This is a genomic window from Halococcus qingdaonensis (assembly GCF_024508235.1).
GTDB classification, from domain to species: domain Archaea; phylum Halobacteriota; class Halobacteria; order Halobacteriales; family Halococcaceae; genus Halococcus; species Halococcus qingdaonensis.
This window is the reverse complement of sequence record NZ_CP101943.1, coordinates 57672-111410: the sequence shown is the minus strand read 5'-3', so window position 1 is coordinate 111410 and position 53739 is coordinate 57672. Positions and strand designations below refer to the sequence as shown.

Annotated in this window: 61 protein-coding genes, 1 tRNA gene and 2 pseudogenes (2 of these 64 running past the window's edge); 32 read left to right on the top strand and 32 right to left on the bottom strand. The window is 61.5% G+C overall.

Going from position 1 to position 53739, the window contains the following annotated elements:
• Together NO363_RS00630 and NO363_RS00625 are read left to right on the top strand one after the other, a co-directional pair.
• On the top strand, positions 1–532 hold the 3' portion of the coding sequence (locus NO363_RS00630) for a hypothetical protein (protein WP_370525599.1). Its footprint begins 368 nt before the window's first position; 532 of the gene's 900 nt are visible here — the last part of the coding sequence; its start codon lies off the left edge, out of view; it ends in the stop codon at positions 530–532.
• A gap of 99 nt (positions 533–631) precedes the next feature.
• Positions 632–1213, top strand: a complete 582-nt coding sequence (locus NO363_RS00625; protein WP_256686113.1) for a hypothetical protein — start codon at positions 632–634, stop codon at positions 1211–1213.
• Positions 1214–1288: 75 nt separating this feature from the next.
• Here NO363_RS00625 and NO363_RS00620 read toward each other — a convergent pair whose 3' ends face one another.
• The 4 genes from NO363_RS00620 to NO363_RS00605 form a co-directional block, all read right to left on the bottom strand.
• A complete protein-coding gene (locus tag NO363_RS00620; RefSeq protein WP_256686112.1) occupies positions 1289–1936 on the bottom strand; it encodes a hypothetical protein in 648 nt (215 codons plus the stop codon).
• 21 nt (positions 1937–1957) lie between these two features.
• Entirely contained in the window at positions 1958–2671 is a 714-nt protein-coding gene (locus NO363_RS00615) for a hypothetical protein (RefSeq protein WP_256686111.1), read from the bottom strand.
• Positions 2668–2949, bottom strand: a complete 282-nt coding sequence (locus NO363_RS00610) for a DUF8136 domain-containing protein (protein ID WP_256686110.1) — start codon at positions 2947–2949, stop codon at positions 2668–2670. Before NO363_RS00610 ends, NO363_RS00615 begins: the two co-directional genes overlap by 4 nt.
• 308 nt (positions 2950–3257) lie before the next feature.
• Complete coding sequence (locus NO363_RS00605) at positions 3258–4493, bottom strand: Cdc6/Cdc18 family protein (RefSeq protein ID WP_256686109.1); 1236 nt, start codon at positions 4491–4493, stop codon at positions 3258–3260.
• 194 nt (positions 4494–4687) lie between these two features.
• On the opposite strand from NO363_RS00605, the pseudogene NO363_RS00600 reads away from it, so the two are divergent.
• Together NO363_RS00600 and NO363_RS00595 are read left to right on the top strand one after the other, a co-directional pair.
• Positions 4688–5119: pseudogene (locus NO363_RS00600) on the top strand (helix-turn-helix domain-containing protein); the annotation flags it as partial.
• A gap of 711 nt (positions 5120–5830) precedes the next feature.
• A complete protein-coding gene (locus NO363_RS00595) occupies positions 5831–6259 on the top strand; it encodes a universal stress protein (RefSeq protein ID WP_256686108.1) in 429 nt (142 codons plus the stop codon).
• 130 nt (positions 6260–6389) lie between these two features.
• Here NO363_RS00595 and NO363_RS00590 read toward each other — a convergent pair whose 3' ends face one another.
• From NO363_RS00590 to NO363_RS00580, 3 genes are all read right to left on the bottom strand, one after another.
• Entirely contained in the window at positions 6390–7850 is a 1461-nt protein-coding gene (locus NO363_RS00590) for a cytosine permease (RefSeq protein WP_256686107.1), read from the bottom strand.
• A 39-nt stretch (positions 7851–7889) separates the two neighbouring features.
• Entirely contained in the window at positions 7890–9275 is a 1386-nt protein-coding gene (locus NO363_RS00585; protein WP_256686106.1) for a dihydroorotase, read from the bottom strand.
• A 188-nt stretch (positions 9276–9463) separates the two neighbouring features.
• Complete coding sequence (locus NO363_RS00580) at positions 9464–10768, bottom strand: cytosine permease (protein ID WP_256686105.1); 1305 nt, start codon at positions 10766–10768, stop codon at positions 9464–9466.
• 614 nt (positions 10769–11382) lie between these two features.
• Between NO363_RS00580 and NO363_RS00575 the strand changes: the two genes are divergently transcribed.
• The 4 genes from NO363_RS00575 (at position 11383) to NO363_RS00560 (ending at position 16017) form a co-directional block, all read left to right on the top strand.
• A complete protein-coding gene (locus NO363_RS00575) occupies positions 11383–12189 on the top strand; it encodes an IclR family transcriptional regulator (protein ID WP_256686104.1) in 807 nt (268 codons plus the stop codon).
• A 1024-nt stretch (positions 12190–13213) separates the two neighbouring features.
• Entirely contained in the window at positions 13214–14329 is a 1116-nt protein-coding gene (locus NO363_RS00570) for a CNNM domain-containing protein (RefSeq protein WP_256686103.1), read from the top strand.
• Positions 14326–15399, top strand: a complete 1074-nt coding sequence (locus tag NO363_RS00565; protein ID WP_256686101.1) for a CNNM domain-containing protein — start codon at positions 14326–14328, stop codon at positions 15397–15399. Before NO363_RS00570 ends, NO363_RS00565 begins: the two co-directional genes overlap by 4 nt.
• Before the next feature lie 231 nt (positions 15400–15630).
• Complete coding sequence (locus NO363_RS00560) at positions 15631–16017, top strand: hypothetical protein (protein WP_256686100.1); 387 nt, start codon at positions 15631–15633, stop codon at positions 16015–16017.
• 38 nt (positions 16018–16055) lie between these two features.
• Here NO363_RS00560 and NO363_RS00555 read toward each other — a convergent pair whose 3' ends face one another.
• Positions 16056–16220: a hypothetical protein gene (locus NO363_RS00555; protein WP_256686099.1), complete on the bottom strand. Its 165-nt coding sequence runs from the start codon at positions 16218–16220 to the stop codon at positions 16056–16058.
• A 210-nt stretch (positions 16221–16430) separates the two neighbouring features.
• Here NO363_RS00555 and NO363_RS00550 point away from each other — a divergent pair, with 210 nt between their 5' ends.
• Positions 16431–16553 (top strand): hypothetical protein, encoded by a 123-nt coding sequence (locus tag NO363_RS00550; RefSeq protein ID WP_256686097.1) that lies wholly within the window; start codon positions 16431–16433, stop codon positions 16551–16553.
• Positions 16554–16575: 22 nt separating this feature from the next.
• On the opposite strand, the gene NO363_RS00545 is transcribed toward NO363_RS00550, so the two are convergent.
• Entirely contained in the window at positions 16576–17232 is a 657-nt protein-coding gene (locus tag NO363_RS00545) for an SRPBCC family protein (RefSeq protein ID WP_256686096.1), read from the bottom strand.
• A gap of 82 nt (positions 17233–17314) precedes the next feature.
• Between NO363_RS00545 and NO363_RS00540 the strand changes: the two genes are divergently transcribed.
• Positions 17315–17683, top strand: a complete 369-nt coding sequence (locus NO363_RS00540; RefSeq protein WP_256686095.1) for a hypothetical protein — start codon at positions 17315–17317, stop codon at positions 17681–17683.
• A gap of 199 nt (positions 17684–17882) precedes the next feature.
• Here the strand turns inward: NO363_RS00540 and NO363_RS00535 are convergent, their stop codons facing one another.
• From NO363_RS00535 to NO363_RS00515, 5 genes are all read right to left on the bottom strand, one after another.
• The gene (locus tag NO363_RS00535; protein WP_256686094.1) at positions 17883–18785 is read right to left on the bottom strand and encodes an amino acid ABC transporter permease; all 903 of its coding nucleotides are present in this window, start codon (positions 18783–18785) and stop codon (positions 17883–17885) included.
• Positions 18782–19540 carry an amino acid ABC transporter ATP-binding protein gene (locus tag NO363_RS00530; RefSeq protein WP_256686093.1) on the bottom strand — a complete coding sequence of 253 codons (759 nt, stop codon included), beginning with the start codon at positions 19538–19540 and terminating at the stop codon, positions 18782–18784. Before NO363_RS00530 ends, NO363_RS00535 begins: the two co-directional genes overlap by 4 nt.
• A gap of 45 nt (positions 19541–19585) precedes the next feature.
• Positions 19586–20377 (bottom strand): amino acid ABC transporter permease, encoded by a 792-nt coding sequence (locus NO363_RS00525; protein ID WP_256686092.1) that lies wholly within the window; start codon positions 20375–20377, stop codon positions 19586–19588.
• Between the two features lies 1 nt (position 20378).
• Positions 20379–21272 (bottom strand): transporter substrate-binding domain-containing protein, encoded by an 894-nt coding sequence (locus tag NO363_RS00520; RefSeq protein ID WP_256686091.1) that lies wholly within the window; start codon positions 21270–21272, stop codon positions 20379–20381.
• Positions 21273–21380: 108 nt separating this feature from the next.
• On the bottom strand, positions 21381–22481 hold the full coding sequence (locus NO363_RS00515) for a DUF1616 domain-containing protein (RefSeq protein WP_256686089.1): 1101 nt from the start codon (positions 22479–22481) through the stop codon (positions 21381–21383).
• Between the two features lie 282 nt (positions 22482–22763).
• Between NO363_RS00515 and NO363_RS00510 the strand changes: the two genes are divergently transcribed.
• The 3 genes from NO363_RS00510 to NO363_RS00500 all read left to right on the top strand — a co-directional run bounded on the left by NO363_RS00510 (position 22764) and on the right by NO363_RS00500 (position 25040).
• On the top strand, positions 22764–22964 hold the full coding sequence (locus tag NO363_RS00510; protein ID WP_256686088.1) for a DUF7557 family protein: 201 nt from the start codon (positions 22764–22766) through the stop codon (positions 22962–22964).
• Positions 22961–23356 (top strand): PIN domain-containing protein, encoded by a 396-nt coding sequence (locus tag NO363_RS00505; protein ID WP_256686087.1) that lies wholly within the window; start codon positions 22961–22963, stop codon positions 23354–23356. The genes NO363_RS00510 and NO363_RS00505 overlap by 4 nt, the downstream gene beginning before the upstream one ends.
• A 259-nt stretch (positions 23357–23615) precedes the next feature.
• On the top strand, positions 23616–25040 hold the full coding sequence (locus NO363_RS00500) for a DUF58 domain-containing protein (protein WP_256686086.1): 1425 nt from the start codon (positions 23616–23618) through the stop codon (positions 25038–25040).
• Between the two features lie 59 nt (positions 25041–25099).
• Here NO363_RS00500 and NO363_RS14220 read toward each other — a convergent pair whose 3' ends face one another.
• Together NO363_RS14220 and NO363_RS14185 are read right to left on the bottom strand one after the other, a co-directional pair.
• Positions 25100–25465, bottom strand: a complete 366-nt coding sequence (locus tag NO363_RS14220) for a toxin-antitoxin system TumE family protein (protein WP_502306395.1) — start codon at positions 25463–25465, stop codon at positions 25100–25102.
• Positions 25466–25760: 295 nt separating this feature from the next.
• A complete protein-coding gene (locus NO363_RS14185; RefSeq protein ID WP_440939888.1) occupies positions 25761–26141 on the bottom strand; it encodes a hypothetical protein in 381 nt (126 codons plus the stop codon).
• 478 nt (positions 26142–26619) lie between these two features.
• On the opposite strand from NO363_RS14185, the gene NO363_RS00495 reads away from it, so the two are divergent.
• Entirely contained in the window at positions 26620–27819 is a 1200-nt protein-coding gene (locus tag NO363_RS00495; protein ID WP_256686084.1) for an RNA-guided endonuclease InsQ/TnpB family protein, read from the top strand.
• Here NO363_RS00495 and NO363_RS00490 read toward each other — a convergent pair.
• The 3 genes from NO363_RS00490 to NO363_RS00480 all read right to left on the bottom strand — a co-directional run bounded on the left by NO363_RS00490 (position 27769) and on the right by NO363_RS00480 (position 30700).
• A protein-coding gene (locus NO363_RS00490) for an IS1595 family transposase (protein WP_256686082.1) occupies positions 27769–28652 on the bottom strand; the annotation gives its coding sequence in 2 pieces (ribosomal slippage) (positions 27769–28190 and positions 28190–28652; 885 coding nt in all). The two genes, NO363_RS00495 and NO363_RS00490, sit on opposite strands and share 51 nt — an antisense overlap.
• A 271-nt stretch (positions 28653–28923) precedes the next feature.
• Positions 28924–30075: an MBL fold metallo-hydrolase gene (locus tag NO363_RS00485; protein ID WP_256686080.1), complete on the bottom strand. Its 1152-nt coding sequence runs from the start codon at positions 30073–30075 to the stop codon at positions 28924–28926.
• Positions 30076–30256: 181 nt separating this feature from the next.
• Positions 30257–30700: a hypothetical protein gene (locus tag NO363_RS00480; RefSeq protein ID WP_256686078.1), complete on the bottom strand. Its 444-nt coding sequence runs from the start codon at positions 30698–30700 to the stop codon at positions 30257–30259.
• A gap of 190 nt (positions 30701–30890) precedes the next feature.
• Here NO363_RS00480 and NO363_RS00475 point away from each other — a divergent pair, with 190 nt between their 5' ends.
• The 5 genes from NO363_RS00475 (at position 30891) to NO363_RS00460 (ending at position 33677) form a co-directional block, all read left to right on the top strand.
• Complete coding sequence (locus NO363_RS00475) at positions 30891–31157, top strand: transcriptional regulator (protein WP_370525572.1); 267 nt, start codon at positions 30891–30893, stop codon at positions 31155–31157.
• Complete coding sequence (locus tag NO363_RS14180; protein ID WP_440939887.1) at positions 31154–31417, top strand: DUF7521 family protein; 264 nt, start codon at positions 31154–31156, stop codon at positions 31415–31417. Before NO363_RS00475 ends, NO363_RS14180 begins: the two co-directional genes overlap by 4 nt.
• A gap of 140 nt (positions 31418–31557) precedes the next feature.
• A complete protein-coding gene (locus NO363_RS00470) occupies positions 31558–32163 on the top strand; it encodes a DsbA family protein (protein ID WP_256686074.1) in 606 nt (201 codons plus the stop codon).
• A gap of 25 nt (positions 32164–32188) precedes the next feature.
• Positions 32189–32719, top strand: a complete 531-nt coding sequence (locus NO363_RS00465; protein WP_256686072.1) for a hypothetical protein — start codon at positions 32189–32191, stop codon at positions 32717–32719.
• Between the two features lies 1 nt (position 32720).
• Positions 32721–33677: an integral membrane transporter gene (locus NO363_RS00460; protein ID WP_256686071.1), complete on the top strand. Its 957-nt coding sequence runs from the start codon at positions 32721–32723 to the stop codon at positions 33675–33677.
• A 458-nt stretch (positions 33678–34135) separates the two neighbouring features.
• Here NO363_RS00460 and NO363_RS00455 read toward each other — a convergent pair.
• The 7 genes and pseudogenes from NO363_RS00455 to NO363_RS00425 form a co-directional block, all read right to left on the bottom strand.
• Positions 34136–34291 (bottom strand): annotated as a pseudogene (locus tag NO363_RS00455) (NAD(P)-binding protein); the annotation flags it as partial.
• On the bottom strand, positions 34292–34651 hold the full coding sequence (gene trxA, locus NO363_RS00450) for a thioredoxin (protein ID WP_256686070.1): 360 nt from the start codon (positions 34649–34651) through the stop codon (positions 34292–34294).
• A 143-nt stretch (positions 34652–34794) separates the two neighbouring features.
• Positions 34795–35355: a class I SAM-dependent methyltransferase gene (locus tag NO363_RS00445; RefSeq protein WP_256686068.1), complete on the bottom strand. Its 561-nt coding sequence runs from the start codon at positions 35353–35355 to the stop codon at positions 34795–34797.
• Positions 35356–35357: 2 nt separating this feature from the next.
• Positions 35358–35798 carry a DUF302 domain-containing protein gene (locus tag NO363_RS00440; protein ID WP_256686067.1) on the bottom strand — a complete coding sequence of 147 codons (441 nt, stop codon included), beginning with the start codon at positions 35796–35798 and terminating at the stop codon, positions 35358–35360.
• Positions 35795–35980, bottom strand: a complete 186-nt coding sequence (locus NO363_RS00435; protein ID WP_256686066.1) for a YdhR family protein — start codon at positions 35978–35980, stop codon at positions 35795–35797. Before NO363_RS00435 ends, NO363_RS00440 begins: the two co-directional genes overlap by 4 nt.
• Before the next feature lie 48 nt (positions 35981–36028).
• Complete coding sequence (locus NO363_RS00430) at positions 36029–36601, bottom strand: DsrE/DsrF/DrsH-like family protein (protein WP_256686065.1); 573 nt, start codon at positions 36599–36601, stop codon at positions 36029–36031.
• Positions 36602–36653: 52 nt separating this feature from the next.
• Positions 36654–36911, bottom strand: a complete 258-nt coding sequence (locus NO363_RS00425) for a sulfurtransferase TusA family protein (RefSeq protein WP_256686064.1) — start codon at positions 36909–36911, stop codon at positions 36654–36656.
• Positions 36912–37115: 204 nt separating this feature from the next.
• Between NO363_RS00425 and NO363_RS00420 the strand changes: the two genes are divergently transcribed.
• The 8 genes from NO363_RS00420 to NO363_RS00385 all read left to right on the top strand — a co-directional run bounded on the left by NO363_RS00420 (position 37116) and on the right by NO363_RS00385 (position 43291).
• A complete protein-coding gene (locus NO363_RS00420; protein ID WP_256686062.1) occupies positions 37116–38303 on the top strand; it encodes an MBL fold metallo-hydrolase in 1188 nt (395 codons plus the stop codon).
• 12 nt (positions 38304–38315) lie between these two features.
• Positions 38316–38813 carry a YeeE/YedE family protein gene (locus NO363_RS00415; RefSeq protein WP_370525571.1) on the top strand — a complete coding sequence of 166 codons (498 nt, stop codon included), beginning with the start codon at positions 38316–38318 and terminating at the stop codon, positions 38811–38813.
• A complete protein-coding gene (locus NO363_RS00410) occupies positions 38810–39274 on the top strand; it encodes a DUF6691 family protein (RefSeq protein WP_256686060.1) in 465 nt (154 codons plus the stop codon). Before NO363_RS00415 ends, NO363_RS00410 begins: the two co-directional genes overlap by 4 nt.
• A gap of 115 nt (positions 39275–39389) precedes the next feature.
• Entirely contained in the window at positions 39390–40103 is a 714-nt protein-coding gene (locus tag NO363_RS00405; RefSeq protein WP_256686059.1) for a DUF2270 domain-containing protein, read from the top strand.
• 97 nt (positions 40104–40200) lie between these two features.
• A complete protein-coding gene (locus tag NO363_RS00400; RefSeq protein WP_256686058.1) occupies positions 40201–40605 on the top strand; it encodes a helix-turn-helix domain-containing protein in 405 nt (134 codons plus the stop codon).
• A 341-nt stretch (positions 40606–40946) separates the two neighbouring features.
• Positions 40947–41222: a DUF8044 family membrane protein gene (locus NO363_RS00395; RefSeq protein ID WP_256686057.1), complete on the top strand. Its 276-nt coding sequence runs from the start codon at positions 40947–40949 to the stop codon at positions 41220–41222.
• A complete protein-coding gene (locus tag NO363_RS00390) occupies positions 41222–42283 on the top strand; it encodes a DUF4350 domain-containing protein (RefSeq protein WP_256686055.1) in 1062 nt (353 codons plus the stop codon). Before NO363_RS00395 ends, NO363_RS00390 begins: the two co-directional genes overlap by 1 nt.
• 6 nt (positions 42284–42289) lie before the next feature.
• Positions 42290–43291: an AAA family ATPase gene (locus NO363_RS00385; protein ID WP_256686054.1), complete on the top strand. Its 1002-nt coding sequence runs from the start codon at positions 42290–42292 to the stop codon at positions 43289–43291.
• Here NO363_RS00385 and NO363_RS00380 read toward each other — a convergent pair.
• Positions 43288–44199, bottom strand: a complete 912-nt coding sequence (locus NO363_RS00380; RefSeq protein ID WP_256686053.1) for a DUF7982 domain-containing protein — start codon at positions 44197–44199, stop codon at positions 43288–43290. The two genes, NO363_RS00385 and NO363_RS00380, sit on opposite strands and share 4 nt — an antisense overlap.
• Positions 44196–44681, bottom strand: coding sequence for a DUF8163 family membrane protein (locus tag NO363_RS00375; RefSeq protein WP_256686052.1), 486 nt, complete (start codon positions 44679–44681; stop codon positions 44196–44198). Before NO363_RS00375 ends, NO363_RS00380 begins: the two co-directional genes overlap by 4 nt.
• A 244-nt stretch (positions 44682–44925) precedes the next feature.
• On the opposite strand from NO363_RS00375, the gene NO363_RS00370 reads away from it, so the two are divergent.
• A complete protein-coding gene (locus tag NO363_RS00370) occupies positions 44926–45114 on the top strand; it encodes a DUF7472 family protein (protein ID WP_004051043.1) in 189 nt (62 codons plus the stop codon).
• On the opposite strand, the gene priL is transcribed toward NO363_RS00370, so the two are convergent.
• Positions 45115–46188, bottom strand: coding sequence for a DNA primase regulatory subunit PriL (gene priL / locus NO363_RS00365; RefSeq protein WP_256686051.1), 1074 nt, complete (start codon positions 46186–46188; stop codon positions 45115–45117).
• Positions 46189–46275: 87 nt separating this feature from the next.
• On the opposite strand from priL, the gene NO363_RS00360 reads away from it, so the two are divergent.
• The 3 genes from NO363_RS00360 (at position 46276) to NO363_RS00350 (ending at position 48681) form a co-directional block, all read left to right on the top strand.
• A complete protein-coding gene (locus NO363_RS00360) occupies positions 46276–46956 on the top strand; it encodes a protein sorting system archaetidylserine decarboxylase (protein ID WP_256687986.1) in 681 nt (226 codons plus the stop codon).
• A 152-nt stretch (positions 46957–47108) separates the two neighbouring features.
• A tRNA-Met gene (locus tag NO363_RS00355) sits at positions 47109–47182 on the top strand.
• A gap of 194 nt (positions 47183–47376) precedes the next feature.
• A complete protein-coding gene (locus tag NO363_RS00350; protein WP_256686050.1) occupies positions 47377–48681 on the top strand; it encodes an O-acetylhomoserine aminocarboxypropyltransferase/cysteine synthase family protein in 1305 nt (434 codons plus the stop codon).
• A 23-nt stretch (positions 48682–48704) separates the two neighbouring features.
• Here the strand turns inward: NO363_RS00350 and NO363_RS00345 are convergent, their stop codons facing one another.
• Positions 48705–49055: a hypothetical protein gene (locus NO363_RS00345; RefSeq protein WP_256686049.1), complete on the bottom strand. Its 351-nt coding sequence runs from the start codon at positions 49053–49055 to the stop codon at positions 48705–48707.
• A 214-nt stretch (positions 49056–49269) separates the two neighbouring features.
• Here NO363_RS00345 and NO363_RS00340 point away from each other — a divergent pair, with 214 nt between their 5' ends.
• Positions 49270–52380, top strand: coding sequence for a PAS domain S-box protein (locus NO363_RS00340; RefSeq protein WP_256686048.1), 3111 nt, complete (start codon positions 49270–49272; stop codon positions 52378–52380).
• A 37-nt stretch (positions 52381–52417) separates the two neighbouring features.
• On the opposite strand, the gene NO363_RS00335 is transcribed toward NO363_RS00340, so the two are convergent.
• A complete protein-coding gene (locus NO363_RS00335) occupies positions 52418–53137 on the bottom strand; it encodes an ABC transporter ATP-binding protein (RefSeq protein WP_256686047.1) in 720 nt (239 codons plus the stop codon).
• A 203-nt stretch (positions 53138–53340) separates the two neighbouring features.
• Positions 53341–53739 carry the final stretch of a site-2 protease family protein gene (locus tag NO363_RS00330; protein ID WP_256686046.1) on the bottom strand. Its footprint extends 753 nt past the window's final position, so only the last 399 of its 1152 coding nucleotides appear in the window; its start codon lies off the right edge, out of view; its stop codon occupies positions 53341–53343.

The following is a 53739-nucleotide window of genomic DNA, read 5'->3' as shown; positions in this document are numbered from 1 at the left end:
CATGGGTCGCCGGGAGGACAAGCGGAAGCAACGACGGACCACGAACTGGTACGTTCACGCCTACCTGCACACCAATGACCCAACGGTACTCCCGCTTGGCGAAGGTGTACTGGACGGACACCAGTTCGGCGGGAAGCGTAACTACGGTTACGGCGAAGTCATGCTGAAGGACACACAGATGGTTGATCTCGACACGCTTGATTACTCGCGGCTTGACGGCGCAGAGACGTACCTCATCGAATTGGTGACGCCGTTCGTGCTGGAGTCGGAGTATCCCGCGGTGAACGATCGGCCCGTACCGTGGTGGTGGGCTGAGAGCAGCGAGGACTTGCGATTCCGTCAGGAGAAGATCCTCGAACAGCGTAAGGTATTCGACCTCAAGACGGTTGACCATGGGCAGATCGTGCGCTACCGCGGCGATCGGCCAGTAGAAACCGCGAAGAACGGTCTCACACGAGTCGGATCGCACTCCCAGTATGGTTTTGGAGAACTCCAGGTCAAACCGATTGCTGGGCAGGAGCAAGGGGTGTGATACAGCACAGAAACACTCACAAGCCAAAATCCGACGAGATGAATCGCCTGGCAAACAGTCACAACAGGTAGCAAATAAAGAAATCATATTACCAACAGTTTGTACGCGCTCACACAGCTGCCCGCCGAGCGACTCATGCCCGCGCTGCCACCGACGATGCAGTCGGTCCTCAAGACGCTGCTCGTCGCCGACGAGCCACTCGGGCGAGCCACGATCATCAAACGCGCAGACATCTCCACGGCCTCGTATGACCGCAACATCGACGAGCTGGCCGCCCTCGGAATCGTCGAACCCACGGGCAACGGCGGCCACCGAAAATGGCAGGCGTGGCTCGTGCCGTGGTGGTCGTCGCTATCCGAACACAAACAGCCCCGAACGGCCGACGACGAGCGGCCGATCGCTCGCGCGGCCCGCTGGGACGATGTCTGTTACGGGATCGCAACGGAACTCGACCTCGATCCCGACTACGAGCTGTTTGCTGGTCCAGCCGACAGAGAGGCGGTGTTCACGACACTACCAGCACTGGATCGCTGGCGGAGCGTCATCCTCGCCCACTGTGATGTCGACACGGACGCCACCGCAACTCTCGAAAACGCGACCCACAGAAACACTCACACGGGAACCCAAGACCCCGTTGCTGCCGTCGAGATCGGATCACCATCGGACGACGTGGCGACGTGAGACAGCTAGATCACACGCTGCCGATGCACGGAAGATCACAAGGCTGTACGCGATGGATGTCGATGCGATATCGCGTCACGTTCCGAGAACGTCGTTGTAGAAGTCGGAAATGATCGTATAGCGCTCGTCGATTGCGGCGTCGAAATCGTCGGGAAGGTCCGCGGCCACCCCAAGAAGCGGCTCCGAGTCGTCCTGGAGTCGCTGTAGTCGATCGGCCTCCGCATCGAGGATGTCGGTCGCGCTAGCAACGACGGAAGCACCCTCCGGCACTCCCGCTAGCCACGTCTCGAGCGAGACACCCAGGTCCTCGGTGGCAAACCGTCGGTAGGCGTCGGTGGTAACGTACAGCTCCACGAGGAACTCGGTCGGGTCGAAGTCGTCCATCGAAACCAGTGGATGGGGTGGCAACTCCTCGTCGGCCAGCGTGACCTGGGCCGAGTACTCGAACACCGACGACGCCCACAGATATCGGAGCGCACTCGACTGGAGGTGAACGGTCGCTGTCTGTCCCATCGTGTAGGAGACCTCCACGCGACGGGTCAGGCCCACCTCCATCTGCTCGTAGATGGCCCGTGGAGCCGTCTCGGCCAGACGTTCTCGCCAGCTGTCTTTGCGGTTCGCATTCGCCTCGAGGAGCAGCTCCAATCGCTCGTCGTGGGAGAGATCCCCGAGGACCTCCTGGTTCAACGCCTCGATATCGTTTTCGAGGCTTCGTTTGGTCATGGTGCGAATCAGCGCTCCGTTCTACAGTCCAAGATGGCCCGGGTCCGCCATTATCGTCTCGAATTGATAGTCGAAGACGTCCACAAGCAGGCTGTACTCGTGGAGGGCGTGCTGATCGAGAGGCTCCTCGGGAAACTCGCCGGGAAGGTACTCGTCGGCCACCTCAAGCTCCGCTTCGGGAACGGGCTCGAACTCGGTGTTTGCTTGGTTGAGAAGATCGGGATAGCTGTCCAGAAGCGTTTCGACCAACTCGAGGATCTGTTGTCCATCGAGATGGGATATCGCCCACGTCTCTAGATCGACGCCAACGATCTGCGCTGCAAAGCGCTCGTAGGCGTGATAGGTGATGTACAGTTCGGCGAGCAGCAGCAGTGGGTTCGTCTCGGGTTCTCGAATCGGGTCGGGGAGAGATTCATCGTCGTTGTCCGTGAGCAGCTCGAGCAGCTCCTGATGAGTTCGCCGACTCTGGAGCCACTGGAATCGCAATGCGAGAGTGTGGAGTTCGTAGAACGCTCGTGAGGCCATCTCGAACAGGATGTAGCCTCGATTCCTGTAGGCCGGATCGGGCCCACGATAGGTCGCGGTCGGAATGGTATCGACCAACCGCTCTTTCCACTGCTCACGGTCGTCCTCAGTGGCTTTCAACAGCAGCGCAAAGCGTTGTTTGTGGCTGAGGTCGTGGAGGATATCCTCACTCAGTTCCGCCAAATCGGTTTCGACACTGCGCTTGGTCATCGATCGTCCATCCCAGCGACCGTTTCGAGCAACTCGACGTCCTCTTCGAGTTCGTCGATGTCGGTGTCTTTCATCAGCTTGCGATACTGTCCGGAGAGATAGCCGAGCGTCCGCGTCCATTTGACCTGCATTCGTTGGGCCTCCAGATCCTCGGGGTCGATCTCGTCGTCGAGGCGGTCGAGCCGGGCGTCGATCTCGCGGATCTGGTCGGCCAGAATCGAAAGGATCGCGTCGCGCTCGGAGCCTCCATCGTCATGCTCGTTCGGTGGAACGCTCATCGTACCACCCATCGGACTGCTGCTGGCCGCACTACCCGTGAATCGAGCCATGATCGGACGATCCGGTGATGACTATCCATGGATGCGATGGTTTCCCATTCGGCGGCGGGGACCGAAAAAGTTCCTCGAGCGGGGTGAAAGTGAAACAGGCGGGAGTCGATCCCGAACGTCCGCGCTAGTGAACTCCCATGACACTCGCTCTGTGAGCCCGACACGATACTGCACCAATCATCCATCCATCTGACAGCTGCCGTCAACGACGTCGTGGTCGACCGTCAACCCAGCGGACAGCGTCCATCGAGCGCCCGTCAGGATTCGGTGCCATCCGACGACGCGGTGGTGACCGCCGTCGGCGTCCCGGCCCGCTGTTCGTGGTAGGCCGCCCGCACCCACTCCGGCTCGAAGCTGGTTGCGAGCTGTTTGACCCGTCCACCCTGCCCACGGGACTCGATCCACGTCTCGACCAGCCCCATCGTCTCGAGGTCGGTCACGACCTCCCGAATCGCCCGCGTGCCGAGTTGCAACGCCTCGGGCACCTGCTCGGTTGCGAAATACGACTCGATCTGGTCGGTCGTCACGGGTTGGACGATCGTCCCGCCCTGTCGGTAGCCCGTGATCGCCACCAACACCAGGAAGTGATTCCGCGGCAGCGTGGAGAGTCTCTCGAGCACCGCGTCGCGTTCGGTCGTCTCGTAGTTGGCCTCGAGACAGGCCATGCTCACCTGCTCGAGCCCGCGTTCGGTCGCAGTCTCGCCGGTCTGGCGGAACAGGCGCAGCGCCTTCCGGGCGTCGCCCCATCGGTTTGCGGCCACCCGAACACCCTCCGAGAACACTGATTCGGGTAAGGCCCCCTCACGAAACGCCCGCTCGACGCGTGGCTCCAGTAGGGCTTCGAGCTCCGTTCTCCCGTACGGCGGAAAGAACACCTCCTCGCCACCCATCGCGCTCTCGACGCGCGAATCGAGTCGGAGATCGACTTCCAGCAGTTCGTTGCTGAGGAGCCACGCCGACAGCTGGACGTCGTGTGTGCGCTTGCCCTCGCCGCGCAACAGCCGATAGAAGAACTCGCTTGGGTCGTAGTTCGTATCGTGGCGCAGCTGATCGATCTCGTCGAGGAGCAGGACCGTCCACTCGGGATAGTCCGCAAGCGCCGCCCAGATCCCCTCGAAGACGCCGTCGAGACCCTCGTAGGCACCCTTTTTCTCGCCGGTGAGCTCGAAGTGGATCTCGTTGGCGGCGCTGAACAGCGAGCGACACTCCTTGAGGTTGACGTACTCGACGGCCATCACGTCGGTGCGGGCGGCGAACGCCTCACAGAGACGCCGAGTGACGAGCGTCTTGCCGGTGCCGGGCGGTCCGTAGATCGACACCGTCGTCGGGAGATAGCCCTCGTGGACCCCGTTGAGCAGGGTCGCCAGTTCACGTTGTTGGTCCTCGCGAGCCACAATCTCCTCGGGGTCGCCCAACGGATCGAGTGCGCCTTTGTCGGTGAACACGCTGTCGTCGGGCGCGGTGTCGTCGAAGAGGTCGTCGTAGTCGGTCATGGGTTCTCCAGCGGAACTACGAGTGTGTCTGTGTGATCGTACATATAAACCTGCGGAAGGAGGGAGGGGGTCCGCTGACGGCTGTGGGACCAGGAACCGTACAAGATCCGAGATAAGTTTGTCTTTCGATAATGAAATACATCCTATATACTAGCAGACAAAAGTTCATGTATCTCTAGTTCATTTGTGGTGGTATGACAGCTCTCGAAAGCGTCTCCGCTGAAGACCTCCGCCGAGTTCTGGCGGAGGTCGATGATGCTGACGCTGCACAACGTCTGATGGCGGCGATCACGTTCAAGGAAATCGACGATCTAACCCAAGGGGAAGCCGCCGCGCTCTACGGGTTTTCCAGTACCTGGGCCTCGAAGTGGTTCACCCGTCTCGAACGGCTCACCGACGAGCCGTTCGAGGACGTCGTCTACGACGAACCTCGATCCGGACGGCCGGCAAAACTCTCCGAGTCAGAACATCGGCGATTCGTCGATGCGCTCCACGAACCGCCTGCAGAGGCTGGTCTCGACGCGCATGCGTGGACGGTTCCGCTCGCCCAGCAGTATCTCGACCGAGAGTTCGACGTCGAGTACTGTGACCGGCACGTCCGACGGTTGCTGACCGAGGCTGGGCTGTGACCTCCGCCACGTCATCAGCCCGTCGAGGAATTCGACGAACGTCGCGCTGCCGTTCTCGCCGTGCTTGTTTCGATCGAACCGTTGGATTTCTCCTCGTAGTTATGTCTACAGATTCATTCATCTACGCTCGATGTCAAAGCGTGATACGCATACAGAACGTCAGGATGCTAGGTGTGCAGTGGATAATGCAATGACAGTTCTCCGCTATTCGAGGTCCGGAGTCTTCGCTCGTTTCCACGCCATACCGCAGTCCTGTGATTCAATGACATGATCACATGTTCCATATGAATCGAAAGATTTTTCTTTGTTTGCTCTCTCAGTTAAGATACAGTTGCAAACACCGTATCGCAACTGGAGAGCGTGGCCTGGTCGTCATACATTCCCACAACCCCACGTTCTGAGAACGAAACAGAGACGGAGGAGTTGCTTTAGCTGCGAGTAAGGCGGGGTAGTTGACTGCAGACATGGCTCCGTGCAGGTCTGCTGTCCGCCCCTTCTCCGAACGGGATCCACACGGCCATCGCAAAGCGGAGAGAACGAAGGGTGTCCAATGGTTACTGAGGTGTCCACAGAAACAGTGGCCGCACTGGCTGACTGACACGCAATTCGACCCGAGATTCATCCGAATATCCTCAAAGCAGACCCTATCTATTCAAATTTGTTACTATAAGGGAAAAGCGTAAGACCCCTCTCTCGGAAGGGCCGGCCATGGTGATCATCGCTGCAGTAGATCGCTCGGATCGAGCATCGAAAGCCATCAAGGAAGCGGAGAGCCTGTCGACAGCCTTCGATGACACGATACAGGCAGTACACGCGTTGACCAAAGCCGAAATGGTCAAAATGGACGGTGTACACGCTACCAGGCCGAACATTCAGATCAGCGACGGTGAAGTGCGGGAAGCGGCAACGGAAGCAGCAGCAAGCGCGATTGCAGATCTCGATGTGTCTGCTGAACCCGTCGGGTTGATCGGGAATCCGAAGAGTCGGATCGTCGAGTACGCGGTGGAACAGAACGCCCGATATATCGTCGTCGCGGGTCGGAAGCGGTCACCGGCAGGGAAAACGGCGTTTGGAAGCGTTACGCAGTCGGTGATACTGAACTCCGAGTGTCCCACTGTGGTGTCCATCGACCAATGACAGCCGTCCCGCTCTGAAGGGCGACGATTCCTTCGGTTGGGGTTCGGACGATCTACGCCGCCGAACCGATAGAGATCTCTTGCTGGTGTGAGCGACTCTCCGAACACGATAGAACGGGAGCCGAACGAGGTCAGTCCGCTGCCGGTGACGTCGACTCGGAGAAGTAGTTGGCGCTACGTTCCTCGAAACGCGTTTTCTGCAAGACGACGTAGGAGACGAAGCCAATCGGCAGGCCGATCATCCAGGACAGATCCAGAAAGGCGAGACTCGCGACGGACCCGATCAGGACGCTTGTGATGGCCGTGACGGAGAACCCACGCACGTACCAGAACTTCGAGTCCGGGCTCTTGTCGTACAGTGACGGAATGGAGGTGTCTTCGGCTCTGAACACCCAGTAGTCCGCCAGCAAAACACCGAGAACCGGACCCAGTGGGATGGAGTAGGCGTTGATCATGAGGAAGTAAATGCCGCCTTCGGCGGAGAACAGCACCCACGGGAACGTGACAACGGAGAGCCCGCTCGTGATGATCAGGCCCCGCTCCCATGAGGTCCCGATGGCGTCCTGCAACACGTGCACGGTCGGGATGAGGTTCAGCGTCAGATTCGACGACACCTGTGCGGCCAGGATGAATATCATAACCGCAACACCCACGGTCTGGTTCGGTGCGATCTGCATGATCGCGAAGACGGGATTTTGCGTGTCCGTCGTGATGGACGTCCCGAAGATGACACCGACGAGTGCCATGTAGAGCATGGCCGGGGCGACACCGAGGAGATGACCGAGAACGTGGTTCCAGGATCCACGGCGTTTTTCGAGATGGCGACTGAGATCAGCCGCGTTGAGGGCACCGGCCATTGCCGTCCCGACGTGGGCTGCGATGATGGTGAAGAAGGGCAGTCCCCAGGTCCCTTCGTAGTTGATCGAGGCCGTCGAGATCCCTTGCTTCGAAACGACGACGGAGACGGTGTACGCCAGCAGGAGAATGATGATTCCGGCCGAAATCGAGTCGAACCACTTGATGGAGGACATCCCGTTCCACGCGAGAGCGATGTTCAACAGCAAGAACAGCGCGAAGTACACTTGCACGTTGCCGAACCCCCAGAGGGACGTGGTGATGCTCTGGATCGCCAAGGCACCGATCCAGTTCCCGATACCAAGCCAGATGATTGCGGGAAGCAATCGGACGAGGTTCGGGATCACGGATCCCCGGACGCCGAACGCGGCACGCGATTGGGCAACGAACGGGATCCCTTTCTCGTAGCCCCACTTGCCATTGAGGACGAAGAAAACCGCCGACGTCACCGCGCCGATACACATCGCGACCCCGGCCTGGAGCACGTTCAGCGGGCCCTGTGGATACACGCCGAAAAACGCCGTCGAAAACCCCTGCACGATAATGAACGAAGCCCACCAAACAGGGATATAATGAGAGAGACTCATCGACCGCTGGTCGTCGGAGATCGGACTCAGTCCTTCGGAATTCGACTCGCTCATGGTGTACCCTTTTCTGGCATACAACAACACACGTCGAGAAACACCGTTATATATTTTTTGTTTAGTGACTATTGGTACAATTACATTAAAGTTCACATACAAAAGGCCGGTGGAACTACTGCCGGAATCTCGGCGTTATCGATCGGTCTGCCAATCGGGTCGCTCGCGGGCGACGAACTCCCCGTAGCCGGGCTCGGCGACGATCTCGCCGTCGTCGGCGATCGGCTCGCCACGGAGGTAGGTCCGCTCGACGCGCCCGGTGACCTCGCGGCCTTCGAAGATCGAGTAATCGGAGATCGAGGCGTTGTCCTCCGCTGTAATCGTGTAGCTCTCGTTCGGGTCGAACAGGACGATGTCGGCGTCGGTGCCGGGATCGAGCGTGCCCTTCTCCGTGAATCCAAAGGTTTGCGCGGGGTTCGCGCACATCATCCGGACGACGAACGACGGGGAGTAGCCACGCCGGTTCACGGCCTCGTCGTAGAACACGGGGAGGCTCGTCTGGAGGCCGTTCGCGCCGAACGAACTGTCCCACCAGTTCTCGACGGTCTTGTCCGCGCGCTTGAACGCGTTGTGGTCGGTCGAGACGACGCTCAACGCGCCGTTGTGCAGGTGCTCGAACAGAGCGTCCTGATCGGCGGGCGTCCGCAGCGGCGGTGCCATGATCGGGAGGCTGTCCTGTTCCTCGTAGATCGATTCGTCGAGCGTCGTGTACTGGGTACAGGTCTCCCCGCGAACCTTGCTCCCGTCGTCCTGATAGCGCCCGAGCACGTCGGCGGCCTTCTCGCTGGTCGTGTGAATGCCGTAGTATTTCGCGCCCTGTTCCTGGGCCATGCGGACGGCGCTCTCGGCGGCCATGGCTTCGGCGTAATCCGGGCGTGACTGCGGGTAGTAGCGCGGATGGCTCTTGCCCTCGGCTTTCAGTCGGGCTTCGAGACGGTTGCAAACCGAGGCGTCCTCGGTGTGGAGCACGGCGACGATGTCCTGATCGGCAACGTGCTCGAAGACGTGATCCATGAACCCGTTCGAGAGCCCGATCTCGTAGGCGGTGAACATCTTCACCGACGTCACGCCCTCGTCGATCACCTCTTCGAGCTCGTCGAACACTGCGGGGTCCTCGCGCGTGATCGCCCCGTGCAGGCTGAAGTCGATCAGCGACTGCTGACCTTTCTCCTTCTGGCGGTGGACGGCTTCGAGCAGCGTTCCCTCTTCGTCCCAGACGCTCAGATCGCCGGTCCAGGCCTCCCAGGCGAAGTTGATGCAGCTGGTGATCCCACCCAGTGCGGCCGCGCTCGTGCCCGCCTCGTAGGTGTCCCTTGAGAGATAGCCGTCGATGTGGACGTGCGGATCGACGACGCCCGGTAACACCAGCATGTCCGAGGCATCGACCCGTTCGTCGGCATCGGGTAACGTTCGCTCGTCGCCGACCGCGGCAATCTCGCCGTCGTCGACGGCGATGGCGCTGTCGAGCAATCGATCGGGTGTTACCAGTGTCCCGTTCGCGATGACTAGGTCTACCGTCACACTATCACACGAACCGGCTCTTCTACTTGAAACTTACCGATACTTACAGACATATAAACAACGGAAAGCACAGTACGGGAGAGAAGGGCTCGTCCGGGCGACCGGACTGGTCCGGCATTCTCGTTCTCGAGCTCACTGTGACCGATTCCGGCATCCGGAAGCGGGTTCGTCGGTCGGTGGGCTTTCGCTTAGTCACCGCCCGGCGCTTGCGTCCGGTCTTCCGACAGGGAGTTGGCTGCGTACTCGTTGATCTCGACTTTCGTGAGGACAGTGTATGCGACGAAAGCCGCCGGGAGGCCGATCACCCAGGACAGATCCAGAATGGGAAGGCTCACGGCCACTCCGATGAGCATGCTTGCAATACCACTCACGGAGAATCCTCTGACAAACCAGAATTTCGACCCATCGGATCGGTTGTACAACGACTCGATGTCCGTGTCGCGCTCTCTCGCGACCCAGTAGTCCGCCAGCAGAATGCCGACGATCGGGCCAAGGAAAGCGGAGTAGAACTGGATGAACGTGGAGAACAGAGCACTACTGAACAACATCCAGGGGAACGTCAGGAACGAGAGCACGGACGTGAGGATCAGCCCCTGCTTCCAGGAGACACCCAGCGAATCCTGAAAGACGTGAGTCGGGGGGAGGAGGTTGTTCACGAGGTTGGTGGATATCTGAGCCAGAATCGCGAACAGCAACATGGCTGCCCCGAGTAGCGGGCTCGGGGCGACGGCCATTATCGCACGAACAGGGTTCGTGATCCCGGTGGTCACACTAAATAGGAGCCCGACAAGCAACATGAACAGGTACGCTGGAACGAGACCCAGCATGTTGCCCACGGCCAGATTCACCGACCCGCGCTCCGTGTCCAAATGTCTGGCAATATCCGATATGTTCAGCGCGGCGGTGATGAGCTGGCCACCGACTGCTGCGATAAACCCGACGAACGGTAGTCCCCATGACCCACCGTACGTGATCGGTGCCGTCGGGATCGATCGTGTCGTGAGGATCACGTATGCGGTGTACGACAGTAGCACCACGATCACGATCGCCGAAAGCGAGTCGAACCACGCAATGGATTCAACGCCGGACCACGCGAGGACGATGTTCAGGAGCGCAAACAGCACGAAATACACCCGAAGATTTCCGAAGCCCCACAGCGTCGTCGTGATCGTATTGATCGCCAATGCGCCGATCCAGTTCCCGATGCCCAGGAACATGATCCCCGGGATCGCCCGGAGGTAGTTGGGGATCGCCGCACCACGGATTCCGAATGCCGAACGTGTCTGGACGGCGAACGGGATCCCCTCCTCGAATCCGGGGAACCCGTTGAGGAAGAACAGTAGTCCCAGGATGAGGGTCCCGATCAGTGATGCAACGATGACTTGGAGCAGGTTGAGCTCGCCCTGTGGATAGATCGCGAAGAACGCCACAGCCATCGATTGGACAACGATGACTGCGGCCCACCAAAGCGGGATGTACTGAAACAGCTTCATCGACCGGTTGTCCGGTGAAACCGGACTCATGTCTTCCGGGGTTGATTCTCCGCTCATGCTAACCTCTCCGGTGGTGATGCCACCATGTCCCAGTGCAACTTTTCCCTATCGTATAAAACCTTCTTAAGTGGCAATAATGTCTGCTTTTTCGCACAAGCCGCAGAGACGCTCTTACAACGGTTAATTGAGGTTTTGCTGCATATCTTTAAAGGCGTCTTTTTATATATTCAGTTTCTTAGTTCTATGGATTGTTGTATGTCATTTCACGCCATGCGAACACCTCTATTTTCATTAATTAGCACAAGTACGTCTTGCATGCTGTATGAGGGCCATGTGCATTGACACGGCGATCGGGAGGAGAACGTAGCGATGACTGTTCACGCCGTGTGAAAAATTCAAGTTTTTCGTAGAAATATTATTGTAGTAAATTCTACTTATTAGATTCGGGCGTGGCGAGACATCGGCCGCTATCCACAACCGAAGATCGAACTCGTCGAACCACGAATACACGAGTTCACACGGACCGGAAGACGATTCTCGCGTGAGGATCGCTATCCTGTTTCACGTGTTGCGAACACTTAGGTATCTTGGTGATTAGAGTACCCACTACGACCATGCACAACGACAACGCGCGTCCGGTCGAGACGACCCTCACGTCGATTCGAATCGTTCGGGAGATCGAACGACAAAACGGCGCGTCCATGACCGAGATCGCTGAAGCGTTGGATTTGGGAAAAAGTACAGTTCACAACCATCTTGCCACACTCACCAAGGAGGGCTTTCTGGTTCGGCAGGATCAGTGCTATTCCGTCGGTCTTGGATTTTTGCAGCTCGGAGAATACGCACGGAATCGGCGAGAAGTGTACAGACCGGCGAAAATGGAGGTGTATCGGCTCGCTGAATCCACCAACGAAGAGGTCAACTTCGCGGTGGCAGAAAACGGATTCATGTACTCCATCGAATACATGATGGGTGATCCTAGCCCAGCGAACCCCGAAGCGGGAAGTCAGTTTCTCGAGGTTGGAAGCCGGTTCCACATGCACAACTCTGCCCCTGGAAAGGCAGTCCTTGCCGAACTGCCCTCGGAGAGGATCGAACGAATCCTACAGCTGCGTGGGCTTCCGGCCACGACAGACGAGACGATAACCGAGAGAGACACACTTTTGAGCGAACTCGAAGCTGTCCAAGAACAGGGATATGCGACCAACAACGAGGAACTCGAACGGGGATACCGATCGGTCGGTGCGCCCGTTCACCAGTCCGATGGAAGCGTCTTCGGTGCACTCTCGATCGGTGGACCAGCGTATCGTTTCCATGTCGACTCGTCTTCGGAGTCCGGAAGCATTGACGCTCTCTTAGCCGCCGTGGAGCGTGTCGAAGACGAAATCGCTCAAACGGCCACGACAGAGCCCCGCTCGTAGACAGCAGACCGGTGACGTCGCATCAGAAGACCAAGCACGTAATGAAAGAAGTACTGCCATACAGGATATCTATGACGGAAGACTACTGTCATAGTGAATGTGCAATAACCGGCAAGGAGGTGAGGGCGTATACATGAATTCATAGGTCGCAATAATACCACTCTGGTAATCAGTGAAATAGGCGATATTTATTCAAATCTGGTACGAGGTAACGATCTACAGTATACAGACATAAGCGAGTAATGAGAGCTATAAAAAGATATCGTTGGATGCAGCGAGTGCTCCATCTTTATTCAGCGAGGGAATCCCAGCCTTTAGACCGAATGCCAGTGAGGCCGGAGGCGGGCGGGAATCGCGTACTCTATCCCGACAACCGATCAACCGACAACTACACCGCAGCGACCGACCGATTCCCGCATTGATCTCGACTCCCTCGGATGGCGTAAAACGTGTTCACGAACTGCTCGCGTATTGTCCATGTGTTCGATCGGATGACTGAATGAGATCCGTAATGGACACCATTCTTGAACAGTTCTGTTTTGGCCGTTTTGGACGTATGAGCCGTTGAGGGAGCATCTCTGTGCGTATCTGTAGCGTTGAGCGATGTCCGTCTGCCGGACACCGCTTTTTCCAGTTGATCGCCGCCATCAACCGCTGTGTAGGCTTTCTTCCCAACCTTCATCAGAAGTGGCTGGAGGCCTTTCGCGAGGACGTTCTCGAAATGATTTATGTGGTACAGTAGATTGCAGATTGAAGACTTTTGTCCGCTAAATGAGTCGTCAAGGATATATTATGGTAGGTGATATTTATAGGTACTTATTGAATTTGTGGTCAATACGATGGCTACCGGGGATACGTTGTCTAGCGGGGATGGCTTGTTGGTCAATGAGCAACCGTTCGCACTCTCGTCGACGCGATCATTCCGTTACACTATCATGATGAGCATCAGCCAACCACGAAGCCACCGATAGGCAGAAAACTGACCCTTTTTCCCGCTGAATCTCATAACCCCGGGGTAGCGCCGATGGATCCACCAGAAATACTCCTGCGACTAGCCGCCGGTGCAGTACTTATTCTGGCCAATGGCTTTTTCGTCGCCATCGAGTTCGCGCTGACGCGCGCCCGTCAGTACCCCGAGTCGGAGTTCGTGGAACCCGGGGTCACCGGCCTCGAACGCGCGTGGGCGATGACCGAAGAGCTCGAAATCTATCTCACGGGCTGTCAGGTCGGGATCACCGCCGCCAGCATCTCGCTTGGGATCGTCGCCGAGCCGGCCCTCGCCGCGATCTTCGAGCCTCTGTTTGGCGGCACCGTTCTCGCCACGATCGGGGCCGGCACACTGCTTGCGTTCGTCATCGTCAACCTCGTTCACGTCGTCTACGGCGAGCAGACCCCGACCTATCTCGGGGTCGAGCGCTCGCGGCAGGTCTGTCGGTACGGGGCCACACCGTTGTACTGGTTCACCCGCGTGATCCGACCGATCCTCGATCTCGGTGATACGGTGGCAAAGTGGACGCTGCGGCTGTTCGGCGTCGAGATGACCGGCGCATGGCTCGACTCCGAAGCCGACGTGATCGAGGGCCGTGCGGATCTGCACCGCCATCTCGGATCGGTGCTCGATGCGGGCGATCTGCCGTCCGAACGCTCCGCCGAAGTGATGAACGCACTCGCCGTCACCGAACTGCCGGTTCGCAACATCATGGTCCCCCGCGAGGAGATCGCAGCCCTCTCGACTGAGAACACGCCCGCCGAGAACCTCGCCATCATCGAGGAGCACCCACACCTCCGCTTCCCACTCGTTGGCGAAAGCGAGGAGGACGTTCGTGGCATCGTCTATCTCGCCGAACTCACGGCCGAGTTCGAGGCCTTCGAAAGCGGGAGCCGCTCGATCGAGGAGCTCGCCGCCCCACCGATGACGCTGCCGGCCGACGAGGAAGTCAGCGACGCGATCGATCGCTTCCAGGACGAGGCCCAGGAGCTCGCACTCGTCGAAGACGACGGGGAGATCGTCGGGTTGCTCACCGCGACCGACGCCTTCGAGGAGGTGATGGGCGAACTCGAAGATCCCATCGATATCGACGAACGCTCGCGGGACCGTGGCAACGCGACCACCACCGACACGAGAGGTGAGTCGATATGAACACTCCTGAGATCACCATCCGGCTGCTCGCGGGACTCGCGTTGATCCTCGCGAACGGCTTTTTCGTCACCATCGAGTTCGCACTGACCCGTGCCCAACAGTACACCGAAGCCGAGTTCGCCGGGCCGGGACTCGAACGCGCCTGGGAGATGACCCAAAACCTCGAGATCTATCTCACGGGCTGTCAGATCGGGATCACCGCCTCCTCGATCGCGGTGGGGATCGTCGCCGAGCCGGCCCTCGCCGCGCTCTTCGAGCCACTGTTCGGGGGGACCGTGCTCGCATCGGTCGGGGCGGGAGCGATCCTCGGCTTTCTCATCATCAACCTCCTGCATCTCACCCACGGCGAACAGGCCCCGACCTATCTCGGCGTCGAACGCTCTAGGCAGGTCTGTCGGTACGGCGCGACGCCGCTGTACTGGTTTACGTGGCTCATCTGGCCGCTGCTTCGCCTCGGTGATCTGTTCGCCAAGGGGACGCTCGGGCTGGTCGGCGTCGAGATGACCGGCGCGTGGCTTGAGTCCGGCGACGAGGACGTCGACAGTCGGGCCGATCTACACAAACGGCTCGAAACGGTGCTTGACGGCAGCGATATCGACACCGAGCAACGCAGCGAGGTGCTGAACGCACTCGTCGCCGGTGACGTGCCGGTCCAAGGGATCATGGTCCCTCGCGAGGAGATCGCGGCCCTCTCGACGACGAACACGCCCGCCGAGAACCGTGCCATTATCGAGAAATCCGCATACTCGCGCTATCCGCTCGTCGGCGACAGTCTCCAGGACTTCCGTGGCGTCGTCTATCTGCCGGCCATCACGACACGGTTCACCGAGCTGATGGATGGCGATCTCGCCATCGAAGAGCTCGCCACACCGCCGATGACGCTGCCGGCCGACGAGGAAGTCAGCGACGCGATCGATCGGTTTCAGGAGGAAAACCAAGAGCTCGCACTCATCGAAGACGACGGGGAGATCGTCGGCCTACTCACCGCGACCGATGCCTTCGAGGAAGTGATGGGCGAACTCGAAGATCCCACCGACGTGGCACGTGCGCAAGCGGCCGGGAGCGGGTGACGAGATGACGTCAGAGAACGCTGCACATACCTCAGTAGTACTCTGAAAGACGATGTCTGAAAAGTGGGCCATTAGCGCTGCTCTGCAGCCGCGTCGACGGCAGACCCCGTACCTGAGAGCCGATCAGATCAACCGGTCGCTGCCACTCCGGGCAGCTTGCAAAGCGACCGAGCCAGTGGCCAATCGCCACGTTGATGGGCGCACGCACTAACTGTCGATGATCAGCTCCCCATGAAGAATTCGACACTCCTCCGGCGGGGCGCAGTGGCCCTGCTTGTCAGCGTCCTAGTCGTGAGTGCCGGCACAGCAACGGTACTCGCCGACACCGGCCCGTCCGATACTGGAGCCGCGAACGTCCACTCCGAGCATACGGGTGAGGGTGAGAGTGATGTCACCATCGACGGGCTCGATCTGACTCTCGAGGACATCCGGATCACCAGCGATGGTCTCCCCGAGATGCGTATCGACGAGCGCACCTACTCGGTTGCCGAGCGCACGATCACACTCGACGGACTGACGATGACGATCAACGACACCGAGATCGGGCTCAACGAGCTCAGTGTCACGATCGAGGAGTCGACGGTTTCGATCAAGAACGTCGGTATCGGGAGCGAGTAATCACGACGAGCAGTGAGGCGCAACCCCGAGGACCCGGTTCAATCGTACATCGTGGTTGGATCGTCCGGGAAGTCTAACTGTTGGCTCTCCATCGATTTCATCTGCCAGTGCTGGACGCGTGTCTGATACAGCTGCATCGCCATCTCGTCGACCGCATCGCTTTCGTAGTCGCGGGCGATCTCCTGTGCGTCCTCGAGACTCATCTTCATCAGCTTCTTGTAAAAATCTCTCATGGGAATGTCGCCGCAGTAGTGGCGCTATCGATCGGACGTCCCCGACCGGTGAATACGTGTCGTTATCGACGAGAAATGTAGCCGGATATCGATCCACAGCCACCACGTCGGCCCGGGCGGACGATTCCACTTTCACTCTCCATGGCTCAGTTCTTTAGTGATGACGAGCGAAGAGCGCACATGGACGAACTAGTCTTCCTCGCCGGACTCGCGGCGGGCATTGCGATCGGCGTGCCTACACTGGCGCGGCTGTGGCGGGTCGATCTCCGGGGTACCTTCGAGCGGGTGTCGCGCTCGCGGTAACGAACTCGCCGCTACTGCTCGATCACTCGTTCGATTGCTCGATCGTCTCGCCGGGGTCGACGGTCGCCCAGAGTTCGCCGTCTTGGTAGACCTTCAACGTTGCCGAACCCTGGTTGTCGACGCTCGAAAGGTCACCGTTCGTCGAGTACGAATCGACGCCGCCATCACCGACGAATCCGTACGCGCCTGAGACGTAGCCCGTGTAATCGGGATTGTCAGCCGTAGTGCCGGGGTTGGCCTGTGCCTCGTAGTAGAACGATTCCGTGCCGCCAGCCCCTGCCGTGAGGGTGTACTCGGATTGGCCATCACCGACCGCCTCGACTCTGATGAGATGCTCGCCCTCCGGCGGTGCGTCGGGATCGACACGCTCGTCGCCCGTCCCCTCGCCCGGCTGGACGGTCTTGTGCAGTTCACCATCGAGATACACCTTCAGCGTCACGTCACCATCGTTGACGAAGGTGAGGGAGGGTCTGTCCTCGACGGTCGGCCAGTACCGGTAGCTATCGACGCCACCATCGCCGACGAACCCTTCCGCGTAGTACGGATCGTCGAGGACCACGCGGTCTTCGTAGGCGACCGACGCTTCGGTGTCGGCTTCACTTCCCAGTTCGATATCGGGGCCACTGCCGGCGTACATCCGGTAGTAGGATTCGCCCGAACCGGCCGCGACGATCGTCACGTTACGCCAGTTCTCACCCGACGATTCCGTCTCGGTCGGTGTCGCGGTTGGTGTCGCCGTAGGCGTCTCGGTTGGCGTCGCCGTGGGCGTCGGTGTCGGCGTTTCGGTCGGCGTTGGAGTTGCCGTTTCGGTCGGGGTTGGTGTTGCTGTCTCGGTCGCCGTTGGCGTCGGTGTTGGTGTGGCTGTCGGCGTCGGGGTTGAGGTTGCTGTCGGCGTCGGAGAGGCCGTCGCGGTCTCAGTCGTCGTTACCGCTGCTGAGGCGGTCGGTGACGCCGTCTCGTTGGTGGTCGTCGCGGTCGCCGTTGCCGCCGTGGTCGTGGCGTCCGCCGGCGTGGCCGTGTCGTTCATCGTCGAGACCGTGGTCGTCGATTCGCCCGGCCCTTGCGAGAGGAAACTACAGCCGGCCAGCAGCATCGAGACGACCACCAGGCCGACGAGCAGGGAGCGGTAGTGCATGCGTAAGTCGGGCTTCGATGTAGGGGGATGAATGCTTTGTCCCTCGATCGGTGTGATCGGGCAAGATTTGCGAATGGCTCGATCGACTCTCAAAGAAGCAGCGAACGCCACGGGATGACATCGCCGACGCCGCGGCGAACGCCGTTCGACTCGACTCGATCGCTGCTCCGGCCAGTAGATCGACGGTCGTCGCGCTACCGGCTCGTGCTGCCGAGGCCAGGGATCGCGACCCGCCGCTCGACGCCGGCCATCAGCTTCGACGCCGAGATCACGAGCCCGAGATACAGCACGGCGACCAGCGCGAAGATCCCGGTGTACGCGAAGTTGTCGGCGGCGATCGAGCGGGCGACGTTGAACAGTTCGGGGACGGTGATGAACGCCGCCAGCGAGGAGTATTTGATGAGATAGACCAGCTCGTTCGACCAGCCGGGGATGGCGAATCGCAGCGCCTGTGGCAAGACGACGTGGCGAATGCCCTGGCGCTCCGAGAGCCCGATCGCACGGGCCGCAGTCAGCTGCTCGCGATCGACCGACAGCAGTGCCGATCGGATGTATTCGGCCTGATAGGCGACGCTGTTGATCGTGAAACCGATGATCGCGACGTACACCACCGGCGAAGGGAGTACGCCACCGTCGGGGAGCCCACGGAACAGCGTCGAGAGATTCAGCGCGTAGTAGAGCACGAACAGCTGGGCGAGCAGCGGCGTCCCCCGAATGAGCTCGGTGAACGCGAGCGAGAGGGTGCTCGAATAGGTGCCGTAGACGCGCGCGACGCTGACCGGCACCGCGAGCACGAACCCGAGCGCGATGCTCACGACGGTCAACACCACGGTCAGCCACGCGGCGTCGGCGAGCTGTGGGAGGTACTCCACCGCAAACGCGAGCGAATCGGAGATCGGGGCGACCGCTGCGGGATCGAGAAACGACTCACCCGGTGGGACGCCGACGCCGGCCGGGAGGAACCAGTTGTTCAGCCAGCGGGCGAGAAGCCAGCCCCAGAACAGTACACCGCCGGCGATCGTGAGCCAGCGGCCGAGCGAGCCCGAGACGACTCTGCCGGTGTCGGCGGTCGTCCGCGTGGCCCCGGTCTTGCTCATCGCTCACCCGAGACCGTGCTGACGCGATCGAGGAACTCGGCGGTGCGTTCGTTTTCGGGGTTCTCGAACAGCTGTGCGGGCGGGCCGCGTTCGGCGATCGATCCCGCATCGAGAAAGAGGGCGTCGGTCGCGGCCTCGCGGGCGAACCCTTTCTCGTGGGTCACGACGAGCATCGTCATCCCCTCGGCGGCGAGGTCAGCCATCACGGCCGTGACCTCGCCGACGAGTTCGGGATCGAGCGCGCTCGTGGGCTCGTCGAAGAGGAGCAGGTCGGGCTCCATCGCGAGCGCACGGGCGATCCCGACGCGCTGTTTCTGTCCACCCGAGAGCTCGCCCGGATAGGAGTCGAGCTGATCGCCGAGCCCGACGCGTTCGAGCTGGTCGGTCGCTGCCTCGCGGGCATCGTCCTTTGAGAAGCCGCGGACTTCCCGCAGCCCCAGCGTGACGTTTTTCAGCGCCGTGAGATGGGTGAAGAGGTTGATGTCCTGAAACACCATCCCGACGTCCCGTCGGAGCGCGTCGACATCGATGCCGGGATCGGTCACGCGGTGATCGCCGAGTCTGATCTCGCCGCCGTCGACGTCGGTGAGCCGGTTGACACAGCGCAACAGCGTGGACTTCCCGCTGCCGCTCGGCCCCATCATCACCGTGACGTCGCCACGATCCATCGTGAAGCTCACGTCGTTCAGAACGCGCTCGTCGCCGTAGCGTTTCGAGACCGATTCGACTGTCAACAGGGGGTCGTGGTCACTCATGGATGCTCTGATGCAGCGATCGCGACGATCGATCGGATCGGACGGTCACGTCGACTCACCGGGGATCGCGTAGTAGTCGTTGAGATATTCGAGAGCGCGATTCGTTCCGAAGGTCATGACGAAGTAGACGGCGCTGATGAGGAGGATGACCTCCGTCACCGCGGTCGTCCGCTGGACGAACAGATCCTGACTCCGGGTGAACAGTTCGGCGAGGCCGATCGCGATCGCGACACTCGTGTCCTTCAGCACGATCGTGAACTCGTTTTGGAACCCGGGCACCGACCGCCGGAGCGCCTGTGGGACGATCACGTGGCGGATCGCGCCGAGTTTCGAGAGCCCGACGGCGCGTGCGGCCTCCATCTGACCCTCGTCGACGCTCTGGAGGGTGCCGCGAAACAGCTGTGACTGGTAGGCGGCGCTTCGCAGCCCGAGCCCGACGACCGCGGCGACGAACGCGCCGCCGACGGGCAGCACTCGCTGGACCGGGAACCAGTCGGTGATCGGGACGACGAAATACGCGAAGATCAAGATTACCACGATCGGCGTCCCGCGGAACACCGTGCCGACGGCCTCGACGGCGAGTGACGCATAGCGGCCGCCGTACACCTCGATCGCGCCCGCCGGAAAGCCCGCCACCAGCCCGACCAGCAGGCTCGCGATCGTGAGGGCGATCGTCAACACCAGTCCGCCGGCGAGATAGCCGGCGTTCTCACAGACGAACGCCACGTCCGGCGGGAGGCTCCCACAGGTGTCGCTACCGAGCTGTGCGATCGTCCGTATCGAGAGCTCGAGACTGCCGACCGCGACAGCGCCGGCGATACCGGTTCCGGGGAGCATCTCAGCTGGAGGACGTCGTGGATCCGTTGCTCGTGGCCCCGGCGCTTGCGTTGCCGCCGGTTCCGTTGCCGGCGCTCGCGTTGCCGCCCGAGCCGCCACCGGCGAACCACTCGTCACGGATCTCCTCGTACTTGCTGCCGTTTCTGACCTGTTCGAGCCCGTCGTTCAGCGCCTTCGTGAGGTCATCGGCGTCGGTCCGCACGCCGAAGCCGTATTTCTCGCCGGTTTCGTAGGTCGCCGCGATCGTTACCGCTCGCCGGTCGACGAACGTACGGGCGACCGGGGTGTCGAGCACTACGGCATCGAGGTTGCGGTTGACCAGATCCTCGACCGCGAGCACGTAGTTGCCGTAGGTGTTGAACTTCGATTGGGCGATCTTCCCCGGTTTGACGAGCTGTTTCTCGACGACGCTCGCGCCCGTCGTCCCCTCCTGCACGCCGACGGTCCGTCCCGCGAGCCCAGCAAATTCCGACGGCGGCGAGCTGGCTCCTTTCCGAACGAGAACCGCCTGATCGGCGCTGTAGTAGGGGTTCGTGAAGTCGATCGATTCGTCGCGCTTCTCGTTGATCGTCATCGCGGCCGCGATGACGTCGATCTTGTCGTTTTTGAGCGCCGGAGTGAGCGAGCTGAACTCGAAGTCCTTCCAGCCTTCGAGCTCGTAATCGGTGTTCGAGACCACCGCCGAGAGGAGATCGATATCGAAGCCGACGATCTCGCCGCCCTGTTTCGTCTCGAACGGAGGGAATCCGGGAGCGGTCCCCGGAACGATCGTCATGGAATCGGAGCCACCGCCACCGAGCCCGCCGACACAGCCAGCAGTGCTGGCGACCGCAGTGACGGCACCGAGCCGCTTCAGATATGTTCGCCGTGAAGTCCGGCGACCGGTCTCGTGCATATCACTCCTTATCAGAAGGCTTCATTAGGGTTTCGTTGGCTCAAGCGATACCCGTCCGAGGACACGATCGTACGCACAATAGCCGATCTCCAGAGTGACGCGACGACCCTACCGCGACGAGACGTTCACCCACAGATGCGTCTCTCGGTAGGCGTTCTCGGTAGTCGGACTCTCCGGCGGCGAGCCACGATAGAGCAGATAGGTGAGCCGGAGGCGATCGCCGGTCATTGTCGGCGTCACGTCGTGGGTCCAGTTGGCCGATCCGTTCGCGGGGATCGACCGGCTGAACCGATCGAGCTCCCGGCGCTCGCGAACGGTCGTCGAGTTGTTCTGTACCGAAACGCGCTGGAGCTGGGCGACGACCGAGTAGTCGACCTGCTCGTGTTCGTGGTTGCCGATCCCGACGGTGAGCGGCTGGCTCTCCCCGACGGTGAAGTTCTGTGGATAGTCGTCGGCGACGAGCGCGCCGGATTCGTTCTCGGTGAGCAAGTAGAACTCGCTGAAGCTCTCGCCGGATTTGGGCACCAGAACGGCGTAGCCGACACTGCTGACCGCGAGCAGCAGGCTCACGACCAACACGACGTTCAACACGGCATCGAGGCGCGTCTCGGGATCGAACAGTTCCGCCCGCGCCGATCCTATCCAGGAACGGTACGGAACGCGGAATCGCTCGTTGTCGGGGAGCGCCTGGCGACGCAGCGCGGCAACCACAGTGGCAGCCAGTGTGAACCCGCCGATCGAGAGCACGATCGGGACGAGCCGGATGCCGAAGGGGGTGAAGTTCAACAGAAGCCCGAGCAGCGGCGTGATCGCGATGCTGAGCCCAAAGGACAGCGCCACCCGCTCGATGCCGTCGATGCTGCCCGCACGGCGGGGATCGGCACGCTCGGACAGTCCGGAACGGTCGTCGGCGGCCTCCTGAACGGACTCGTCGAGGGTCGTCGCCGAGCGCTCGCTCTCCTCGTCGTCGGTCGCCGCTGTGTCCTCGACACGGGGACCGCGTTCGGGAAACAGTGCGGCGATGAACGCGTAGCCGGGCGCGAACAGCGCGAAGACGAGCCCGAGCACGACCCGGAGCGGCGTCTCGCTGACGACCGGCGCGAGCGTGGCGACCCCCGTCGCGAGCACGAGCAGAACGATCGCCGCGAGATCGGCGGGGAACCGACGAAGGGGGCGCGGCAGCAGTAACCGAAGCGTCCCGTCAGACATACGCCCGGGTTTCACCAAGGCTACCTAAAGGACTTGCTTTCGTCGTCCGTTCGTCCGAACGCCGACCGTCGACTGTCGTGACGGCGAACAGGAACGCGAACATCGACGATAGTGATTCACACTGATTCGCAGAAATCTCACAGCATGAGTTGTTGTCTCGTTGAAATTAGTGTGCACGACACAGAGGGTGCATACAGCAGTCACGATCGTCAAACCCATCGTACCGAGCAAGCAGTGAGCGGGCCCTCAAACTACTTCCGATTGCATACACAACGTATGCGCATGAGCACATCTATTCGTGTTTCTGACAGAACAAAGGAGAAGCTGGCGAGACTGAAGCGTGAAGACGAGAACTGGGACGAGTTCCTCGACCGACTGGCGAACGAGGGGGCGGGGATGAACGCTGGCGTGTGGAAGGGAACGAGCAAGGCCGAGATGGCCCGTGAAACGATCAAGCGTTCCCGGGAGAGCTACGGGCAGTGACCGTTCTCGACTCATCGGTTATCATAGATTACCTCGATGGCGTCGAGGAAGTCGTCGAGTTCGTCGATGAGCAACCGGTCTTGGTCACCTCCAGCATCTGTGTTTACGAAGTCCTCGCTGGTGAGGTGTTCTCGGCAGATGAGACTGACCTCGTCGAGGCGCGTGAGAACTTCGGGCGAGTCGCCGCTCTCGACTTCTCCGAGGAGATCGCATTTGAAGCAGCTCGGATACAAAATCGCCTTCTCGAATCCGGCGATCCCATGTCACCACGCGACCTCATGATTGCGGCGACAGCTCGGTCCGAAGGGACGGAACTCGTCGTCTCCGACGTTGACTTCGATACGGACGGTCTCCGTGAACTACTCCCCGTCCGGGACTTTGGTCCACAGTAGTCCCTCAGAGCAGTATCCGGAACGTCCCAGGTTCCCTGACCACCCCCAACCGTCTGATCGCTATCGGAAACTCCACAACCGATCTAGAAGATTTATCTCTCAACTGCCAGAAAGATTTCACGCAGAACGATGGATCGTTCCGATAGCTCCTATCGTAGCCAGTGTCGTCGGTAGCCGTTTCGTCGTGAACGTCGTGGTTCGGCGGTACTTGCGATGGCGATGGGGTAAGTTCAACTACCTGGCCGATCGTCCTCGTGGCATGCAGGTCACGCGCCGCTACTGGACGATCGCCGGGACGGGGCTGTTGCTCGCCGTCCTCGCGGTCGCGTTCGCCCGCCCGTCCCTGTTGGTCGGTGCGGCGAGCATCGGCGCGTGGCTGCTCGGCCGCCAGTATCTGTTCGTCCGGGCGCTCTCGGCAACGACCGACACGATGACGGTCGAGCAGTTCCCCGCCCAGGAGCGAGTGGTCGCGGGCACCGAGACGCCGGTCACGCTCGCGGCGTCGCTCGCCCGGCCCGCCCCGCTGGCGATCAATATCGAGATCGGGCTGCCGGTCAGCGCGACGGGGACGGACGCCGAGGGACGCACGCTCACCATCGCACCCGGCGACGAGCGGGCCGACACGACGGTGACGGCCACCTGGGCGGTCGCCGGCTCCTACGACCTGCCTCAGCCGACGTTCACGCTCGAAGACGCCGACGGGCTGTTCGTCGAGCAGCTATCGCGCGGGCCGACGCCGTCGATCGTCGTCGAACCGGAGGGGCCGCGGAACGTCCACGTCGGCGAGGGTGGCGAACAGCTCATGGCAGCGTACGGGCGACGGCAGAGCGGCCGTCAGGACACCGGACTCGATCCGGGCGAACTCCGTGAGTACGTTCCCGGCGACACGGCCGACCGCATCGACTGGAACGCGACCGCACGGCTGAACGAGCCGCACGTCCGCGAGTACGAGGTCGAAACCAACCGGACGACGGCGTTTCTCGTCGATCATCGCACGACGATGGCTGACGGACCGACCGGCGAGACGAAACTCGACTACGCGCGGGAGGTCGCGCTGACGTTCGTCGACAGCGTCGCCGGGTTCGACGAACCGCTCGGCTACTACGCCGTCGGCGACGGCGGCATCACCGATCGCCGTCCACCGACCGCCGGCCGCTACGACGACGTCAAACGCCGACTCCGTGCGCTCGATCCGACCGCCGGGAGCGCCGACGATCGCGACGAGCCCGCCACGCTGCGCCACACCGCCCGCGGGCTCACCGGTCGGAGCGACTTCGAGCAAACGCTCGCCCCGTATCTCGAATCGACGGCAACGTACGTCGAGCGGATCGCGGGCGATCCGCTGTTCGAGACCGCACGGACGAGCCGCTCCGAGCTCTCCGGGACGCTCTGGACGGTGATCTTCACCGACGACAGCAACCGTGCCGAGCTACGCGAGACGGTCAAACTCGCCCGGCGCGGCGACGGTCACGTGCTCGTCTTCCTCACGCCGACGGCGCTGTTCGAGCCGGGCGGGCTCGCCGATCTCGAGGACGCCTACGAGCGCTACCGACGGTTCGAGTCGTTCCGGCGTGATCTCGCCCGTCTCAGGCGCGTCTCCGCGTTCGAGGTCGGCCCGCGCGACCGACTGGATGCCGTGCTCGCGAGCGGGAGTCAGCGCAGCCGTCCGGCGAACGCGCGGTGAACCACCTCGGGACCAGAGTGGTCCGTGTGCGTGTGAACCTGAAATCGACAGACGACAAGCTACGGAGGGTTCGTCCCCGCATTGAGAGGAGGAAACGAGTCCGCATGGTATGCCACTCGCCAGTGCATGAGGACTGCACGAGTGACGAGTCGCTCTGGCGACTGCGTGATACAAGAGTTCTCGACGGTGTTCGGGTCTGAGGGTACATCCGGTGGCGGGTGATAGTGTTCGAGTCCATTCACGCGAACGTAGTCGCCGCCGTGAGGGTGGTTGCCCCAGCGAAGATCCACTCTCTCCGGATCCGTGTAGTGGAATTTGTAGTCATCGCGCGTCGTCCACTGGACGTCGAGTCGTGCGGTCTCTGTGGAGCCGAGACCGTCATCGAAGCTGACTTCGAGCGTATTCGGATCGAGAAAGTCGTCCAATTGCGCGGTCGCGAGTGGCTCCTCGGCGTGAACACGTCACGAATGGCGATCAGCGCTGGTCGGTCGGCCCTCTGAGCGAGTGCGATTCGTCCGCTCCCTTGGTTCCGCCCATCTACTGGATGGGGATGCTTCCGTCGGGCGAGCGTGATCCCTCGTCGACGAAGCGTTCGGCGTTGGCAATCGAGAGCGCGGCGTTGGCGAACGCGAGACTCCGTCAGCTCGTGTACCATCTCCGGATACGCCTCGCGCGGGTATCGCTCTTCTCCGTTCACCACCACTGGCTCGTCACCACACGCTACGTCTTCGTCATTCTTGTAGGGCGAGGTGAAGATCGGCCACGGCGTGATGTCGATAGCAGCGATGACCGGCTCACGGATGCCACCGTTTGCTCTCGCCTGATCAACTTTGTGAGGTACTGCGTTTCTGTGCGTGTATGTGGAATATACCAGGATTGTGTACTGCTGTTTTCTCGAAATTGCTCGCACTGGTCCGCGATGAGGGATGCACAGGAGGTACAACAGACGAGGTGTCGGTCATCGCTCTCGAGCTCGACTGATTCGCCCTCCGTAGTGGCCGTGTTGCTGCAGACGAATCCGAAATTACCAATACTCACCAACCGTGGTCTCCAGACCGAATCCAGTAACGTCTCGACGTTCGCAATCCCTTCAGCCGCCATGGCAGTCTCTACCACTTCGAGTCTCTCCTCATTGATGTCAATTGCGTATACTGGCGCTTCGTCGACGAATCGAGCCCCAAGAAGGGTGAAAATCCGTTGCCACAGCCGACATCGGCCAATGACGTACCCGATCCGAAACCGAGCAGTTCAATCGACTGCTCGGCATCTGGCCAGAGCTGCTTCCACCACTCATGATCGGGTTGACGGGTGCTTTGGAAGCGGTCCATCAAATCAGGCTTCTCTCCCCGATCCGAAGCAAACCTGGAGTCGTGGGGTTATCCAAATGGCAGGCACAAAACCCCGCCCTCAAGGAGCGCAGAAAGTCCGACCGCATGGTCGGACTGGAGGCACGAGTAGGGCGGGGATACGCGCCGTCAGCTGTGTCTCGGTGCTGTGCAACCGCCGGCCACCTGCCGATGACCGGCTGGATATTCCACCGTGTCGTAACGCTTAGTAGTGCTCCTTACCATGGTTATGTATGGCGAATCGGACTGTCACACGGACCTATCGAGCGAAGATTCAAAATCACTCGCAAGTCCGCGACAGTCTCGATGAGCTTGGTTTCGCCGCCGCCAAACTCTGGAACGTCGCCCGCTGGACAGCGGGCCGCGTCTGGGATGCCTGCGGCCAGATTCCCGACGACGGTGTTCTCAAATCCTACCTCAAAGGGGCCGGACGCTACGTGGATTTACACAGTCAATCCAGTCAACGAGTTCTTGAAGAACTCGATGAAGCGTTTACCGGCTGGTATGGCCACCGCGACAACGGGAACGAGAAAGCGAACCCGCCCGGCTACCGCAAACACAACGACGAGCATCCACGCTCGACGGTCACGTTCAAGCAGAAGGGATTCAAGCACGATGCGAAGAACAATCGTCTTCGCCTCTCAAAAGGGCGGAATCTCAAAGATCACCGCTCTGACTTCGTCCTCTGTGAGTACGATGTCATTGGTCCGCAAGGAATCACCGTCGAGAACATCCACCAGGTGCGCGCCGTTCACGAACACGGTGTGTGGCAGTTGCACATCGTCTGTCGCGTCGAAATCGACGTACCCGACGCACCCGGCAACGGAGTTGCCGGGGTTGACCTCGGTATCTGCAATTTCGCCGCCGTCAGCTTCGGTGACGAAGCCCTGTTATACCCCGGTGGCGCGCTCAAAGAAGACGACTACTACTTCGCCAAGAAGCGTGCCGAGTGCGATTCGAGTACGTCGCGCGAAGCGCGACGACTCGACCGAAAGCGTACCGACCGGCGGACGCACTTCTTGCACACGCTCTCGAAAACGATTGTCGAAGAGTGCGCCGACCGCAGCGTCGGAACAATCGTGGTCGGCGACCTCGCGGGAATCCGCAAGGACGACGAGACTGGTAACCCCACTAACTGGGGCACACACGGGAATCTCGACCTGCACGGGTGGGCGTTCGACCGTTTCGAGACAATGCTTGAGTACAAGGGCGAAGCCGTTGGTATCGACGTGCGCCGCAAAGACGAACGTGGTACGTCGAAGTCGTGTTCGGCCTGTGGCCGAACCGACGATAGCCAGCGCGTCGAGCGCGGGTTGTACGTCTGCGATGAGTGCGGGCTGGTTGCGAATGCCGACACGAACGGTGCGGAAAACATCAGGCGCTCATCCCGATACATCGTAACAAAGCAGTTTCTCGAACCAATCGTCCGGTGAATTGAGTTTCAGTCCGAGGAAGCCGAGGTATTTCTGAAGGTGATGCTTCGAGACACCTCTGAACTTCGCCAGCCACTGGCGAAGGAAGCTGTGGCGGTTCTCGCAGGTGTTTGTGTGGGCGTCACCGATCACGTAGGTGTCGGAGTGGGTGACGGCCAAATGGCCGTCCACCCCCTCCTTATCCTCGATGTCGTTGTAGATCGTGTAGCCATCGGTGCAGAGGATCACGCTTCCGTCGCCGTACTCGGCAATATCTTCGTCAGCATCCTGTAGATCTTCACAAACGAGAAACCGAACTCGTCCGTCATCCCGACGGACGAGTGTCAAGACCGGCGGTTTGTCTGACTTGAAGGTTCCGCGTCCTTTTTTGAGAGTCCGCGCTCGCGCGGACTCCCGTTCTCGTCTTCAACTCCTTTCTCACCAGCCGTGACGTAGACCTCGTCGGCTTCACACACGCCGTAGAGATCGAATTCGTCAATCTCACCGCTGACGTCCTGGACTTTGTGGACGAAGTTGAGGACGGCTTCGTAGTCGCGATCGAGGTCTCGAGCGATCTGAGCGGTCGGCTCAGATCGCATCTCCTTGACGATGTAGAACATCTCTTCGAGTTCGAAGCGATGCTGCCAGAAAATCGTCTTCGTGAGGTCGCTGAAGTAGGTCTCGCAGTGCTTGCAGCGGTACTGTTGGGCGTCTTTGTCGGTCGTTCCGCGTTTGACGACGTTGTCATCTCCGCAATGGACACACGTCACCGTCTCGCCGAAGCGGGCGAGACGGAGACGCTCGAAGCATCGCTCACGCGGTGGAAGGAAGACCTGAGCTGACTCCTCGTCCATCGTTGGCCGATGTTTGATCTGCCAGAGGAATTGGCGTTACGATCTATCGAGATGAGCGAACATCAGGCAGAAAAGTACCTCCGAGTCCATCGACGCGGTGGATAGGAGTAACGGCTGGTTGGCACAGCCAGCGGTTCACTTGTTCGACCGTAGCGAGGGCGCTTTCGCCTCGCGAGAACAAGCGCCGAACTGCGAACCCTAATATCCCAACTACGGTCGGGAATCCCCGTCCTCAGCGAACCCCGAAGGGGTGAGCAGGGCGGGGAGGATGTCAAGCTGCACAGTTGTTTGCGCCCGTTTCGAGCATCGTGGCGTTACGGTCACTTTCGACGCGCTCCACGCCTCGATTGATACCGATGACCGACTCGTAGTTGTCAGGCTTCGCAGGAACATTTTCAACCATTCGCTCGACGAACGCCTCCTCATCGAGATCGGCGAGGTCAAGTCGGCTATGGACCTCCTCAAGCGTAGCGCCGACGAGTTCGCCCGGCGAAGCGTTCGCGTAGGTGCCGTCGTTTTCGACTGTGACGTGGCCCGGCAGAACGGTGAGTTCCGTGGGGAGTTCGAGCAGTGTCCCGTGAAGCGTCTCGTACTGCATCCTCGCTCCGTTCTCGGCCCCTTCCTCGCCGAATTCGAGTTCAGTGCGTCCGACCGAATCGAGAAACAGGCTGTCTCCCGTGAGCACGGCCTCATCGCCGACGCGGTAGGCGACCATCTCGGTAGTGTGACCGGGTGCCGCGAGGACTTCGATATCGATGTCGCCCATCGAAAGCGTTTCACCGTCTTTGAGCGCCTCGAAGTCGTAGGCGAGGTCGCGCTTGGTTGCCTGCTCGCCGAGATGATACGGAACGTCGAGTCTGGCTGCGAGGTCGCGCCCGCCGGAAATGTGGTCAGCGTGGACGTGTGTATCGAGGACGTGCGTGATTTCCATCCCGTGCTCGGCGGCAGTAGTAATATACTGATCGGTGTGACGAGTGGGATCGACGACAACAGCTTCTCCAGTGGTTTTCGAGCCGACGAGATAGGAGAGACAGCCCTTCGCGCGGCGCTGGAATTGGATGAGGAGAAGGTCGTCAGTCGCGGTTTCGACTTCCGCAGTTTCGTATAGCTCGTTCCACTCGCGCATCCCTCCAGTTACGACCGAGACGTCCTCAAAGCCGTTGGCGTCGAGCTCGGAGGCGAGTCGTGTCGATGTTGCTCCTTTCCCGCAGATAGTGAGTATCTCGTCGCTGTCCGCCAACTGCTCGACGCGCTCTTTCTGGTCGTCGCTCAGGATTTCCGCCGGGCCGAACTGGAGGTGCTCCGCCCCCGTCACGCGCCACGAGCCGTAACTGTCCTCGGGCCGCGTGTCGATGAGAACGTAGTCGTCAGCGCCCGAATCCTGTTTGTTTGCGAGGCCTCTGGCGGTGATCTTTTCGAACATCGTATACCACCATGTACGGTATTGGGATGGATAAACATTTCTGTTGCATATCACTGTTCCTCGTGCTGGACACTCCATCCATGGGGACCAGCGATGTCGGCGATAGGATAGAGAACCATCAAATACGACGGCATAAGCAGTATCGTTGTCAATAAGCGAGAGCGTTCGCCGCGAGCTATCATCAGGTGGAACTCTCTGATTCGACCGCTCGGCCACAGGATTCACAGTCTTGCTGGTGACGGTAGTAGAGCAGTCCGGCGAAGAGTGCAACCGAAACCGCTCCCAGCAGCGGACGATACGGGTCGAAGTACGTCATCAGCATGGAATTGCTGAACAACGCGAGCAGGAACACGTTGCAGATCGGACAACCGAAGGCGAGAAAGCCTGCGATAGTGCTGCCGAAGGCCAATCGGTCGTCCTTCGAGCGATCGGTCGTCGACTGTTGGGCGACGTATATGCCCGCGAACAACGAGGTAAGGACGAGGAACGTGTAATCGAAGAGGGTTCGTGGAACCATTCGAACGTACAGCGGATTCGGGAGAAGGCCCGTCACGATCCCGAACAGCAGAAACGACCCGATGCTAACCGCTGCGCCCTTGGCAACTGTAGTCCGCGTTGGTGGCATCGACTCGATCGAAGGGTGAGATGACCGTAAAAGCGTGTGACGATTCGCTGGCTCAGCAAAAGAGCCCGTGTATTTAGGGGATCGTCTCGGTAATTCGACCGTGAGTGGGGATACTGATGACGCCGCAATCTTCCGTCTCCTCGACGACCAGTATGCGCGATGTATCCTCACGGCAACGAGTGATGAACCAATGTCAGCAAAAGAACTCGGGGACGCGTGCGATGCATCGCTGTCGACCGTCTACCGACGCGCCGACGAGCTCCAACAGCATGGCCTGCTTGACGAGTATACGAAGGCCGATGAGGATGGACACCATTTCAGCCTGTATCAAGCGACTGTCAAAGATATTAACGTCGAATTCGACGCCGGAACCGTGACCGTCTCCGTTTCGAGGCGGTCCGATCCGGCCGACCGGTTCGCTCACATCTGGGATGGCATTCGGGAGTCGGATCAATGAACGTGATTTTGGTCGGCGGGAAACTTCTCGTCGTTGTCCTCGGGTTGCTCATTGCCTATCAAGGCTATCGAGCATATCAGCGACATCAGAGTCGTCCGATGTTGTTCACGTCGGTCGGCTTCCTGTTTCTCAGTCTCGGGAGTGCGATCGACTGCTCGCTTCTAGCCCAGGTGAACCTCAAATCCCCTCTCTCAGGGTTGATTCAAACCTGTGTATTGACCACTGGAATGATATTTGTCTTGCACTCGATCTATCGTTGACCACAGATTACAAAATGGACGATTCAAAACTCACACGACGGACGGTACTCGGTGGAATCGCTACGGTTGGGATTGGCGGCGGTGTCGTCTATGGGGCTTCCACACTCGGATCTGATACCTCGTCAACCGTCTCAGCCGAGATGCACGCGACGACCGGGACGGGTGCGTTCGACATCGAACTCGGCGGGCGTCCAATTATGGGTGCGCTCGATGCTCCAGTTAGCATCTATTACTGGAGCGAGTATCAGTGTCCGTTCTGTGAGCGCTTCGAAAGCGACACGCTGCCGAAACTCATTGAGAACCACGTCTCCACTGGCGACGTGCGCATGGTCTTTATCGAGTTTCCCTATATCGGGAAGAGTTCGATGACTGCCGCCGTGATGGACCAGTGTGTCTGGCGACAGGTCAAGGGATCGAACCCCGACGCCTACTGGCGGTGGCACTCGGCAGTCTTCGAGGCTCAAGGGAAGGAGAACTCCGGGTGGGCTTCACAGGCAAATCTGCTCGACATCACCCGCGACGTTGAGGGGGTCTCGACCGATGACGTCGAGCAATGTATGAGCCAAAACCGCAATTCAATCGAGAAGAACATCGAGGCAGACAGCCAGCGGGCACGCTCGCTCGGTATCAGCGGCACACCCGGATTCATCGTTTACAATCGCCAGTCCGAAGAGGGTGGCAAAATCGTCGGCGCACAGCCGTACGATCAATTTGAATCCGCCATCGAACAGGTGAACAATTCGTGACGAACCGGCAGTGCAGGAGGTGGGCATGAGCGGCGAACGCCCGATCGGCGCTGACAGCGGCCTCGTGGCGGCGCTGTCGTTCCCGCTGACGACGAACCGCCGGGCGCTCGGTGCGGCGGTGGTTGCGGTCGTGACGTACGTCGCGCTCGTGTTGAGTTCCTTTCCCGAATATTCCGCACAGATGCTCGCCGCCGGCTTCGGCTATCTCGACGAGGCGGTGCTCGCGCTGACGGCGAACACGTACGCGACCATCGGTCCGTTCGGGTTGAGTCTCGTCGTCATGTATGCAGTGCTCACGGCCGTTGCGCTGACGAACGTGGCGACACAGCTCCGGCTACAGGACGTCTCGGGCGTGCGCGACTTGCTCGGCGTCGTGCCGGGCCTGCTCGCCTCGGGCTGTGCGAGTTGCGGGGCGGGTGTGCTCGGCCTGCTGGGCTTCGCCGGCGCGCTTGCCGCGATGCCGTTCGACGGCAATCTTCTCCGACTGGGGGGAATCGTCCTGTTGCTCTTCTTCCTCGCGCGCTCGGGCGACCCGCGCGCCTGTCGGGTGAGTTGAGATGGTCACCATCGATCAGCCGTCGCTACTGGTCGCCGCTTACGCCGCGGGCGTGCTGATGTTCTTCGCGCCGTGTAGCGTCGGCCTCCTGCCCGCGTATCTGACCTACTACTTCACCCACGACGCAGAACCCGACGGCGGAACCACAGTCTCGGAGAATCCACGGGCGGGCGGCGAATCGAGCAGCTTCGCGCGGCAGCTGCTGCTCGCGAACGGCGTCCTGCTCTTCCTCGCCGGGGCGATCCCACTGTTCTACATGGCGACGGCGGGGATCCGTCTGCTGTTGCCCGGTTACGGGATCGTCGTCCCACTGGCGAAACTCGGCACCGGCAGCTACCTCCCGCCGGTGGCGGCGGTGTTCCTCGGCACGGGGCTGTCGGTCGCCGCGACCGGCCGTCGCGGCGCGGTTCGCGGGCTCCGTATCGGCGGGATCGCCACCCTCGGCATCGTCCTGCTGTACCTGCTCGTCGGCGGGGTCGTGCTCGTCGTCGGCCAGTGGGTACGCCCGTATCTCGCGTCGCTCCAACTGCTCGTCGGCCCGTTGCTGGTGGCGCTCGGGGCCGCCTACTACTACGGTATATCACCGTTGCAGGCCATCGAACTCCCCGAGCGCGGTGAGGTGTCCGACTCGGAGTTCTTCACGTTCGGCCTGCTCTACGGCGTCGGGAGTCTCGCCTGCAACCTCCCGGTGTTCCTCGGCGTCGTGCTCTCGTCGTTTTTCACGGGGAGTTTCCTCTCGGGACTGGCGGTCTTCGCCGCCTTCGCCGCCGGGATGGGCACGCTGATGGTCGGGCTGAGCGTCGTCGCCAGTCTCACCGAGGGCTCGCTCTCGCTCGGGCGCTACGCCGCCCCGGTCCGGTCGGTCGGCAGTGCTGCGTTCGTGCTCATCGGACTGTACGTGACGTGGTACACGCTCCGCTCTCTCGGCCATCTATCAGGCGGTGAAATCATTGGATAGTTCAGCACGAACCGACGAGATCATCACCGCTCACAGGAGCGGTCCATCCGGTGCCGGACTACAAGACCTATCACTCCAACTGTTAGTGCTGTCACCAGTATCTGAACAAGACCGCCGCCGACGGCCGCTGTCGCCCCGCTGGCAGCCGTCACCCCACTGGCGACGCTTACGGTGGGAGCCACGATACAGCAGAGACTACCAACACCCGCTAGTCCGAGTACCGACCACCGTGGCCCAGAATTGTCACTAGACATATCGTCCACGTCCGAATGATCCATTTCCTACCAGTTTGCGCGGTTGCGGAATGTATCTTTGGTTGTGCTAATTGAGGAAATATTGGTCTTGACGTCCACTAATCACTGACCTCGGCACAGTAAGCGGTTGCAGCGACCGTTTCAAGACCGGACCGACACAGTAATCGGTATCGTCTACCAATCGCTCTCAGTGCGTCGGAAGGCAAAACTCCTCGTGACGGTCGTGAGCGTCAGCTGACCACCGGGTTCGTCGCCTTCGAGCACTAGCGGTTCGAGGTCGGCACGAGCGGCGTAGACGGCCGCCGAGAGTCCGGCAATACCCGAACCGGCGATGACGAGATCCTGAGTCTTCCTACTCACTCACTCGGTGTACTGCTCAATCAGCGAGCGAAGCTGTTCCTCGGACTGGACGCCGACGACCTTCTCAACCTGCTCGCCCTCGGCGAAGAGGGCGAGCGTCGGGACACCACGGACGCCGTAGGTCTGAGCGAGTTGCTGGTTTTCATCGATGTCGATTTTCGCGACCGCGGCATTAGTCTCAGTTGCGAGCCGATCGACGATCGGTTCGAGCATCTGGCACGGCCCACACCACTCGGCGTGGAAATCCGTGAGTACGACATCGTACTCGGCCGTGACGTCGTCGAACTCGTCCCGGCCCCCGATGGGTATCGGTTCCGTGGGGGTGTCGATACTGGCGTTGGCTGCTGTTTCGGCTGCCATCACTCTCCAATACGGCCCGTTGGTATTTAAGAATTTTGTGAAGACAATACAATACTGTCTACTGGCGAGGATCTGCTGTCTTTCGTCGATCGTTACCCAGTACCGATATAGTAGCAGCCAACGATACCAGGTTGAGAATTCCCTTACTCGATCGTGGCGACCAGCAGGAACGTCTCCGGGCGGCTGAACTGGTGTTCGATACTGAACCCGTGGTCACGGAGGGCATCCGCGGCTGCGTCAGCAGTGTACCGTTCGTCGAGGGGCGGGCCGTTCTCTCCGGTGCCGGTGGCAGTCCAGTCGACGATGACGAGCCGCCCCGCCGGCGTGAACACTCGACGAATCTCCGCGAGCGCGTCGTCGCTCACGAATTCATGGAAGGTCATCGTCGAGAACGCGGCGTCGAGACTTCCGTCCTCGAACGGAAGCTCTTCGACCCCTGTCGTGACGAGTTCGACGTTCTCCGGGACGCCTTTCTCTTCGTAATACTCGTGCATCGCCTCCTGGATATCGACCGCGTACACCCCGCTTACATGGGGTGCGACATCGTCGGTGAAAAACCCGGTCCCGCTGCCGAGGTCGGCGACGATATCCTCCGAGGAGAGTGCGAGTGCCCACAGTAGTTCCTCGGTCGAGAGGAACCGATAGCGTCGTTCCGGCCGCTCTAACTTGTCGGCCCCGTCGGCGTCGAAGGTGTGATAGCCCATCGTTACAGCCTCTCGAACGCTTCGTCGGCGAGTTCGCCGGTGTCAGCGATGATGTCAGCCATTGCCTCGTCGTCCGGAGCCATTCCGACGAGCCGTGCGATCCGCATGATACTCACGTGATACACGGTCTGAACACCGGGTTCTTCCTCCCAGATGACGACGTTACACGGGAACAGGCCACCCAGCCGGTTCTCCGAGGCGTCGAGCGCGCGGTTCGCCACCGAGGGGTTGCACGCACCCAACACGTAGTAGGGGTCGCGGTCGGCGTCAACCTTCTCGTTGAGCAACTCCGACGGTGAGAACTCGGTAGGGATGCCAAAGCCCGCGTCGGTAAACACCTCACGAACGTGTTCGATGGCGTCCTCGTGACTCATCTCTAGCGTGGTTCGCTTCGTGCCGATGTCGTCTTCGTCCAGTTGAGTCGGATCGATGGGGAGCGTCATCCGTGTGGAGTATTGTATGCACCGCGAAAAACTCTTTGGGATTCGTTTCGCTCCTCGTTGAACGGCCAGATTTTCCATCGAAGTTCCGGAAACTCGGCAATCCCTTCGGCGAACTCCGTCATCTCTTCGTCCGAAACCTCGCCAGCGAGTTCGAGATTGACCCAAAGCAGCTGTGCTACCATACTGGAGCTACGGATGCTCGCGCGAAAAATGCCACCGATACGGCCGGTTCAGACGAGGAGCTGAATCTCCGCGTCGGCCATACGCTGGAAGGCCGTCGCCGCGCCGACGCCCACCTCGACGCCGTCGTAGAAGTCGGCTTCATCGTAGTCGAGCAGATCGATTGTCATCTGGCACGCCTGGAGTTCGACACCGCTGTCGAGAGAGGTCTCGATGAGATCCTCGACGCTTGCGACGTCGTTGTCAGCGATGCGCTTTTCCATCATCTTCGCGGTTGCCCGGTCCATGCCCGGCAGCGCGGCGATAGCATTTGGGATGGGCATGTTCGGATTGCCGACCGAACTCAGGCCCAGCTCCTTCGAGTGGTCCTCGTGGAGGATTTCGAGACCCCAGAACGTGTGGAAAATCGTCACGCTCCAGCCGAACGCCGCCGCCGTCGAGGCGAGAATGAGCGGCGGATAGGCCATATCGAGGGTACCCTTCGTGGCAATAATGACCATCTGCTGATCGTCCTCGTCGACCTTGATCTCAGCGAGCTCGGTTTCGAGTTCCTCGATGCGCGCTTCGAGCGCCGTGGCGTCCTCGATCGTCTCGCCAGCGGTCGACTGTGTCTCCGTGCTCATCGCTGGCCACCCATGTCGTGGGCGTTCGAAATCTCGGTGATAATCGTCGTCATCATTCGGTCTTGCGCACGTAGTGTTTGTAGACGTCTTCGCCGTCCTGTTCGCTTTCGATCTGGTCGACCAGCTCGACGCCCGCCGTCGTGTCGGCCCAGCCTTTGATATCGCTCATACTGCCGGAGTCGGTCGCCAGCACTTCGAGGACCTCGTTGGACTGGAGATCGTCGGTCGCCCCTTTGGTCTTGACGACCGGCATCGGACAGTTCTCGCCCTGTACGTCGAGTGTCGTCGCAGCATCGTATTCCGTACTCATGTCCGTCTTGCCTCTGGCGCACAATACAGAACACGACTCTAAAAGTGTTGCGAATGTCATTCAATATCCAAACCCGAGTGTCAAGGATAATCACTTCAAATCCCGGTGTGATGGACTTATAGAGAGATTCCGGCTTCGTAGAGTTGTGGAGTAGACACTATACTATGAAAAGCTTTATTGGACTCAGTTCGATATGGGAGAGTGATGAGCGAACAGGAGTTCCCGGAGCCAGAAGTCGAGGTCGAGTCAATCGAACCCGACCAATTGAAAGAACGCATCGACCGCGGCGAGGAGGTGTTCCTGCTCGATACGCGTGCAACCGAGGAGTTCGAGGAATGGCATATCGACGGACCGAACGTCACCGTCCACAATGTTCCGTACTTCGAATTCCTTCTCGGTGACGTTGACGAGGCGATCTTCGAGGGAATTCCCGACGATAGGGACGTAACTGTTCTCTGTGCGAAGGGCGATTCGAGCGAGTACGTGGCAGGTCTACTGAAAGAGCGCGGCTACGAGGTGAGTCATCTCGCCCGCGGCATGAACGGCTGGGCGGGACTCTACGAATACCACGAGCTCGATACCGACGCCGATGCGACGATTGCCCAGTATCAGCGCCCCTCGTCGGGCTGTCTCGCCTACCTCGTCGTCAGCGGCGACGAAGCCGCAGTCATCGACCCGCTACGGGCATTTGCCGATACGTACCAACAGGACGCGCGCGCACTCGGCGCGGAACTGACCGACGCGCTCGACACGCACGTCCACGCTGACCACATCAGCGGTGTCCGTACTGTCGCCGAGGAGTTCGGGGCGACGCCCACCGTTCCACAACCCGCCGCCGAGCGCGGTATCGAGTACGATAGCGACTACGAGACGGTCGAGAACGGTGACACCATCGCTGTTGGTGAGACCGAGATCGAAGTGCTCCACACGCCCGGCCACACGTCCGGAATGACGTCCTACCGCGTGAACGACGTCCTGTTTGCCGGCGACGGCTTGTTCACCGAGAGCGTTGCTCGTCCCGACCTCGAAGAGGGTGCGGAGGGGGCGGCCGACGCCGCGAGGGAACTCTACGACACCCTCCAGAACACAATTCTCGAACTACCTGACGACACCATCGTTGCACCCGGCCACTTCAGCGACAGCGCAGAGGCCGAAAGCGGCACCTATACTGCACGCCTTGGCGATTTGGAAGCTCGAATGAATGCACTGGGGATGACTCGTGAAGAATTCGTCGAGTTCATTCAGTCTGACATGCCGCCCCGACCCAGCAACTACGAGGAGATCATCGCGACCAATCTCGGCCAGCGCGAGACGACCGACGAGAAGGCCTTCGAACTCGAACAGGGACCGAACAACTGTGCGGCCAGTCAAGACGCGCTCACGAGTGATTGAATGGTCGGAGAGATGGAGTTGACACACTTTGGACAGACGGCACTTGCGGGATTGTTCCCACGTGGCATCAGCCAGTACGCCATCGGCGGCGTCCTGATCGGACTCGGAGTCTCGACCATCTACCTCGGAACGGCGATCACACCGGGTGCGAGCACGTTCTTCGAGTCGACACTATCGTACATCTCGAAGATCCCACGGTTCAACCGGGCGAAATATCTCGTCTCGCGTGACTGGCGGATCGTCTTCACACTGAGTATGGTCGCTGGCGCGACTATCTACGCGCTCACGCTCGGCGGTGGCGGCTGGACGACCGACGTGCAGGCGTGGCGGCTGCTCGCCGGTGGCGTGCTCGTCGGCGTTGGCACCCGACTCGGGAAGGGCTGTACTTCCGGTCACGGGATCAATGGGATCGCGTCGCTGTCGGGAACCTCGTTTGCGAACGTTGCGACGTTCATGCTGACGGCGATCGGAGCCGCACTCTCGATGCAAGCACTGGGGGTGTCGCCATGAGCAGCGAGTCGCGCAGCCCGCTGTTCATGCCGACGATCGTTCTCGGTGGCGCGCTGTTCGGGTTTGGACTCGCCCACAGCGGGATGGCCAAACCCGAGATCGTCCTGGATTTCCTCCAGTTACAAGACTTGGGACTGGTGTTCGTGATGGGCGGTGCAGCGACCGTTACCGGAACCGTCATGACACTTGCGATGCGGTACCTCGACCGTGCGCCGCTCACCGACGAGCAGTACGGAAAGCGCAAGAAGACCTTCGACCGAAGCGTGCTCCTCGGTGGGGTCGTCTTCGGTGTCGGGTGGGGAATCTCAGGCCTCTGTCCCGGTTCCGCGTACGCCAGCCTCGGAATCGGGAATTTCCCCATCCTGATCGGGCTCGCTGGAATGTTCCTTGGCGCATACGCGCAGGGCTACTGGCGATCCTATCGAGAGAGCACCAGTGGAACGGCCACGCCAAGCGATTGAGACACTCGATCTACTCACAGATGACCACAACTGATCACGAGCAACACGCTGACCACGAACGACACGACTGCGACCGGTACGGCGACGACCAGCTGCCACCAACGGAGGAGTGCTTGTGAGCGACGACACCGCCTCGTTCGATCCGACCGGAGAAACCGAGCGCCACATCGGTCGCGGAATGTTCGAAGAAGAGATGGGCCCCGGCTCGTCGATGGCACACCTCTATCGCGGCGAAATCCACCGAATGAAGTTCTGGCGCGAGCGCTTAGATCGCACGACCAACTGGGCGGTCACGATCATGGCGGCGATCCTGACCTGGACGTTCACGAGCGACAACCCCCACTACATCCTCCTCGTCGGCATGGTGATGCTCACGGTCTTCCTCGTGATCGAGGCCCGCCGATACCGTGGCTACGACCTCTGGCGCTCGCGCGTTCGGCTGATGCAGGAGAACGTCTTCGCGAACGCGCTCGATGCCACCAAAGACATCAGCGATCCCCACTGGCGACGCGAGTTGAGCGAAGACTACCGCCAGCCGAAGATCAAGATCAGTTTCGAAGAGGCGCTTGCCCATCGCCTGCGCCGTGTGTACCTTCCACTCATGACCGTCCTGCTCGTCGCGTGGTCGGTCCGGATCACTGCGTTCACGCAGGCAGCCGAGTGGCCCGCGAGCGCCGCTATCGGTGCCATCCCTGGGATCATCGTATCCGGTGTCGTCGTCGCGTTCTTCGTCGTGGCGGCGGTGGTCGCCTGTCGGCCGCGGACGTGGAAGGCGAACGGCGAACTCCGCCTCACGGATGTCGACGTCTGGGGCGACGCCGAACAGTAGCCCGGAGCCGTCGAAGATCGTTCTCAAGCCGGTTGTGTATAGTCGTGCAGGATATGCACAACATCTTTAGCCACTCATCCACTAGGAATATCAAGCAATGCCCGACTCAATGGCGGACTACCTCCGCGCAGACATGGAATGCGAGGGCCTCCTCGAATGTTTCCACGGTCTCACCGATCTCGATCGAGACTGTTTCGAAGTCATCGTCACGGACGAAGCACCGCTGACTATCGATGAAATCGCCGACGAGGTCGACCGCGAGCGCTCGACGGTGTATCGATCGATTCAGCGGCTTCGCCAGGCGGGATTCGTCCAGAAAGAACAGATCAACTACGACCAGGGTGGCTACTACCACGTCTTCTCGCCGACTGATCCCGATGTCGTCGCAGACGATATGCAGCAGATGTTGAATGACTGGTATGCGAAAATGGGCCAACTCATCGGGGAGTTCCGAACGAAATACGATACCTCCGACCAGCCAGCCGCAGCTGCCGAAAGCTAACTGTCCGGTCCAATTTGAACGCGGAAACACCTGTTCTCTGGAGGTATTATCTCAGCTACTGGTAACATTCACGAAACTATGTGGTTCAGGGTTCTACTCGCGTCCGAAAAATCACTTCCGAATCTCTGATATATGACTTTAGAAAATTCCTATATTCCCGAAGTATGATTGCTTATGTTCAAATACGATAAAATCAGTTTTACAGACTCTCGATAATATGGTCCCGAGAGGATCTCGTTTGTGAACTGTCCCCGAAACGAGTGGCAGGTGAGTGAGCGAGATCGCTACAGCGACGCGGGGAGACCTGCGCGTTTTTAGTGGTGGGCACACATCGAGAGCGTATGGCGACCCGTCGACGGCAACGGTTCATCTACGCGCAGACGGCCTGGATGCTCGCGGCCGTCGTCGGGTTATCACTGCTCGGGGCGCTCTCGCTGGAGCTGTTCTTCGTCGTCTCGCTCATCGGCTTCCTGATCGTCGTCGAGCTCACGGCACCGTTCTCGGTGACACCCGAATGGCGCTCGCGACTGCGATGGATCGTCCTGGTCGGGCTGACCGGCTTCGCCTACATCGTCGTCCGCCGGGTGCTCGCGATCCTGCCGGAAGGAGTGCTCTGATGGGGCTACGGGACCGTCTCGACGTCGGCTATCCACAGCTCGTGCTCGTGGCGCTCACCGTCGTCACAGTCGTCGGACTCGTGCTCGCGGCGAGCACGTCGAGCGTCGCGTTCGGCTCGTACAACGATGCGTGGGACGGAGCCTCCGAACTCCGCGAGCAGGCTCAGGCTGCGGGTGCCGACAGCGAGATCGTTCGAGATACGGACCGCTACGCGAACAGCTCGCCCGAAGGAACGATCGCGGTCGTCCTCTCACCCGAAAGTGGCTACGGGCCGCGCGAGACGGATCGCCTCCGCACGTTCGTCCGCAACGGAGGCACGCTGTTGGTAGCCGAGGACTTCGGTCAGCACGCGAACCCCCTCCTGGAGGCGGTCGGCGCGCAAGCGCGCGTGCCCGGCCAATTGTTGCGCGACGAGCAGTACAACTATCAGTCGACGGCGCTGCCGATCGCCCGTAACGTCTCGAACGCGTCGCTGCTGACCGGCGTCGACGGACTCACGCTCAATCACGGCTCGCCCGTCAGTCCAAATGGCGCGACGGTGCTCGCGAGCACGTCGGACGTGGCGTACGTCGACAGCGATCGTGACGGCGAACTCGGCGATGGCGAGGAAATCGGTACGAAACCGGTCGCGACGAGCGAGGCGGTCGGCGACGGACGCGTGCTCGTCGTCGGCGATCCGAGCCTGTTCATCAACGCGATGGTCAAGCGGTCGGGCAATCAGGCGTTCGTCCGGTCGGTGTTCGGCGCTCACGAGCGCGTGCTGCTGGATTACTCGCATGCGGGCGGTCTGCCGCCGCTGTCGGTCGCGCTGTTGGTCGTCAGGGACGCCCCGCTGCTCCAGATCCTGCTCGGAGCGCTCGGGATCGGTGCCATCGCGTTGTTCGTGCGCCGCCCGGGCATCGTTGGGCGGCTCACCGATCGCGTCGGCCGCACCGAGGAGTCGTCGCTGACCGCACGGCCCGAGGCGCTGGCAGCGTTCGTTCGCGAGCGCCACCCCGACTGGGACGACGAGCGGACCGAGCGCGTCATACAAGGGATTATGGCCCGTCGGGATGAGTAACGGACGATGACTGCCCCCGAGGAGCTCTACGAGACGCTGAGCGCGGAGATCGACGCGGTGCTCATCGGCAAGGAAGAGCTGGTCGAGGGGCTGACGATCGCCGCGCTGACCCGAGGCCACGTGCTGCTCGAAGGCGTTCCCGGTGTGGCGAAGACGACGCTCGCACGGCTGTTCGCCCGCGCGAGCGGGCTCGAACACACCCGCGTCCAGATGACCCCCGACGTGCTGCCCGCGGACGTCACCGGCACGCACGTCTACCGCGAGCCGACCGGCGAGTTCGAGCTCCAGCGCGGGCCGGTGTTCGCGAACCTCGTGATCGCCGACGAGATCAATCGGGCGACGCCGAAAACTCAGAGCGCGCTGCTGGAGGCGATGCAGGAACGACAGGTCACGATCGGCGGCGAGACGCTCTCGCTGCCGGAGCCGTTCATGCTCGTCGCGACCCAGAACCCCATCGAGATGGAGGGCACCTTCGAGCTGCCGGAGGCCCAGCGCGATCGCTTCCAGCTCAAGCTCACGGCCGACCTGCCCGATCGCGACGAAGGCCGGCGACTGCTCGACCGCTTCGACGACGATCCCGATCTCGATCCCGGGGCGATCGAGCGCGTTGCCACCGCCGACGAACTGCTCGACGCACGCGCGGCCGTCACCGAGGTGTACGTCGACGATTCCGTGAAGGAGTACGTGCTCGATATCGTGGCTGCGACCCGCGAAAATCCGAACGTCGAGTACGGCGCGTCGCCGCGGGCCACGCTCGCCTTCCTCGACGCGGCGAAAGCCCGTGCGGCCATCAACGGTCGCGACTACGTCATCCCGGACGACGTGAAGGCGCTGCTCGAACCGGTGCTCGTCCATCGGCTGGTGTTGAGCACCGACGCATCACTCGGCGACGTCTCGGCCGCGGACGTGCTGGCGGAGATCGAGAGCGGCGTCGAGCCACCGGGCGGCGATCAGGCTCCGGCGACGCGGGCGGCGGTCCACGATGGCGGCTCACCCGACGACCGTTAGGAGTTGTCCCACGAACACGTCATGAGGAAGTCGGCACGGTCGCCGTCGGCCGACGTCGTTTCGACAGCCACCGCACGTTCTAACCCGGCCGCGAACCCGACGCCGAGAAACGACGCCACGGGATGGTCGATCCGGTCGATCGCGCCGTAGGCGCTGCCGTCGATGGCGACGGTGACCTGCCCCGCTTCGTCGTAGTCGGGCGTCGCGCTCCGTGCTAACTCGAACTGTTCGACGAGCCCGTCGGCGAGCTGTGCGGCGAGCGCGTCCGGTTCGTCGGCGAGCGAACCCGACAGCGTGCGGCGGAACTCGGCGAACAGCGGGCCGCCGCTCGGATGGAGGGCAACGCCACGCTCGGCCTCGTCGTCGGCAAGCACGAACATCGAATCGAGCGCCGACGGCGAAGGGAGATCGTACTCCGATTGCTGGGGGACGAACAGCCGGATCGAGACGCCGTTCGGCATGTCGGGCCCGGGGAGATAGAGCCGCTCGTCCTGGAGTCCGAGTTCGGCCACGAGCGCCGCCTCGGTCGCCGCGAGCGAGCCGTAGATCCCCTCTCCGACCGACGCCGAGATGAACTGTTCGGGGGTGAGATAGCGGGTCAGCGCGGCCGCGAACAGACCGGTGCCGCCGAGCGCGAAGAGCACGGTTCGAGAATCGGGCAGAGCCACACCGCCGAGCGTCGCGAGCAGGCCGACCGCAGCCAGCGCGAGCGCCGTCCGTCGGTACTGCGTCCGGCGCGCCCGGGCGTACTCCTCGCGGAGGCGCTGGTTTTCCTCCCGAAGCACGTCGATCTGCGCGGCGAGTTCGGCGCTTTCGGTCGATCGCTCGTCTCCCGGTTCGATCGGTTCCGCGTCGGTCGCCTCCTCGTCCGCGTCGGCGGGTCGGTCACGTGGTTCGCTCTCGCTCATGCGGTCTCCACCAACCCCAACGTCACGCGTTCGTAGCGGTGGATCCCGTAGGCGAGGAAGGCGGTGGCGACGACGAGCGCGCCCGCGGCGAGCCAGACCGCCTGACTCGATCGGAGGGTGAGCCAGCCGGTCGCCCCGACCGCGAGTCCGGCCAGCAGCGACGCGACGAGCAGCCGTCCCGGATCGTGATGGTCGACGGCAGGGCTGCAAAGCACTCCGAGCAGGCCGATCTCGGCGATCACGAGAATCGCGAGCGCACCGCCAGGCGGGACGAGCGCGACGAGGACGACCTGCCCGAGCGCGAAGGCCGCCGTCGTCGAGGCGAACAAGAGGGTACCGCCGACGGCGACGATCACGAGAACCGCCAGCGGGCCGATCGCTACGCCGACCGCGAGCGTCGCGACGAGCGTGCCGAACACGGCAAGCGCTCTGGCGAGGCGGGAGGCGGGCGCAGCGTTCGGTTCGTCGGTGGAGACACTCATGATGAAATCGAGGACGCCATCGGGACTAGAAACCGCCGTTCATAGGGAGGAATCGCCACAGGACGGTTTATCTTTTATCCTTCATCGCGCTGTCGAAACGGTCCCTCCTCGGTGTCGCTTCGGTGTTCGTCCGTTCGTGTCGGTGATGCTCGCTCGAAGAGTCGTTGGAGGCGGTCGAAGGGAGCGATGCACACGGCCGTGCGGGCTTCGAAGCGCTTTTCTCGCGGCCGGCGAAGGAACTGGTATGGAACGGGAGACGTTCGTCGAAGCCGCGGTCTCCATCGCAGCCGTCGTGCTGTTTCTCGTCGCTATCGTGGCCGTAGGTCTCCTCTATCCGAACCTCTCCGGTGTGGGACCGCTCGCGCTCATCGGCTCGATCGTCTTCTTCGTCGTCGTGATGAGCGCGGCGGGCTACTGGCTCGCCGGCCAGTGATCAGGCGTCAGCATCGGCTTCGTTCTCGCCCTCGTCGTCGCGCCAGTCGGTGAGTTCCTCGTCGGCGTCGTCGAGCGCCTGTTCGTAGTACGCCATCGGGTGCGAAATCGTCTCGCAGCGATCGTCCATGTTGACACAGTCGCCGTAGGACTGCATCGTCGCACACGACGGCGGCGAGTATTCCGTCGGGCTGGTCTCGCCGCGGATATGGTCGGTCTGGTAACGGGTCATTTCCTCGCCGAAGCCGGGATTCACCATGTAGAGATCGATGATCTCGTCGGTGCTCATCCCGATCGAGGCGAGAAACGAGGTGATGGCGAACCGGGAGTGATGAGGGAGATGCTCGCCCTTCTGGACCGAATCGAGCAGCGCCTTCATGCAGGGCGGGAACCGGTCGGGCACGACGGTGTCGATCTCGCGCGTGAGATCGAGTTCGGCGAGACGTTCCCGGATCTCCGCGACGGTCGATTTGAGCGCATCGGCGATCCCGTCCGGAACGGAAAGCGGCAATCCCTCCGCGACGCGCCGCTCGATCGCCTTCCGGAGGAGTTCGGCGAGATCGGTCGCCGAGATGGAGACCTCCCCGTCCGAGAGTGCGCGGTTGACGAGTCGCCACTCCTCGCCGCGCATGTCGGCCGCCAGCGGGAGATAGGCCCCGACGGCGACGCGGTAGCCGTCGCCGTCGGCGTGGACGTCCGTGGCGAGATCGAACTCTGTGAGGAGCTCCTCGCTGGTCAGTCGTTCGGTACGGGCGCTTTTCAACTCGCGGCGGTTCTCGGCGTCGGCAAGGCGGTCGTGAGCCGTCGCGGCCTCGGCACGGGCGTATTTCCGCGTGAGGACGTGTTCGTCGACGAGCGAGACGAGCACGCGCGCGAGCGGGTAGGAGAGCAGTTCGACGCGCGTGTCACGGCTGGGTTCGCCGACGGTGCCATCGTCGAGCGCGCGTTCGACCCGTTCGCTCGCGCGCTCGCGCACCCGCTCGTCGGCGGCGAGCGACTGGAGATCGAACTCCGCGTTCCCGACGGCACGGCGCGCATCGTCGAGGAACGGGTAGCGAGCGTGACGGCGCTCCATTCGGCGTGCCTACTGGAGCCGGTCGAATAAACCCGGTGGTCGGGGCATATCGGAAGACACACCTACGGGATGGGAATAGCGGTGAGCGTGCGATTCGCGCCCCATGCGTGGCGATACGCCACGCCCGCGTTCGCCCTCGCGCCACTGGCGGCGCTGCTGTCGCCGGTCGCGGGTGCCGTGGCGGCCGTGGCGGGGCTGTTCGCGCTCGTCTTCCATCGCGATCCCGAGCGCGAGACGCCGGAGAGGGGGATCGTCGCGCCGGCCGACGGTCGCGTGTCGGTCGTGCGCCGCGAGAACGGGCGACTGCGCGTCGGGATCTACATGGGCGTCACGGACGTCCACGTCAATCGCGCGCCGCTGGCCGGCACCGTCGAGACCGTTACGCACTCGCCGGGGGCGAACCGGCCGGCGTTCTCGAAGGACTCGGATCGCAACGAGAAGGTCGAGATCGACTGCGGCGCGTTTTCAGTGATCCAGATCGCCGGCGCGTTCGCCCGCCGCATCCATCCGGCAGTCGAACCCGGCGCACGGGTCGAGCGCGGCGAGCGCATCGGCCACATCAGTTTCGGGAGCCGCGTGGACGTGCTCTTTCCACCCGCAATCGACCGCGCGGATCTCGCCGTCGAATTAGATGAACCCGTTCGTGCCGGCGAGACGGTGCTGGCCGGCGGTGCGGGGCGGACCTGGCGGATGAAGGGCGAACGAGCGGCGGGCGGCGCGAACGGAGTGACGCGCCGCCACGCGAACGGCGAACACAGTGAGCCGTGAGCGAAGCGAGTGAGGGCTTTGGCGGTGCTGTGCGGGGCGGGCACGGTGTGGAACGCTCGTCCCTGCGCGAGCGGGCGTGAAATGTGATCGACAGGGATCGGTTAGCGCGTCGTGGTCGCAATCTTTACCCCGCCGCGAAGCGTGCATCGGATAGCGGGATGGGATAGCCAGACATTCCGGCGGGTTCATATCCCGCAGATCGGTGGTTCAAATCCACCTCCCGCTATCACGCGCTTCTCATGGATATCGAGCCGGTGCTGTGCTCGTCGTCGGAATCAGATCTGAGAGATCGCTGTCGCTGTGCTCTGCGGTCGTTCTGCGTACTGGTCGTGTGGGGAGGAGCTCAATATGCCGTCATCGTCGTCGGCAACGTTGGCCTCCAAACACACCATCATGACGACCGTCTTGGTTGAGACATGTATGAGCGATAATACAGACGGCCGCTCCCTTGCGACGGACTCGGTCCATGCCGGTCAGGAACCCGACCCCACAACGGGTTCCCGCGCACCGCCGATCTACCAGACCAGCTCCTACGTCTTCGACGATGCCGAGGACGCCGCCGCACAGTTCTCGCTCGAAGAGCCGGGCTACATCTACTCCCGGTTGATGAATCCGACGCTCGAAACGCTGCAGGATCGCCTTGCGACGCTCGAAAGCGGTGTCGGAGCCGCCGTCACCGCCTCCGGGATGGCCGCACTCGATCTCACCACGTTCCTCCTCGCGTCCGCGGGCGACAACATCGTCACCGGCTCGTCGCTGTACGGCGGTACGTACACCTATTTTACCCACTCGGTCGAGCGGCGAGGGATAACCACTCGGTTCGTCGATCCGCTCGATTACGAGGCATACGCCGACGCGATCGACGAGGATACCGCCTACGTCCATTTCGAGACGATCGGCAATCCCGCGCTCGATACGCCGGACATCCAGCGCGTGGCGGATATCGCGCACGATCACGGCGTCCCGCTGCTCGTGGACAACACGTTCGCCACGCCCGCACTCTGTCGCCCGATCAAACACGGTGCCGATCTCGTGTGGAACTCGACGACGAAGTGGCTCCACGGCTCGGGGACGACCGTCGGCGGTGTCGTCGTCGACGGTGGGACGTTCCCGTGGGTCGACCACGCCGAGAAATATCCCGAACTCGCGCAGGACAACCCTGCCTACCACGGCGTCAACTTCGTGGAGACGTTCGGCGAGGAGGCGTTCACCTACGCTGCGATCGCCCGTGGAATGCGCGATCTGGGCAATCAGCAGGCTCCGTTCGACGCGTGGCAGACGTTGCAGGGGATCGAGACGCTGCCACTGCGAATGGAGCGCCACAGCCAGAACGCACTGGCTGTCGCGGAGTGGCTACAGGAGCACGACGACGTCTCGTGGGTCAACTACCCGGGGCTTGCCGACCACCCGACGCATCAAACGGCGAGCGAGTATCTGGACGGTGGCTATGGCGGGATGATCACCTTCGGCGTCGCGGGTGGATACGAGGCTGCGCGAACGACCGTCGAATCGACGGAGCTCGCGAGTATGCTCGCCAACGTCGGTGACGCGAAGACGTTGATCCTCCATCCGGCCAGCACCACGCACCAGCAGCTTACCGACGACGAACGGGACGCCTCCGGCGTCACCGACGATCTCGTGCGTCTTTCGGTCGGTATCGAGGAACCGGCCCGGATCATCGCGGATCTGGAGATGGCGATCGAGACCGCGACTACTGCGAACTGACCGGTAGGGTCGACTGTCAGTCGCTACTGCTCCGGTGGCACGTCTTGATCGTCGGGATTGTTCGTGATGACGTCCACGATCTGCTGGCTTCTCGATGGGCCGGTGGCTTCTTCGACCGGGCGTTGAGAGCTTCGAATGCCCTGCTCGACGGCATCGGCGATGATCTTGTATCCGAAACCGAGCAGACCGGCGTAGATCACTAACCCGCCGATGGCACCAACGATCCCGCCGATGACAGTGAGAAACAGACTATCCGTGAGGAACAGCTCGATACCGATCTCGATGATGATGCCGCCGATCAGGAACAGCACGATGAAGTAGCCAAGCAAGTAGGCACCATACCGGACGCCTTCGCGGAGGTTCACTGCAACCATGCGATGTATTGTTAGCCAATTATACTTAATTGTGTGGGCAGTTCGTGCAGGACTGATTACCATGTGTCTTTCTCGATCTTCGTCGCGATCAGCGAGGATGATATGGAGCGGGTGACAACTGTGGGAGGCCCGATATCCGATCGTCAAAAACACCGGCGCTAACGACGTAGTGTTGCGGAAAAGATTGATACATGTTGACATGGTTTCTGTAGCTATGAGCGATCAGGCGCACGGGCCCGTCGAATGGCGGGAGGTCGGGGCCGCGTCGATCGACGGGGTGGGTGTGCTCGATGGCGACGAGTACGTCTACACCAATCGTCCGTTCGCCGACGTGTACGGCTACGACGATCCCGACGAACTCGTCGGAACGACGTGGCAGGACCGCTACGATCCCGACGAGTGCAAGCGTATCGAGAGCGAGGTGCTGCCGCAGGTTCACGAGGAAGGCCACTGGCGCGGCGAAACTGTCGGCCGACGTCGCGACGGTGAAACGATCCCGCTGGAGCTATCGCTCCGAGCGACCGAGAACGAACTGGTCGTCTGTATCGTCCGCGATGCCGCGAATCCGGACCGCCGAGAACGGGATCACCGACGGAGCAACGACCGGGATCGCGGGCTGGCCACAACCGATTCGATCCCGATCTGGATCGTCACGGCCGAGCGGGAGATCGCCTACTGCAACCCGGCTGCCGCCACAGTCCTCGGCGTCGACGATCCCGATGCGATGATCGGTCGGACGCCAACGGCGTTCATCCACGAGGATGACCGTTCGCAGGTCCGCCGACGCTTCCGGCAGGTCATCGGGGGACGGGAAGCAGCCGAGCCGTTCGAAGGACGGCTGATCGGTCTGGACGAGGACGAACGGAGCGTGGAGCTGACGATAAATCCCGTGAGCTACGAAGGCGAACCAGCAGCACAGGTCGTCATCGACGATGTCGGAACCCACGATCGCACGAAGGGGGTGCCCGGGAACGAGCAACGGTTCACGCAGACCGTCATTGACGCGCTGGAGGACGTGCTCTACATCGTCGACGAGAACGACGACATGATACAGTGGAACGACCGGCTGAACGAGCGCCTCGGATACACCGACGAGGAGATCGTGGGGATGGGCCTGTCCGACGTTCTCACCGAGGCGAATCGCGACAGCCTGCCGGAGTCGAGACTCCACATGGACGATCGTCCCAACTGGACGAGGGAGCTCGATTTGGAGACTGCCGGGGGTGAGGCGATTCCCCACGAGCTCCGGGAGGTGACCGACATCGACGAGCCGTCCGGCGAGCGCTATCGCGTCGGCATCGCCCGAGATATCACCGAGCGTCGACGGCGACAGCACGAACGCGAGCGCTACGAGACCATCATCGAGACCGTCAAGGACGGGGTCTACATTCTCGACGACGACCTCCGGTTTTCGTTCGTCAACGACGCACTCTGCGAGACGTTCGGACGCTCACGCGAGGAGCTCCTCGGAACGCCCGCCATCGAGTTCTTCGTCCACGACGACGAGCGTACCCTCGCCGACGAGATGCGCGAACGCGTCGTGAGCGGCGACACCGATATCGGTTCGATCGAAGGGGCGATTGCGACGCCCGACGGCGAGACCGTGTATCTCGAAGCACGGTACCGTCCCTATCCCGAACCCGACGGCGCATACCAGGGCAGCGTCGGCGTGGTCCGTGATATCACCGAGCGGAAGGAACGCGAACAGGAGCTCCGTGCCGCCCGGCAGTTCAACGAAGAGCTGGTCGAGAACGCTCCGTTCGGAATGTTCCGTCTCGACGAGGAGCTCCGGATCACGTACGAGAACCCGCGTGCGGAGGAGATCATCGGTCTCCCTGACGAGATGTCGTCGTCGGATGCGATCGGAGTGCCGTTCCACGAACTCCCATCGGTCGTCGAGACCGGCCAGGCGGAGCGGTTCACGCGGTTGCAGGACGGCGAGACCGTCGAGTTCGAGTTCCCGTTCGAGTCGATCTACGACAAGGAGGCGTACTTCACCGGGCGAAGCGTTCCGCTGTATCGGGACGACGAGTTCGACGGAGCGATCCTGATGGCCACCGATATCTCCGAGCGACGACGACAGGAACGGGAACTGGAACACCAACGCGACAAGCTCGAAACGCTCAACCGTATCAACGACCTCCTGCTGGAGATCACTCGGGAGTTGCTCGAACGATCGACGCGCGAGCAGATCGAGCACACCGTCTGTGATCGACTGGCCACCTCGGAGCTGTACCAGTTCGCGTGGATCGGCGAGCCCGAAGCCGATGGAGACCAGCTCGTTGCCCGGGCGAGTGCTGGCGTCGACGATGGCTACGTCGAAGCGATCACTGTCACGGCTGACGGGACGGAAACGGGGCAGGGTCCCAGCGGACGGGCGCTCCGGATGGGGGACGTACAGGTCAGTCAGAACATCCGCACGGATCCCGCGTTCGAGCCGTGGCGCGAGGCCGCACTCGACCGCGATATCCAGTCGGCCGCCGCGATCCCGCTGCTCCACGGGGCGACGACGTATGGCTGCTTGGCGGTGTATACCACCCGACCACTGGGCTTCAGCCAGCGCGAGCAGCGTGCGTTCGAACTGCTCGGCGAAGCCGTCGGGTTCGCAATCCACGCCATCGAGACCCGGCGGCTGCTGTTCGCCGACGCAGTGCTCGAACTCGAATTTCGAGCCACCGACTCGGACCTGTTCTTGGTTCGCCACTCCGAGCGCTTCGAGTGTGAACTCTCGGTGTCGGGATACGTCGCCACCAAATCCGGCGGGTGGCTGCTCTACGTCGATGTCCAGGGAGCGTCGCCCACAGCGGTGTGCGAGGCGGCCTCGGGGCTCGATGACCTCGAACACGTCCGGGTCGTGCGTGACGGCGGCGATGAAGGGCTGTTGGAGTATCGATTCGCCGAATCGTCGCTGTTGGGAACGCTCACGGAGGCCGGCGTCAAGCTCGGGTCCGCCGACATGGACGCGGGAACCGGTCGACTCGTCATCGAAGCACCACAGGACGCGGCCGTCCGGAACCTGATCGATCGTATCCGCGACGTCGCTCCCACCGCGACGCTGCTCGCCCAGCGTGAGCGGGATCGGTCGGCCGTGGAGTTCGACGTCCCCGGCGGGCCGATCGAGAAACTCACCGACCGCCAGCGCGAGGCGCTCGAAACCGCCTATCACGCCGGCTACTTCGAGTGGCCACGCGAGAGTACCGCCACGGAGGTCGCCGAGAGTATGGGGATCGCCGCACCGACGCTCAACAGACACTTCCGGCGAGCACAACACAAGCTCCTGAGCGCGTTCTTCGATTCCATGGACGACACGCCACAGCAGCCCTGAGGACCGTCTCGTCGAGACGAAACGGACAGAAGGTCAACTACACCGAGTGATCCCGCCACCACGCCAGACTCGGGTTCGTGCGTATCGTATCACGGAGGGTAGCGGGGGTTACAACCATCAACACCCGTCCATCCTTCATCAAACCGATTCGATCACAGAGCGCCTCGGCTTGGTCGAGACGGTGGGTGGTGAGAACCACCGTCGTGCCGTGATCGAGCTCTTCGCGAACGATATCGTGCGCCTCTTCGACACCGGTCGGTTCGAGCTCGCTGAACGGCTCATCGAGGATGAGCAGGTCGGGATCGCCGACGAGTGCCATCCCGAGCGCGAGACGCTGAGCCAGTGCCGAGGAGTATTCACCGGCCGGTCGAGCAGCATCCTCGGAATCGATATCCACCCGATCGAGTATCGCATCCGGTGACTCGTCGGCGTCCTTCGAGGCGATGGCGAACTCGATATGCTCGATTCCGGACATGCCGGAGTGATGAGTGAAGTCGTCCCCCAGAATGCCGATACGCTCGTGAAGAGTCTCTGCCTCGATCCGGGAATCATGACCGAGCACCGTCGCGGTACCGACGGACGGCTGCAGATGATCGAGCAGAATATCGATAACGGTCGACTTGCCGGCACCGTTCGGACCGAGCAGTCCGAATATCTCGTTTTCGGTGATCGTGAGATCGATATCGTTGATGGCGATGGTCTCGCCGAACTGCTTGGTCAGTCCCTCGGTTCGTATTACGGTATCGTTTGTCGCCATTGTAGGTTGTTCATGTGCGTGATTTCGTCGTCGTTTCGTACGACCGAGCGGATCCCGTTGCCTCGGCCGTCGATGGTGTGCCGCTGCAGTATCACTCATATCATCGTTCGATAAGTATCCTGACGCTAGTCCTGTAGTGTGCGGTGCGTCGCGCCGTCCAACGAAGCGGGATACGATTGCTACTGTCCGACAGAACAGAGGTTCTAGAGCGCGAGTTCGAACGGAACGGGCGTGAAACAGAGGATCCCGAGCCCGAAGGTGACGAACCCCAAGAGAACGCGTTTCGTATCGAGCGCGTCGTCGTAGATCGGCGTCGCAGGGCCGGCGTAGGCAAAGGCCATCGTGAACACACCCCAAAACACCCAGAGGAAGACGGCGTTGAAGGCGGCGTGCTGGATGTAGTAGAGGTAGGCCGCAAGCGCGAACAGCGCGGCAGGGACGAGCGCGCCGACGGTCGCCTGTCGCTCGCCGACCATCGCGCGGACGAGGTGGCCGCCGTCGAGCTGGCCGACGGGGATCAGGTTGAGGAAGGTGACGAACATGCCGACCCAGCCGGCGAAGACGACCGGGTTGACGGACATGCCGGCGGGATAGTCGATCGG

What these genes read in the sequence shown, in the direction of transcription:
- NO363_RS00485 (WP_256686080.1), bottom strand. Translation starts at nt 30,075, where the DNA reads ATGTTCGAAAAGATCACCGCCAGAGGCCTCGCAAACAAACAGGATTCG.
- NO363_RS00560 (WP_256686100.1), top strand. Translation starts at nt 15,631, where the DNA reads ATGAAGAATTCGACACTCCTCCGGCGGGGCGCAGTGGCCCTGCTTGTC.
- NO363_RS00465 (WP_256686072.1), top strand. Translation starts at nt 32,189, where the DNA reads ATGAGCGGCGAACGCCCGATCGGCGCTGACAGCGGCCTCGTGGCGGCG.
- NO363_RS00395 (WP_256686057.1), top strand. Translation starts at nt 40,947, where the DNA reads ATGGCGACCCGTCGACGGCAACGGTTCATCTACGCGCAGACGGCCTGG.
- NO363_RS00345 (WP_256686049.1), bottom strand. Translation starts at nt 49,055, where the DNA reads ATGGTTGCAGTGAACCTCCGCGAAGGCGTCCGGTATGGTGCCTACTTG.
- NO363_RS00580 (WP_256686105.1), bottom strand. Translation starts at nt 10,768, where the DNA reads ATGAAGCTGTTTCAGTACATCCCGCTTTGGTGGGCCGCAGTCATCGTT.
- NO363_RS00430 (WP_256686065.1), bottom strand. Translation starts at nt 36,601, where the DNA reads ATGAGCACGGAGACACAGTCGACCGCTGGCGAGACGATCGAGGACGCC.
- NO363_RS00350 (WP_256686050.1), top strand. Translation starts at nt 47,377, where the DNA reads ATGAGCGATAATACAGACGGCCGCTCCCTTGCGACGGACTCGGTCCAT.
- NO363_RS00400 (WP_256686058.1), top strand. Translation starts at nt 40,201, where the DNA reads ATGCCCGACTCAATGGCGGACTACCTCCGCGCAGACATGGAATGCGAG.
- NO363_RS00410 (WP_256686060.1), top strand. Translation starts at nt 38,810, where the DNA reads ATGAGCAGCGAGTCGCGCAGCCCGCTGTTCATGCCGACGATCGTTCTC.
- NO363_RS00415 (WP_370525571.1), top strand. Translation starts at nt 38,316, where the DNA reads ATGGAGTTGACACACTTTGGACAGACGGCACTTGCGGGATTGTTCCCA.
- NO363_RS00510 (WP_256686088.1), top strand. Translation starts at nt 22,764, where the DNA reads ATGAGCACATCTATTCGTGTTTCTGACAGAACAAAGGAGAAGCTGGCG.
- NO363_RS00595 (WP_256686108.1), top strand. Translation starts at nt 5,831, where the DNA reads ATGGTGATCATCGCTGCAGTAGATCGCTCGGATCGAGCATCGAAAGCC.
- NO363_RS00620 (WP_256686112.1), bottom strand. Translation starts at nt 1,936, where the DNA reads ATGACCAAACGAAGCCTCGAAAACGATATCGAGGCGTTGAACCAGGAG.
- NO363_RS00440 (WP_256686067.1), bottom strand. Translation starts at nt 35,798, where the DNA reads ATGACGCTCCCCATCGATCCGACTCAACTGGACGAAGACGACATCGGC.
- NO363_RS00605 (WP_256686109.1), bottom strand. Translation starts at nt 4,493, where the DNA reads ATGACCGACTACGACGACCTCTTCGACGACACCGCGCCCGACGACAGC.
- NO363_RS00335 (WP_256686047.1), bottom strand. Translation starts at nt 53,137, where the DNA reads ATGGCGACAAACGATACCGTAATACGAACCGAGGGACTGACCAAGCAG.
- NO363_RS00575 (WP_256686104.1), top strand. Translation starts at nt 11,383, where the DNA reads ATGCACAACGACAACGCGCGTCCGGTCGAGACGACCCTCACGTCGATT.
- NO363_RS00435 (WP_256686066.1), bottom strand. Translation starts at nt 35,980, where the DNA reads ATGGTAGCACAGCTGCTTTGGGTCAATCTCGAACTCGCTGGCGAGGTT.
- NO363_RS00610 (WP_256686110.1), bottom strand. Translation starts at nt 2,949, where the DNA reads ATGAGCGTTCCACCGAACGAGCATGACGATGGAGGCTCCGAGCGCGAC.
- NO363_RS00460 (WP_256686071.1), top strand. Translation starts at nt 32,721, where the DNA reads ATGGTCACCATCGATCAGCCGTCGCTACTGGTCGCCGCTTACGCCGCG.
- NO363_RS00515 (WP_256686089.1), bottom strand. Translation starts at nt 22,481, where the DNA reads ATGTCTGACGGGACGCTTCGGTTACTGCTGCCGCGCCCCCTTCGTCGG.
- NO363_RS00535 (WP_256686094.1), bottom strand. Translation starts at nt 18,785, where the DNA reads ATGAGCAAGACCGGGGCCACGCGGACGACCGCCGACACCGGCAGAGTC.
- NO363_RS00380 (WP_256686053.1), bottom strand. Translation starts at nt 44,199, where the DNA reads ATGAGCGAGAGCGAACCACGTGACCGACCCGCCGACGCGGACGAGGAG.
- NO363_RS00420 (WP_256686062.1), top strand. Translation starts at nt 37,116, where the DNA reads ATGAGCGAACAGGAGTTCCCGGAGCCAGAAGTCGAGGTCGAGTCAATC.
- NO363_RS00445 (WP_256686068.1), bottom strand. Translation starts at nt 35,355, where the DNA reads ATGGGCTATCACACCTTCGACGCCGACGGGGCCGACAAGTTAGAGCGG.
- NO363_RS00555 (WP_256686099.1), bottom strand. Translation starts at nt 16,220, where the DNA reads ATGAGTCTCGAGGACGCACAGGAGATCGCCCGCGACTACGAAAGCGAT.
- NO363_RS00525 (WP_256686092.1), bottom strand. Translation starts at nt 20,377, where the DNA reads ATGCTCCCCGGAACCGGTATCGCCGGCGCTGTCGCGGTCGGCAGTCTC.
- NO363_RS00550 (WP_256686097.1), top strand. Translation starts at nt 16,431, where the DNA reads ATGGACGAACTAGTCTTCCTCGCCGGACTCGCGGCGGGCATTGCGATC.
- priL (WP_256686051.1), bottom strand. Translation starts at nt 46,188, where the DNA reads ATGGAGCGCCGTCACGCTCGCTACCCGTTCCTCGACGATGCGCGCCGT.
- NO363_RS00470 (WP_256686074.1), top strand. Translation starts at nt 31,558, where the DNA reads ATGCACGCGACGACCGGGACGGGTGCGTTCGACATCGAACTCGGCGGG.
- NO363_RS00530 (WP_256686093.1), bottom strand. Translation starts at nt 19,540, where the DNA reads ATGAGTGACCACGACCCCCTGTTGACAGTCGAATCGGTCTCGAAACGC.
- NO363_RS00565 (WP_256686101.1), top strand. Translation starts at nt 14,326, where the DNA reads ATGAACACTCCTGAGATCACCATCCGGCTGCTCGCGGGACTCGCGTTG.
- NO363_RS00385 (WP_256686054.1), top strand. Translation starts at nt 42,290, where the DNA reads ATGACTGCCCCCGAGGAGCTCTACGAGACGCTGAGCGCGGAGATCGAC.
- NO363_RS14185 (WP_440939888.1), bottom strand. Translation starts at nt 26,141, where the DNA reads ATGGCGGCTGAAGGGATTGCGAACGTCGAGACGTTACTGGATTCGGTC.
- NO363_RS00500 (WP_256686086.1), top strand. Translation starts at nt 23,616, where the DNA reads ATGCAGGTCACGCGCCGCTACTGGACGATCGCCGGGACGGGGCTGTTG.
- NO363_RS00480 (WP_256686078.1), bottom strand. Translation starts at nt 30,700, where the DNA reads ATGCCACCAACGCGGACTACAGTTGCCAAGGGCGCAGCGGTTAGCATC.
- NO363_RS00425 (WP_256686064.1), bottom strand. Translation starts at nt 36,911, where the DNA reads ATGAGTACGGAATACGATGCTGCGACGACACTCGACGTACAGGGCGAG.
- NO363_RS00615 (WP_256686111.1), bottom strand. Translation starts at nt 2,671, where the DNA reads ATGACCAAGCGCAGTGTCGAAACCGATTTGGCGGAACTGAGTGAGGAT.
- NO363_RS00520 (WP_256686091.1), bottom strand. Translation starts at nt 21,272, where the DNA reads ATGCACGAGACCGGTCGCCGGACTTCACGGCGAACATATCTGAAGCGG.
- trxA (WP_256686070.1), bottom strand. Translation starts at nt 34,651, where the DNA reads ATGGCAGCCGAAACAGCAGCCAACGCCAGTATCGACACCCCCACGGAA.
- NO363_RS00390 (WP_256686055.1), top strand. Translation starts at nt 41,222, where the DNA reads ATGGGGCTACGGGACCGTCTCGACGTCGGCTATCCACAGCTCGTGCTC.
- NO363_RS00375 (WP_256686052.1), bottom strand. Translation starts at nt 44,681, where the DNA reads ATGAGTGTCTCCACCGACGAACCGAACGCTGCGCCCGCCTCCCGCCTC.
- NO363_RS14180 (WP_440939887.1), top strand. Translation starts at nt 31,154, where the DNA reads ATGAACGTGATTTTGGTCGGCGGGAAACTTCTCGTCGTTGTCCTCGGG.
- NO363_RS00340 (WP_256686048.1), top strand. Translation starts at nt 49,270, where the DNA reads ATGAGCGATCAGGCGCACGGGCCCGTCGAATGGCGGGAGGTCGGGGCC.
- NO363_RS00495 (WP_256686084.1), top strand. Translation starts at nt 26,620, where the DNA reads ATGGCGAATCGGACTGTCACACGGACCTATCGAGCGAAGATTCAAAAT.
- NO363_RS00475 (WP_370525572.1), top strand. Translation starts at nt 30,891, where the DNA reads ATGTCAGCAAAAGAACTCGGGGACGCGTGCGATGCATCGCTGTCGACC.
- NO363_RS00570 (WP_256686103.1), top strand. Translation starts at nt 13,214, where the DNA reads ATGGATCCACCAGAAATACTCCTGCGACTAGCCGCCGGTGCAGTACTT.
- NO363_RS00370 (WP_004051043.1), top strand. Translation starts at nt 44,926, where the DNA reads ATGGAACGGGAGACGTTCGTCGAAGCCGCGGTCTCCATCGCAGCCGTC.